This window comes from Streptomyces sp. NPDC031479 (assembly GCF_055581065.1).
Window position 1 is genome coordinate 1 of the sequence record NZ_JBVIKC010000033.1, and the last position, 49315, is coordinate 49315.

Annotated in this window: 44 protein-coding genes and 6 pseudogenes; 22 read left to right on the forward strand and 28 right to left on the reverse strand. The window is 69.3% G+C overall.

Features of this window, described 5'->3' with window-relative positions; all coding sequences use genetic code 11:
* Positions 1 to 1003: 1003 nt before the first annotated feature.
* From ACZ5D2_RS28840 to ACZ5D2_RS28855, 4 genes are all read right to left on the reverse strand, one after another.
* Complete coding sequence (locus ACZ5D2_RS28840) at positions 1004 to 1783, reverse strand: hypothetical protein (RefSeq protein WP_468933255.1); 780 nt, start codon at positions 1781 to 1783, stop codon at positions 1004 to 1006.
* A gap of 131 nt (positions 1784 to 1914) precedes the next feature.
* Complete coding sequence (locus ACZ5D2_RS28845; RefSeq protein WP_468933258.1) at positions 1915 to 2694, reverse strand: hypothetical protein; 780 nt, start codon at positions 2692 to 2694, stop codon at positions 1915 to 1917.
* A 386-nt stretch (positions 2695 to 3080) separates the two neighbouring features.
* On the reverse strand, positions 3081 to 3506 hold the full coding sequence (locus ACZ5D2_RS28850) for a hypothetical protein (protein ID WP_468933261.1): 426 nt from the start codon (positions 3504 to 3506) through the stop codon (positions 3081 to 3083).
* A gap of 44 nt (positions 3507 to 3550) precedes the next feature.
* Complete coding sequence (locus ACZ5D2_RS28855) at positions 3551 to 4039, reverse strand: SGNH/GDSL hydrolase family protein (RefSeq protein ID WP_468933264.1); 489 nt, start codon at positions 4037 to 4039, stop codon at positions 3551 to 3553.
* A gap of 105 nt (positions 4040 to 4144) precedes the next feature.
* Between ACZ5D2_RS28855 and ACZ5D2_RS28860 the strand changes: the two genes are divergently transcribed.
* Entirely contained in the window at positions 4145 to 4549 is a 405-nt protein-coding gene (locus ACZ5D2_RS28860; protein ID WP_468933267.1) for a hypothetical protein, read from the forward strand.
* On the opposite strand, the gene ACZ5D2_RS28865 is transcribed toward ACZ5D2_RS28860, so the two are convergent.
* The 6 genes and pseudogenes from ACZ5D2_RS28865 to ACZ5D2_RS28890 all read right to left on the reverse strand — a co-directional run bounded on the left by ACZ5D2_RS28865 (position 4525) and on the right by ACZ5D2_RS28890 (position 8312).
* Positions 4525 to 5139, reverse strand: coding sequence for an SMI1/KNR4 family protein (locus ACZ5D2_RS28865; RefSeq protein ID WP_468933269.1), 615 nt, complete (start codon positions 5137 to 5139; stop codon positions 4525 to 4527). The genes ACZ5D2_RS28860 and ACZ5D2_RS28865 overlap by 25 nt on opposite strands.
* A gap of 59 nt (positions 5140 to 5198) precedes the next feature.
* Entirely contained in the window at positions 5199 to 5720 is a 522-nt protein-coding gene (locus tag ACZ5D2_RS28870) for a hypothetical protein (RefSeq protein ID WP_468933272.1), read from the reverse strand.
* Positions 5721 to 6150: 430 nt separating this feature from the next.
* A pseudogene (locus ACZ5D2_RS28875) lies at positions 6151 to 6806 on the reverse strand (contact-dependent growth inhibition system immunity protein).
* A 13-nt stretch (positions 6807 to 6819) separates the two neighbouring features.
* Positions 6820 to 7107 (reverse strand): annotated as a pseudogene (locus tag ACZ5D2_RS28880) (RNase A-like domain-containing protein); the annotation flags it as partial.
* A gap of 24 nt (positions 7108 to 7131) precedes the next feature.
* The gene (locus tag ACZ5D2_RS28885) at positions 7132 to 7704 is read right to left on the reverse strand and encodes a hypothetical protein (RefSeq protein WP_468933274.1); all 573 of its coding nucleotides are present in this window, start codon (positions 7702 to 7704) and stop codon (positions 7132 to 7134) included.
* Positions 7705 to 7724: 20 nt separating this feature from the next.
* Positions 7725 to 8312 carry a hypothetical protein gene (locus ACZ5D2_RS28890; RefSeq protein WP_468933277.1) on the reverse strand — a complete coding sequence of 196 codons (588 nt, stop codon included), beginning with the start codon at positions 8310 to 8312 and terminating at the stop codon, positions 7725 to 7727.
* A gap of 706 nt (positions 8313 to 9018) precedes the next feature.
* Here ACZ5D2_RS28890 and ACZ5D2_RS28895 point away from each other — a divergent pair.
* Both ACZ5D2_RS28895 and ACZ5D2_RS28900 read left to right on the forward strand, forming a co-directional pair.
* Positions 9019 to 9294, forward strand: coding sequence for a hypothetical protein (locus ACZ5D2_RS28895; RefSeq protein WP_468933280.1), 276 nt, complete (start codon positions 9019 to 9021; stop codon positions 9292 to 9294).
* Positions 9295 to 9649: 355 nt separating this feature from the next.
* Entirely contained in the window at positions 9650 to 10066 is a 417-nt protein-coding gene (locus tag ACZ5D2_RS28900; protein WP_468933282.1) for a hypothetical protein, read from the forward strand.
* Between the two features lie 302 nt (positions 10067 to 10368).
* On the opposite strand, the pseudogene ACZ5D2_RS28905 reads toward ACZ5D2_RS28900, so the two are convergent.
* Both ACZ5D2_RS28905 and ACZ5D2_RS28910 read right to left on the reverse strand, forming a co-directional pair.
* Positions 10369 to 10518: pseudogene (locus tag ACZ5D2_RS28905) on the reverse strand (transposase); the annotation flags it as partial.
* Positions 10519 to 10564: 46 nt separating this feature from the next.
* Complete coding sequence (locus tag ACZ5D2_RS28910) at positions 10565 to 10765, reverse strand: IS3 family transposase (RefSeq protein ID WP_468933285.1); 201 nt, start codon at positions 10763 to 10765, stop codon at positions 10565 to 10567.
* A gap of 407 nt (positions 10766 to 11172) precedes the next feature.
* Here ACZ5D2_RS28910 and ACZ5D2_RS28915 point away from each other — a divergent pair, with 407 nt between their 5' ends.
* The 4 genes from ACZ5D2_RS28915 to ACZ5D2_RS28930 all read left to right on the forward strand — a co-directional run bounded on the left by ACZ5D2_RS28915 (position 11173) and on the right by ACZ5D2_RS28930 (position 23002).
* The gene (locus ACZ5D2_RS28915; protein WP_468933288.1) at positions 11173 to 11535 is read left to right on the forward strand and encodes a hypothetical protein; all 363 of its coding nucleotides are present in this window, start codon (positions 11173 to 11175) and stop codon (positions 11533 to 11535) included.
* Between the two features lie 854 nt (positions 11536 to 12389).
* A complete protein-coding gene (locus tag ACZ5D2_RS28920; RefSeq protein WP_468933291.1) occupies positions 12390 to 18131 on the forward strand; it encodes a PA14 domain-containing protein in 5742 nt (1913 codons plus the stop codon).
* Between the two features lie 68 nt (positions 18132 to 18199).
* Positions 18200 to 19291, forward strand: a complete 1092-nt coding sequence (locus tag ACZ5D2_RS28925) for an RICIN domain-containing protein (RefSeq protein WP_468933293.1) — start codon at positions 18200 to 18202, stop codon at positions 19289 to 19291.
* 513 nt (positions 19292 to 19804) lie between these two features.
* Entirely contained in the window at positions 19805 to 23002 is a 3198-nt protein-coding gene (locus tag ACZ5D2_RS28930) for a Tn3 family transposase (RefSeq protein ID WP_468933296.1), read from the forward strand.
* Between the two features lie 389 nt (positions 23003 to 23391).
* Here ACZ5D2_RS28930 and ACZ5D2_RS28935 read toward each other — a convergent pair whose 3' ends face one another.
* Positions 23392 to 24816 (reverse strand): sensor histidine kinase, encoded by a 1425-nt coding sequence (locus tag ACZ5D2_RS28935; RefSeq protein ID WP_468933299.1) that lies wholly within the window; start codon positions 24814 to 24816, stop codon positions 23392 to 23394.
* Positions 24813 to 25547, reverse strand: a complete 735-nt coding sequence (locus ACZ5D2_RS28940; protein WP_468933302.1) for a response regulator transcription factor — start codon at positions 25545 to 25547, stop codon at positions 24813 to 24815. Before ACZ5D2_RS28940 ends, ACZ5D2_RS28935 begins: the two co-directional genes overlap by 4 nt.
* Before the next feature lie 172 nt (positions 25548 to 25719).
* Here ACZ5D2_RS28940 and ACZ5D2_RS28945 point away from each other — a divergent pair, with 172 nt between their 5' ends.
* From ACZ5D2_RS28945 to ACZ5D2_RS28970, 6 genes are all read left to right on the forward strand, one after another.
* Positions 25720 to 27084, forward strand: a complete 1365-nt coding sequence (locus ACZ5D2_RS28945) for a ferredoxin reductase family protein (protein ID WP_468933305.1) — start codon at positions 25720 to 25722, stop codon at positions 27082 to 27084.
* An 11-nt stretch (positions 27085 to 27095) separates the two neighbouring features.
* The gene (locus tag ACZ5D2_RS28950) at positions 27096 to 27530 is read left to right on the forward strand and encodes an FMN-binding protein (RefSeq protein WP_468933307.1); all 435 of its coding nucleotides are present in this window, start codon (positions 27096 to 27098) and stop codon (positions 27528 to 27530) included.
* Positions 27523 to 28290, forward strand: a complete 768-nt coding sequence (locus ACZ5D2_RS28955) for an FAD:protein FMN transferase (protein ID WP_271245243.1) — start codon at positions 27523 to 27525, stop codon at positions 28288 to 28290. The genes ACZ5D2_RS28950 and ACZ5D2_RS28955 overlap by 8 nt, the downstream gene beginning before the upstream one ends.
* A gap of 135 nt (positions 28291 to 28425) precedes the next feature.
* The gene (locus ACZ5D2_RS28960; protein ID WP_468933311.1) at positions 28426 to 28941 is read left to right on the forward strand and encodes a DUF2231 domain-containing protein; all 516 of its coding nucleotides are present in this window, start codon (positions 28426 to 28428) and stop codon (positions 28939 to 28941) included.
* 340 nt (positions 28942 to 29281) lie between these two features.
* Complete coding sequence (locus ACZ5D2_RS28965; protein ID WP_468933313.1) at positions 29282 to 30274, forward strand: recombinase family protein; 993 nt, start codon at positions 29282 to 29284, stop codon at positions 30272 to 30274.
* Complete coding sequence (locus tag ACZ5D2_RS28970) at positions 30271 to 30429, forward strand: hypothetical protein (RefSeq protein WP_468933316.1); 159 nt, start codon at positions 30271 to 30273, stop codon at positions 30427 to 30429. The genes ACZ5D2_RS28965 and ACZ5D2_RS28970 overlap by 4 nt, the downstream gene beginning before the upstream one ends.
* Positions 30430 to 31391: 962 nt before the next feature.
* Here the strand turns inward: ACZ5D2_RS28970 and ACZ5D2_RS28975 are convergent.
* Both ACZ5D2_RS28975 and ACZ5D2_RS28980 read right to left on the reverse strand, forming a co-directional pair.
* Positions 31392 to 31745, reverse strand: a complete 354-nt coding sequence (locus ACZ5D2_RS28975; RefSeq protein WP_331738839.1) for a hypothetical protein — start codon at positions 31743 to 31745, stop codon at positions 31392 to 31394.
* Between the two features lie 262 nt (positions 31746 to 32007).
* Positions 32008 to 33510 carry a hypothetical protein gene (locus ACZ5D2_RS28980; RefSeq protein WP_468933320.1) on the reverse strand — a complete coding sequence of 501 codons (1503 nt, stop codon included), beginning with the start codon at positions 33508 to 33510 and terminating at the stop codon, positions 32008 to 32010.
* A 216-nt stretch (positions 33511 to 33726) separates the two neighbouring features.
* Here ACZ5D2_RS28980 and ACZ5D2_RS28985 point away from each other — a divergent pair, with 216 nt between their 5' ends.
* On the forward strand, positions 33727 to 34068 hold the full coding sequence (locus ACZ5D2_RS28985; protein WP_371681520.1) for a DUF6233 domain-containing protein: 342 nt from the start codon (positions 33727 to 33729) through the stop codon (positions 34066 to 34068).
* Between the two features lie 246 nt (positions 34069 to 34314).
* On the opposite strand, the gene ACZ5D2_RS28990 is transcribed toward ACZ5D2_RS28985, so the two are convergent.
* The 3 genes from ACZ5D2_RS28990 to ACZ5D2_RS29000 all read right to left on the reverse strand — a co-directional run bounded on the left by ACZ5D2_RS28990 (position 34315) and on the right by ACZ5D2_RS29000 (position 37430).
* Positions 34315 to 34920 carry a hypothetical protein gene (locus ACZ5D2_RS28990; RefSeq protein WP_468933323.1) on the reverse strand — a complete coding sequence of 202 codons (606 nt, stop codon included), beginning with the start codon at positions 34918 to 34920 and terminating at the stop codon, positions 34315 to 34317.
* Between the two features lie 768 nt (positions 34921 to 35688).
* Positions 35689 to 37020 (reverse strand): caspase family protein, encoded by a 1332-nt coding sequence (locus ACZ5D2_RS28995; RefSeq protein WP_468933326.1) that lies wholly within the window; start codon positions 37018 to 37020, stop codon positions 35689 to 35691.
* Positions 37017 to 37430 (reverse strand): effector-associated constant component EACC1, encoded by a 414-nt coding sequence (locus ACZ5D2_RS29000; protein WP_468933328.1) that lies wholly within the window; start codon positions 37428 to 37430, stop codon positions 37017 to 37019. The genes ACZ5D2_RS28995 and ACZ5D2_RS29000 overlap by 4 nt, the downstream gene beginning before the upstream one ends.
* A 158-nt stretch (positions 37431 to 37588) precedes the next feature.
* Here ACZ5D2_RS29000 and ACZ5D2_RS29005 point away from each other — a divergent pair, with 158 nt between their 5' ends.
* Complete coding sequence (locus tag ACZ5D2_RS29005) at positions 37589 to 38005, forward strand: hypothetical protein (RefSeq protein ID WP_468933331.1); 417 nt, start codon at positions 37589 to 37591, stop codon at positions 38003 to 38005.
* On the opposite strand, the gene ACZ5D2_RS29010 is transcribed toward ACZ5D2_RS29005, so the two are convergent.
* Positions 38002 to 38985 (reverse strand): NAD(P)-dependent alcohol dehydrogenase, encoded by a 984-nt coding sequence (locus tag ACZ5D2_RS29010; RefSeq protein WP_468933333.1) that lies wholly within the window; start codon positions 38983 to 38985, stop codon positions 38002 to 38004. The two genes, ACZ5D2_RS29005 and ACZ5D2_RS29010, sit on opposite strands and share 4 nt — an antisense overlap.
* A gap of 1169 nt (positions 38986 to 40154) precedes the next feature.
* On the opposite strand from ACZ5D2_RS29010, the gene ACZ5D2_RS29015 reads away from it, so the two are divergent.
* Positions 40155 to 40526, forward strand: coding sequence for a hypothetical protein (locus ACZ5D2_RS29015; protein WP_331738818.1), 372 nt, complete (start codon positions 40155 to 40157; stop codon positions 40524 to 40526).
* 31 nt (positions 40527 to 40557) lie between these two features.
* Positions 40558 to 40860 (forward strand): hypothetical protein, encoded by a 303-nt coding sequence (locus ACZ5D2_RS29020; RefSeq protein ID WP_468933338.1) that lies wholly within the window; start codon positions 40558 to 40560, stop codon positions 40858 to 40860.
* Positions 40861 to 41032: 172 nt separating this feature from the next.
* Here the strand turns inward: ACZ5D2_RS29020 and ACZ5D2_RS29025 are convergent, their stop codons facing one another.
* Both ACZ5D2_RS29025 and ACZ5D2_RS29030 read right to left on the reverse strand, forming a co-directional pair.
* The gene (locus tag ACZ5D2_RS29025) at positions 41033 to 41569 is read right to left on the reverse strand and encodes an AAA family ATPase (RefSeq protein ID WP_371681518.1); all 537 of its coding nucleotides are present in this window, start codon (positions 41567 to 41569) and stop codon (positions 41033 to 41035) included.
* A 302-nt stretch (positions 41570 to 41871) separates the two neighbouring features.
* Positions 41872 to 42429 carry a TetR/AcrR family transcriptional regulator gene (locus ACZ5D2_RS29030; protein ID WP_468933342.1) on the reverse strand — a complete coding sequence of 186 codons (558 nt, stop codon included), beginning with the start codon at positions 42427 to 42429 and terminating at the stop codon, positions 41872 to 41874.
* A gap of 72 nt (positions 42430 to 42501) precedes the next feature.
* Between ACZ5D2_RS29030 and ACZ5D2_RS29035 the strand changes: the two genes are divergently transcribed.
* Both ACZ5D2_RS29035 and ACZ5D2_RS29040 read left to right on the forward strand, forming a co-directional pair.
* Complete coding sequence (locus ACZ5D2_RS29035) at positions 42502 to 43659, forward strand: FAD-dependent monooxygenase (protein WP_331738807.1); 1158 nt, start codon at positions 42502 to 42504, stop codon at positions 43657 to 43659.
* A gap of 91 nt (positions 43660 to 43750) precedes the next feature.
* A protein-coding gene (locus tag ACZ5D2_RS29040; protein WP_468933345.1) for an IS5 family transposase occupies positions 43751 to 44558 on the forward strand; the annotation gives its coding sequence in 2 pieces (ribosomal slippage) (positions 43751 to 44091 and positions 44090 to 44558; 810 coding nt in all).
* Between the two features lie 29 nt (positions 44559 to 44587).
* On the opposite strand, the pseudogene ACZ5D2_RS29045 reads toward ACZ5D2_RS29040, so the two are convergent.
* Positions 44588 to 44848: pseudogene (locus ACZ5D2_RS29045) on the reverse strand (transposase); the annotation flags it as partial.
* Between the two features lie 290 nt (positions 44849 to 45138).
* A complete protein-coding gene (locus ACZ5D2_RS29050; RefSeq protein ID WP_468933348.1) occupies positions 45139 to 45573 on the reverse strand; it encodes a hypothetical protein in 435 nt (144 codons plus the stop codon).
* A 306-nt stretch (positions 45574 to 45879) separates the two neighbouring features.
* Here ACZ5D2_RS29050 and ACZ5D2_RS29055 point away from each other — a divergent pair.
* Positions 45880 to 46029, forward strand: a pseudogene (locus tag ACZ5D2_RS29055) (NF041680 family putative transposase); the annotation flags it as partial.
* Positions 46030 to 46055: 26 nt separating this feature from the next.
* A complete protein-coding gene (locus ACZ5D2_RS29060) occupies positions 46056 to 46574 on the forward strand; it encodes a proline dehydrogenase (protein WP_331738798.1) in 519 nt (172 codons plus the stop codon).
* A gap of 62 nt (positions 46575 to 46636) precedes the next feature.
* Here the strand turns inward: ACZ5D2_RS29060 and ACZ5D2_RS29065 are convergent, their stop codons facing one another.
* Positions 46637 to 47089, reverse strand: coding sequence for a hypothetical protein (locus ACZ5D2_RS29065; RefSeq protein WP_468933351.1), 453 nt, complete (start codon positions 47087 to 47089; stop codon positions 46637 to 46639).
* A gap of 12 nt (positions 47090 to 47101) precedes the next feature.
* On the opposite strand from ACZ5D2_RS29065, the gene ACZ5D2_RS29070 reads away from it, so the two are divergent.
* The gene (locus ACZ5D2_RS29070) at positions 47102 to 47416 is read left to right on the forward strand and encodes a hypothetical protein (protein ID WP_331738789.1); all 315 of its coding nucleotides are present in this window, start codon (positions 47102 to 47104) and stop codon (positions 47414 to 47416) included.
* A gap of 8 nt (positions 47417 to 47424) precedes the next feature.
* On the opposite strand, the pseudogene ACZ5D2_RS29075 reads toward ACZ5D2_RS29070, so the two are convergent.
* From ACZ5D2_RS29075 to ACZ5D2_RS29085, 3 genes and pseudogenes are all read right to left on the reverse strand, one after another.
* Positions 47425 to 47715, reverse strand: a pseudogene (locus tag ACZ5D2_RS29075) (transposase); the annotation flags it as partial.
* 302 nt (positions 47716 to 48017) lie between these two features.
* A complete protein-coding gene (locus ACZ5D2_RS29080; protein WP_331738786.1) occupies positions 48018 to 48608 on the reverse strand; it encodes an HAAS signaling domain-containing protein in 591 nt (196 codons plus the stop codon).
* A complete protein-coding gene (locus ACZ5D2_RS29085; protein ID WP_468933356.1) occupies positions 48605 to 48979 on the reverse strand; it encodes a PadR family transcriptional regulator in 375 nt (124 codons plus the stop codon). The genes ACZ5D2_RS29080 and ACZ5D2_RS29085 overlap by 4 nt, the downstream gene beginning before the upstream one ends.
* Positions 48980 to 49315: the final 336 nt, after the last annotated feature.

A 49315-nucleotide genomic window follows, 5' to 3' on the forward strand; every position in this document is an offset into this window, starting at 1 on the left:
GCGGCAGCGCCGACGACGGCTCCGGCGGCCAGAACGGTCGCGGCGATACGGCGGACGGAGGAAGAAACAGACGACATGGGTGACGCTCCCTCAAGCAGCATGCCCCACCAGCCGAAACAGGTGGTGGCAGCGGTGCGGTTTCCCGGCCCGAAGCGAGCCGAGGCCCACACTCTCGACCCGGCGCCGGCTCCGCTGCAGCCCCCGCCTAGGCCGGTTACCGGAAGCGGACACTTCCGTCACGCTCGCCTGCACACTGCACACACATCAGCCAGGCGCGGCCCCGACAACCGGTGTTCACTGCACCCACCCGCCCGCCTCACCGGCACGGCGGTCCATGCGCACCGGCGCACTCAGGGAACCCGCCATCCAAGCGGAGCAGCATGTTCCGTAACGGTTGTTCGCCGGGCTTCTTCGCACACCCGCATCGAATCCGAACATATTCGCCTGCCGTCGGCCGCAGACCCTCGGAGCAGAAAACGGCCTGGCCGCGGCGCAAGGCCGGGCCGAGGCAATGTGCCGCGTTCTCGCGGGCAGCCCTGGCCTGCCCCCGCCCACGCGCCGGACCTGGTACCGATGCACGCGCGGAACCTGAGCGGACGACGCGGACGACGGCACGGCAAAGGCGTGACAGCTGCGCGCAAATCTCCGGGCGGCACGGCTCCCGTGCGCATGCGGTACGTCTGACGGGCCCCGGCCCTGCAGTACACGGCACCCGTGTACTGCAGGGCGAGTGCAGGTCCCCGTGGCGCGCCAGGAGCCGGGCCCCGTGGTTATCTCGGGTCCCGAAAATCCGTCAGGCACGTGAGGCAAAATGCGCTCTTCTGTTCCTGCCTCGCAGGTATCCGATGGTTCTTCTGGCATGTTGGAGATGCTGGTCTCCCCCGACTTCCTTCCGCTCGAAAGGACGGCCGTGTCCTTCCCGACCTGGCCGCACGCACGATTGGTTTTGGCGGACAGGGAACGTCGGCGCAGCCTGCCTGCGGGTTCGTGCGGCCTCTGAGGTCTAAAGCCGGGTGTTCGTGACCAGATCGACCACAGGGTGGTCGCCGTTGCGAAGCGCTGTTCCGTACAGGCTCAGCAGGCGAGCCAGGACGGTACGTGTCGGCAGGTCCCCCCTGGCAGGGTTGTCGTACTGGAGTGCGCTGCTGGCGGTGTCCGGCTGACGGGTGTGGAACGCCTGGCGGACCTCGGTGAGGTCGGGCTGATCCGCGAGCCACGTCATCGCCTGCACCAGATAGCGTCGGTCCCAGGTGTTCACGGGTACCGGCGGTAGGGGGCGCATGGCGCTCGGCTTCGCGAATCCGGTGAGGGTGGCGAGCCATCCGCTTGCCGCGTACGTCCACCATTCATCGGGCAGTTGGGTCGCTTCGATGGCCAGAGCCACCCCATCGGGCAGGGTTTCCGGGTAGTGCAGGGTCCGGGCGGTGCGCTCGATGATCTGGCGTAGGCCCGTACGCATCCCGGAGGCGCCGGAGGTAATCCGGCGTGCCACAACATCGGGAGCCACCGGACTCGGCGCCTGTCGGCCGGTGTACGGGGCGATCGGCCGCCAGCCGTGGACGCGGACCCATCCGTCTGCGATCAGCGACAGCTCGGGGTCGGAGGGGGGCTCTTCGGACGGGGTCGGGCGCTGGGTGTGCGTGGCGAGGAAGTCGCCGGCTTGGACGGCGAGCCGGGCCATTTCCCACTGTGCGGGGCGCCGGGCATCGGGGCAGGAGTCTTCGGTGTACCCCCACAGGGTCAGGGCGGGATACAGGGCCGGGTGGGTGCTGATGGTGGTCATGGTCGCTTCCGCTCGTCTGTGATGGCCGGGCCTACCCCTTGTGGGACCAGCCCGAATGCGGTGGTGCAACCCCGCAGCGGCGGGGACCAGTTCGGTTCACGCTAGCGGCACCGCGCGGCGCGCGCGGCGCTTCACAGCAGGTCGCTGCGGTGCCCCCGGCCCGGCCTCTGGGCGGCCTTGGCCTGTACCTCCGCGGTGGGGTAGCGGGCTTCCGTCCGGGCTCGGCCGCGCTCGTAGGCCGCCTCGATCCCCCAGCGCGACATCTGCTTACGGACGGACCCGCGCCCGATTCCGAGGTACTGCGCGACTTCGTCGGCGGACATGGACAACCTCTCCAGGCCTTCGCCGCCGGCAGGCGCGACGGCCGCGAGGGCCTGGCGGGCCCTCTCCGCTGCTGCGACGGCCTTGCGGGCGGCGTCGGCGGCCTTGGCCTCGGCGGCGAGCGCCTGCTCGTAGGCTTCCTGCCGGGCCTGTACCTCGGCTGTCCAGGTGGCGAGGTGGGATTCGACCGTCTCCCACAGGCGCGGCCAGGAGGACACTTCCTCGGCGGTGAGGGTGACCGTTTCGGAGCCGAGGACGGACAGGGTGTAGGCGGCGAGCTGCTGCGGCATGGTCATGTTGACGCGGGAGTGACCGGTGACCTCCAGTACGAGGCCGCCGCGCTGCCAGACGGTCGGGGTCCCCTCAGGGGTCTTTACCGCGGCCTTCATCTCGGCCATGAACTGGTCGAGCGGCTGGACCTCCTCGGCCTCGGGCAGAGTGTGACCGGCGACAATGTCCCAGAACTCGTCCGGCTCCACCTCATCGACGTCCTTGACACCCATATCCCGCAGGGCGGCGGCGATGGCGTCGATGTCGTAGTCCACCGCGCCGCCGAGGGCTTGCCCGATGCCGTACTTCAAGTTGTCCATGACTTCTCCTCCAGCACTTGGGGCGGATGCCTGAGATAACCTTGCCCCACGTGGGGCAAGGTGTCAACGGTGGCGTGCAGTCGAGACCTCGGAAGCGCTTCGGTCGAAGTGATTCCGACCACGTGCCTCATGTCCCTGCTTCGCCGAAAAGTCACCTGACCTGCGCAAAGAGCTGAGGATCCCTAGATAACGGTGGGGGCGCCGGCTCTGGTGGCACTCCCGTGCGCCAGCGTGGTCGTGCGGATTCCCCTGGTGGTGCAGCGGCTGGAACCGGCAGCGGGTCAGGGTCTGTCGCCGGGGGTGAACCCGGCGCCTCTCGATGGTTGCAGCCGGGCGCGGGCATGGCTGCCAGGAGGCTCTGTCGTTCTACCTTTCCCGCCGGACGATCACCCGCCCTGCGGGAGGCAGGAACCGTCGGGGTTGCGCCCTTCGGCCCTGACGTCCACGTCCCCCGGGCGGATCGTGGCGGTGATACAGATGCGGCCTTCGCCCAGCCCGATCCCGGCGGGACGATCCCCGCTCGCGGCCCGGACGTCGATCCGCGCCGACGAGGGCGGCGTGAGAGCTGCCCTCGTACGGTCGAGGAGTCGTTCCCCGGTCAGACCGGACTCCCCCTGGAGCTCCTTGGCCAGCGCTTCCACGGCTGCCCTGCGGGGCTCGGCGGCCTGACGTTCGGCCGGAGCGAGCGTCTCCCGCTTGGGCGTGCCGCGCGGGTTCGCGAACTGTGGTCCGGCGTGCTCGAAGAACTGCCAGAGGAAGACGAAGACGAGGCCGAGGAGGACGAGGAGGGGAAGCGTGCACCCGAAGAACACGACTCGCCCTGTTCCCCCGGTACGGCCTTCGGGCTGGGCGGCCATCAGATCGCGCCGTATCCGATGTCGCGCAGCTTCTGCTCCATCACCTTCGCGTGGCCCGTGGTTCCCGCGGTCTTGGGGTGGAAGGACTCCCGGCCCAGGCACGCGCCGCCCGCGACGTCCCCCATGCACGCCGACGGCTTGTCGCCCACCGAGTCGGGGAAGTCTCCGTTGTGGAAGTCCCGGTTCCCGTTGGGCCCCGCGACGATGGCGTTGATCCACTCATCGTTGTCGCAGGTGCCGTGGTTGCTGAAGGTCGCGACGGGGTCGGCGTAGGAGACCCGCGGGACCCCCTGAACGGCGGCCGCCTGCCTCCCGTTGACGTACTTGGAGAGACCGCCGAGCGCCTTCTGCTCGTTCACGTGGAACAGACCCGCCGCGATGCAGGCCCTGGTCCGGCTCATGAGTTCGGGGTAGCCCATGACCACGATGGTCGCACTGGTGGCGCGCACCTTGATGCTGCTGACCAGTGAGCCGAGGCTGGCGGTCAACTTGACCGCCAGGGCTTTGTAGCGGCATGAAGGTCGATCTGGGCGATCTCGTGGAACTGTCCCTCCGAGCGGCCGATCGCCGCACGATTGCTCCAGGATCCGGGGATGCCGTCCCCCTGGACGTTCCATGTCTGCGCGCCCGAGCAGGCGACGAACGACAGCTCGGCGTGTCGGTACAGGTGGCTCCGCCTGTTTCTGCTCGGCCTGGCGGCGGTGGTGGGCCAAAACGCCCTCGATGACGCCAGCGTCGGGACGGATGCCTCCAACCCACCCCGGCTGCACGACCTCCGCCACACCTTCGCCGTCCGCACCCTGCTGACCTGGTATCGCGACGGCGTCGACGTCCAGGCGAGGATCCCGTCGCTTTCCACCTACCTCGGACACCGGGAACCGTCCTCGACCTACTGGTACCTGTCAGCGGCACCCGAACTGCTGTCCCTGGCGGCGGCCCGCCGCCAGGGCAGGTTTTCGCGCTCGGTGTGGACTCACATACCGCGTTCTGGGCCGTAGACCTCGCGGGTCCGCTGGTCCGGTCCTGTGGGCAGATACTCCAGGAGGACGGGGCCGGGGTAGAGGGCCGCGCTGTCCCAGCCGGCCATCTCTTCACCGATCAGGTAGCGGTACAGCCACTCGGCGAAGTGCATGGGGTGGCCGGCCCAGTCGCCCGCCGAGCCCTGGACCACTATCCCGTCAGGGAACCCGTGGACCTCGGGGGCCAGGAAGACGGCCGCTCCCTGGTCCGTGTCGGCAAGCGGGATGAGGCCGTCGGGGGTGCCGAAGGTGATCTGCGGGCGATTGCAGATCACGCGGGGGTCAGCGTCGGGTTCCAGGTCGTCGTCCTCCCACGCCCGCCACTCGTTCCAGCCTTCCGCATCCGACCGGATCTGCTCGCCCAGGTTCCGCCATGCACAGGCCGGGTGGGACGAGAGGCCGAGGTGCCCGTTGAGCTGGACGGGAGCGTACGCATCGACGATCGCCTTGTAGTCCGGGGGAAGACTTCTCCCGATCTCCTGCTCAAGGCGTAGCCAGGCGGCAGGATCGGCGTAACGGGTCTCCGCGGGGCCGAGCATGTCGAAAACGGCCTGCAAGTAGTCGGTCATGGCTGCCCAAGGTGCTCGTTGGTGATGTCCAGGACAGCATCAACCACCTGGCGTGGCCTCTATCTGCCGGGGCCCTCGTCGTGAGGAGCCCCCAGTTCCAGGACACGCAACGCGGCCCGTGCCGCCTCTCCGGCCTCTGCCCGTGCCAGCCATTCCAGCGCGTCGCGGTCTGCCCACGCGCACACCTCGCGCAACTCGGTGGTGAGATCGAGTCCGATCTCTTTGCCGACCCAGTCCGCGACGACCAAGGCGTCTGCCACGACGGTCGGGTCGGCGGCGATGTCCGGCCCGAGCAGGGAGAGTCCGCCGTCATTGGCGCCGCGGGCGAGCGCGAGCGCCACAAGCGTCCACCGCGCGGTCCGGTCTGCGGGATCGTGTTGCAGCCGTTCCACGGTGAAAGCGTCGAGCTTGCAGATCGTGGCGTGATCGTTTGCCCAGCCGCGCCAGAACACATCGTCTCGCGGAAGGGCTTCCAGGACCCGGAGTCCGTCATTGAGCGCCCGCACCATGCGTTCGGCGAACTCGGGATGACCGGTGTCGTATCCGGACCGCCGCAGTGCGTCGACCTCGTTCTGGCTCATCGAGACATCATCTGTGGCCGACGAGGCCGATGTCTCCGAAAAAGAGGTCGGGCCCTTCCTTCCCGCGCCTGTCAGGGACGCGGATCGGCAGGACCCTGATCGCAAAGCCACTCGTCCGCCCAGCCTTGAGCCCGCAGACACTCCAGGTCAGATGTCACCCGATCAGGGTGGCTCCCGATCCCGCCGCCGATCATGGACCTCTGCCACTCTCCATCTCCCCCACAGACGGACCGATGCGGCTCCCGAAACCACCGCCGAAGCGGCTCTCATTCACCCCGCCGAAATCAGGGTGTTCCTGTCGAACACCAAGACCCGCCGCGCCGAGCTCGCCGCCTACAACCTCGCCGCGCCGGCCGACCTCGGACTCGACTGGGCTGCCTCAGGCTGGACACCCGACGAGAGGTGCCTGACCCGGCTGGCACCGGACGGGTCAGACACCCGCCAGTACCGTCGCCACCGACTGGAACCACGCCCCGTACGAGAACGGCTCGGGCGGGGCGACCTCCATGCCGAGTTCCGCAGCGGCCAGGGCGTAGTCACCTCGTCGCGCGGGAGGGCGAGGAGCTCCTGGAGCTCACCAACGAGGCGGGCGACGAGCTGGGGGTCGGTGGTTGCGGCGTACTCCGCGACCGCTGCCTCGTGGTCGGGGAACTCCTCGACGATGTCCTGCGAGAACCAGCCGCCCAGCAGCTGCGCGGTCTCCGGGAATCGTGCGTGCCACTCCCAGTGGGTCTGCGGGGTCCCCGGCGGCGGCACCTCGCCGTCCTCGACATTCTGCTTGCGGTGGTCGGCGAGCAGGAGGAGCCAGTCACCGATCACGGACTCGGGGAACCCGATGTCGGGGACGGCCTAGAACTCTCCGAGGTCGATCCGCAGGCGCCCCGGGGGGTTGCGGCCGTACTCGCGCAGCCGGCGCTCCGCCTCCGCGATGGCCCAGGGGCGGGTGTGCCAGGTGTGGCGCAGGTAGGCGTCCAGCGCGCGGCTGCGCTGCTCCGCCGTGTCGTCCGCAGGCTGGCCGAGGTAGGCGCGCATCACCTGGTCCAGCTCGCCGTAGCGCCGGTCGTGTTCGAGGGGCTTCGTGGACACGGTCGGGCTGCCCCTACAGGTAGAACGGGACGGTGGTCAGAACGACGAATCCGTACGGGACCGCAGGCTCACGGCGCAGGACGACGCGGGCGGCACGGACCTCGACGCGTTCCCGCGCGGCGAGCAGCATCGCCTCCAGCTGCACCCGGCCGACGGGCTCCTCACGGAACGGCCAGGCGGCTTCGAGGGTGAGGCGGGCCCGCGTCTCCTGGGCGAACCAGCGGTGGATGACCTGCTCGTCGGCGGTCACCACCTGCTGGGTGGCCCACTGGGCGGTCTCCCGGTCGGGGTAGGTGGCGGATCAGGCCAGCATCGGATCCTTGTCTCAATTCGCGTTGAACGACCAGAAGACGGCGACCTCGTCCGCGGACACCGCGATCAGGCCGAGATCCATCATGTAGTCGGTGAAGGGGTGGCCGCCTTCGAGGTCCCGCGCGAGGAAGTCGGGCGCGTCGGAGGCGCGCGCGAGGTCGGAGGAGGTCCGGAACGCCGCATCGGGGCCGAACCGGTCCAGCACGGTCCGGGCATCCGTGAGCACCGTGTCGCGGTCCTCCCGCGACCGGACCGGAGAGCCCTCGAAGAACCACTCCTGCGCGAGAGAGGCGAGCAACTCGACGGCGGCGCCCTCCGTGATCGGGCGGACCCCAGCGCGGAGGGCCTCGGCAGTCATGGCACGGAACGGGTAGTAAGGGGTAGCCGGCCTCCCACCCCTGCTCGAACGCGGTTCGATGGCGGACCAGCCCCGTGGGTCGGCCACCGAGCGCTCCATGACGGCGAGGACGTCCTCGGCCCAGTCCTCGTGCAGCCGGGGGCCGCTCCTGGCGAAGGTGTAGACGTCCTCCAAGAGCCGTAGCAGCGCGGCGTCCCAGGTGGCGGGGTGGGTGGATCGGGTAGGCATGGATTTCCTCCTGTCAGGGCTCAGATGTCGCCGAATGCCCAGAACAGCCCGACCTCGGTGTCGGAGACGACGACCAGGCCGCAGTCCTCCCCGTAGAAGGTCATCGGCGTCCAGCCCATGGGCTTCCCCCCGAAGTCCAGCGTGCCGATGTGCCCGGTAGAGCTGACGTTGGTGTGACAGGTGAACGCGTCCCCGTAGCGGGCGAGGATGGTGCGGGCCATGTCCTGTAGCTCGTCGAGGCTCTCGGTGAACCGTTCGAGGTTCCGCAGGGTGCAGCCGTCGTCGGTGAGTGCGAGCAGGAGATTCTCGGCGCTCGCACGGTCGAGCTCGTGCAACCGTTCCCCGACGTCGGCCGGGGTGAGCGGGCGGGACGGATCGGCCCTGAAGGACGGGCGGCAGAACGGGAAGGCGGCATGTTCCGAAGAGCGTTCGTTCGCGATGTGGTCGAGCCCCGCCCAGCCGCGCGGGTCGGAGACGGCGCGTTCCATGACGGCGAGCACGTCGGCCCGCCAGTCCTCGTGCTTGCGCGGACCGGTGGCAATGAACGCGAACCCGTCCTCGTACAGGTGCTGTACCGCGGATTCCCAGGACTCCTGGTCAGTGGACATCTTCGAAGAGCCTTTCTCACAAAGGGCTGGGCATGGACGTCATGACGGTGAACGGAGGATTGCGGCTGCTGTCGTACTTGATCCTCCCACCTGTACCAGTCCGTCTTCGGCCGCTCGACCTGACCGCCAGGGCAGCCCGCGGCTGCCGGGCCGGCAGTGGGCGACGTGACGACCGCCGTCCTCGTCACGACGAAGGCACCCCGTTCGGCCCGTCGGCCAACCGCGAATCGCCTTGGCGAAACGGACACGCACTGACCCGTCTCAGTGAAGGCATGACGGATCTCATCGAAGATGAACAGATGCCGGTTCGTCTCACTGAAGATGAACGCACCGTGGCCGCGGGCCGCCGCTCGCCGCTCGCGGGCCTCGCTCCGGTCGCCCCGGTCGCCCCGGTCGCCCCGGTCGCCCCGGGGCAGGATGTGGTGCTGCTGGCGGAGGTGGGGAGGATCGCCGGAGTGGCCCGGAGGGCCGTGGTGAACTGGCGCCGGAACCATGCCGACTTCCCGCGTGATGAGGCTCGACGAATCTCCCCACCCCGCGCTCGGGGGTGGGACAGACCTGCTCGCCCAAATTCCCCACCCCCTGGGTGTTGACCTGCGGTCGGACGCCACAGCGGAGGGGCGGCCCCGATCCCCGTTGCTGACAGCAACTGACTGGGGAACGAAGAGCGGCCCTGGGGAAAAATTCGGGATCCGCACCAGGCGGTATGGACGTGAGTCCAGAGTTCGACCGCCGCGCAGTGGGCGCCTGGCTCCTGGCTCACGGCAAGATCGAGATCCCGTCGGAGATGCCGTCGGCCACGGTGCTCATGGAGGGGGCAGAGGGCACGACCAGGTTCCGTCTCGACGGGCCGCTGCTGGTCCTGGCGGACGATGCCGAGGGGGAGGACCGGCTGTCGGGCTGGTCCACTGAGGCCGATGCCGACGCGCTGGCCGGCTGGCAGCGGGGGAGTTCGGAGCGGCGGTGCGCCGGCTGGCCGTGACGGGGGCGACTCCATTGGCGGTGCCGGGCGAGGTACGGGTGATCGACAGGCACTTCAATGATCAATGATGCCCGCCAAGCGCTGTCTCCTGACAACAGGCTGCGAGCCTTCAGGGATGCAAACACAGCGCTGGCTCGAAGCCTTGAAGAATGGACTGAGTCTGCCCGCTCGTATCTTGACGATGATGGCCACGGCTGACACCTGTACGTACCTTCCTTTGGGCTTTCCGGCCCATACGGCCTACGGCCGGCGCAGGCAGCTGCGTGGCGAAGGGGCGTATTTGCGGGTCGGTTCTTGAAACATCTTTGTAGCTGTGGCATTTTTCGTGCAGGACTGTATGAGCCATAGAGGAGTCATGGCCGGAATTCAGGGGCAGGATAAGGCGAGGAGATCAAGGAAGGAGATTTTTTGGCGCGTGCTGATTTGGGTGGTTGGCGGGGTGATTGTTGGCCTGATTCCCATCTGGATTGAGATCGGCAAAGAAGGTGATCACCCCTCCAAGAGTGCGGTTTTGCAAAAAGGAGACCTCTTTATTGCGTCAGCAATTCTGTGTGCTGCTGCCGCTGCAGATCGCATTGGAAGAGGGTTGGAGAAGTATGACTTCCTGGGGTTCGGGGCTGTTTCGGCGGCCGGTGCCGCGTTTCTAGGTAATACTATTTATTACATCATCCTTGGCGATCTGTCCGTTGATTTCCGAGTTGAGATGTCCGGCTGGCTCTTCCTTGCTGCCGTCCTTACCGGTGTCGCCTGTGTGGTAACGGGGGTCGAATAGTGGCCTCTTCCGAAGAGCTCTGGCCGGCGCTCATTGGTGTGGCCGGCGGGGTGGCAGGGGTGGCCGTTTCCTTGATTTCTCTACTTGGCAGAAGAAGTGAGAAGCCTGCCGTGAGAATCCAGATTGAGGATGCAGTAGGGCGACGTATTCGCATCAGCGAGGAATCGGAAATCTCTGCGTCTGAGCTTCGCGATGAAATCTTGAGAGAACTATCCGATAAACCGCCTGAGGCTCAAGACGGACGCGACTCGGGTCCCTCGAAATGACCACGCTTTAGGTTGGCGCTGCCTTTACCTCGATTGGATCACACAGGTCTGGACGGTGGCTCTGGGCCAGGTCGCGGTGATCGCGTCGGGCAGGCCTTTCAGGCCGCCGCAGGCCACGATGCAGACGTCCTCGATGCCCCGGTTCCGTAGTTCTGACAGGACTTCCATCCAGGTGGTGGCGCCTTCGCCTTCGGAGCCGACTGAGCTTCCCCCGTTGCGCGGGAGGTGCTGATTACCTGGTCGGTGTGGGTGTCGGTGGTTCGGATACCACTGGTTCGGCCGTCGCCTGATCGGCGTGGTACTTCGCCTCGTATTCGTCGGGGCTGAGCCAGCCGAGACGTTTTTGAATGCGGCGGGTGTTGTACCAGCCGTCGATGTAGGCGAACAGCGCGAGATCGGCGTCTGTGCGGGTCGCGAACGTCGTGCGGCGCACTCACTCGGCCTTCAGCACGCTCCAGAAGCAGCCCGGCCTCAGCGCCGGTGCTCAGCGGGCAGTCGCTACCGACGCGGTGCTCGTGGCACGCCGAAGGTCGCGGAGCTGCTGACGTGCGAGGCAAGGAGCAGTACCGGTGAGGCCGAGTTGGACGGATCCCGGACGGCCGACTCGCGGCGAGTCCTGTAAGGCGGGGCTCTGGCCTGCGGCGGTCCATCTTCGGTGAGACGAACCGGCATCTGTTCATCTTCGATGAGACCCGCGCCATCTTCGCGGAGACAGGTCACGCACCGGGGGCCTGACGGTGCCCGCCCGAAGAGATTTCAGGGCGGAGTGTCACACCGGCCCCCATTTCGGCACCTGTAGCAAATGACGGAGCTGCGTACCGACCCGAACAGGAATCTTCCATGGTTTACCGCCTCCTCGTCGCCGACCTCGTGGTCGCCTGTGTACTGGCCGCCTCCGCCTGCGGCCGCCTCACGATGTCACCCTCCGGTTCCGGCGCCACCTCGGAGGCGGCCTTGCCCCCGGGGCTTTCCTGGCAGACGGACGCCCGGGAACTGACGGCCAGCGATGGGCCGACGAATGTGGCCAAGGACGCCTCCCTATGGCTGCCGCCACGCGGCGGCACCCACTGCTGGTACGCGGCCGCCCAGGTACGAGTCGAGGCCGAGCACCGGCTGTCGGCCTCCGTCGCGGAGAGCACGGCGAGCCGCACCACCCTGCAGTCCTGTCCAGCCGCCGGCCCCGTCGCGGATGGCGGACAGTGAACACCGGCGCCGCCAGCCCCGTTCCCCTTCGACGGGGATCCGGCCCGCTGGAGCAGCGCCCTGCGGGAGGCAATGAGGCTCTACTGCTCTGCGGCAGCCGAGTTGAGCCTGCGGCCCACGGCCACGGCCCAGCTGCGCGCCGCCGCTGCGCAATTGCGGCTCATATGGGAGCGAACCGGCTACGGGTGGCTCCGCTGGGAGGCCGTCCTCACCGGGACTTCAGGCAGCGCTTTGCCCGTCGGGAGACTGCGGGAAGCGGGTGTCAGCGACCCTGACCAGGGCGTCGTCGGCCGATTGGCCTGCCGCACCGTGTGGGGCCGCCGGACACCGATGTACGTGCTGTCCGTGGGGAACGCGGGTCTCCTCCGGCCCGTCCCGGCCGGTCGCGCCGTCGCGTTCACCGCTGCCGTGCTCGCCGCTCTGGGGCCCGCGACCGCCGCCCTTCCGGGTGTACTGGGCCTGCTCGCGGCCGGGTGTTCGGCGTCGCGGTGACCCAAGGCATCCTGGCGGCCGTGCGGCGGGCCACACGCTGCCGGGTCCGGACCGTGACCGACGGCGAGTCGGGTCCCGTTGTCTTCTTTCCGGCTCGTCGCCTTCGAACAGCGGCGGCGCGTTCTCGCTCCGTGCCGCCGAGGTCAATTTCGTCCAAGACAGGTCGGGCAGTGCCTGCGTACTGTCACGCGCGGCCGAGGCACGCTCTCAGTCGCCGCCCGAGTCAACCGACCGGACGCCGAAGCAGCAGGGCCCACGTCCCACCGGGTCGCGGGTGTCGATGAACGTCGAAGCTTGGAGGGGCCGTGTTCGGGGGTAACGGCAGGGCGCGATTAACCGCGCGGTCGTGGTGGCGGTTCGGCATGTCCGTGCTGGCCGCGGTATTGGTGGTGGCACTGGCGCAACTGGCGGCCGTGCCGACGGTGTCCGCGGCGCCGGTGGCGAAAAAGGTGCCGCGGAACCTGCCGATCCTGTCGATTCGGTCGGCGGGGAAGCAGGGCCCGCGGGCCGAGCCGAAGCAGCCGAAGGCCGACTTCACGCCCTTGGCGACGGGTAGGCATCCCCGGTCCGACGCGCGGAGAGGAGCGCTGGCGGCGGAATCCGCGCCGCAGACCAGTCTGGTCTCGCCGGTCGACGGCGCGGTGGTGGGCTCGGAGACACCGGTGTTGCAGGTGGCCGCGGCCGGTGACGGCGTGCTGTACTGCTTCAAGATCTCCACCGGGTTCGACGGCCGCTCGGGCAGTGTGGTGGACTCCGGGTGCCTGGATCAGCCACAGTGGACGGTTCCCAAGCACGTGCTGCACGACGGCGGCCGCTATACCTGGACGGCCGCTACCGCGATGTCCGGCGACACGGACGCGACCGCGCCACTGTGGGTCGGGCACTTCACGGTCAACCAGCGGGTGGGAGATCCGGGGCCGGCGCCCACCGACCACCTGGGGCCGGTGACGGTCAACCTGTTCAACGGCAACGCGCACGTCGAGGCCGCCGGGCCGTCGTTCCAGACCGTCGGCGGACCGGCCGGGGTGAGCTTCGCCTACAACTCCCGGCAGGGCGCCCCGCACGGGGTGCGCGCCTCGTACTTCAACGACTCGCGGCACGCGGGCACCCCGGACGCGATCCCGGTGATGGTGCGCGGTGAGTCGCAGGTCAACCTGGACTGGGGCACCACGCGGACCGGCAACCCGGACAACCTGCCGTGGCGGGACAACCCGATGCCGCCGGCGCTGGACAAGAACTGGTTCGTCGTGCGCTGGGAGGGCCTGTTCAAGGCACCGGTCACCGGCGACTTCCGGTTCGGCGGGGCACACACCGACGGTGCGCGGGTCTGGCTGGGCGACAAGCTCGTGTACGACAATCCCAACCCTGGCGACCCCGGTGACGACTTCCTGCTGCCCGGCCCGCACCAGAACAGCGAGGTCGCGCTGAAGGCCGGTCAGGTGGTGCCGCTGCGCGTCGAGCTGTACCACCACACCGACCAGCGTCCCCGCATGGTGCTCTGGGCCAAGAGCAGCGTGGGCGCCGATGACCAGCGCAGTCACAACCTCGAACCGCGGATCGTACCGACGGAGTGGCTGTTGTCCGCGGACTCGCAGTCGCTGCCGGCCGGGTGGACGCTGTCCGCGCAGTCCAGCGGATACAGCCACGGCGAGATGCTGGACGGCTCGGTGGTGCTCACCGACTCCGCCGGCGGCAAGCACACCTGGGCCAAGGCCTCCACGGGCGGCTACACGCCCCCGGCGAACGAGGACGGCGTACTCGCCTTCGACAGCGCGGGCCGGATCACGGTCACCGAGGGCGAAACGGTGTCGGTGTTCAACCCCGACGGCACGCTGGCCGCGGTGGAATCGGTCCTCGACGGGAAGAAGCCCGCGGCCCTGCAGTACCTCTACAGCGGGACGCCGCCGCGGCTGACCCAGATCAAGGACCCGGTCTCGGGCCGGTCGCACCGGCTGTTCTACAACACCGACGGCAGCGACAGCTGCTACGGCGGGGTCTCCCGCCCGCCGGGCTCGGACTCGGCTCCGGCGCAGATGCTGTGCCGGATCCGGTACTGGGACGGTACCGAGACGCGGCTGTGGTACCAGATGGGCACCCTGGCCCGGATCGAGAACCCGGGCGCGGTCATGCAGGACTTCGACTATGTGGGCCGCGCCTCGGCCAAGGATCGCTACGACCAGGCGGGTGACAACGAGGAGGAGAAGCAGAAGGCCCTGGACAGCATCGGGCCGCTGGCCACCCTGCGCGGCAGCCTGGCTTATGACTGGGTGGCCCACCAGGCCCCGTCCGCGGAGAACGGCTGCACCAACACCGGTGACGTCGCCGCCGCCTGTACGGTGATCGGCTACGACTCCGTGATCGAGCAGCCCCAGGAACCGCCGGCCCAGCGTGCGGTGCAGGTCCTGGCCCCGGCCCCGGACGGCCGCTCGAGCGGGCTGCGGGCCGAGCACTTCTACCAGTACTACCTCGAGCGCAAGCAGGCCACCGTGGCCCTGGCCGGGGTCTACGACTCCACCCGTTCGCGCACCGTGACCTACGACGACGCCGGCCGCGCGCTGATCAGCACCGACTTCACCGGGGCGAGCATCTCCGCGGAATGGAACACGAAGGACCAGGCCACCGCGTCGGTCGACAGCGCAGGCCGGCGCTCCACCACGGTCTACGACCACGCCGACCGCCCGGTCGACAAGTACGGTCCCGCACCGGCGTCCTGCTTCACCGGACAGACCCCGACACCCGCGTGCGCGGCCAAGATGCCGCACAGCCACATCAACTACGACGAGCAACTGGCGGGTCTGTCGGCCGCCTACTACGACAACCCCGAGCTGTCGGGCGTGCCGAAGGAGTTCGCCACCGGGGTCGGTACCCCGGACGGGGCGCTGTCCCGGTCTTGGGGAGCGAGCCCGCCGGTGGCGAACACCGGCGGCTGGTCGGGCCGGTTCACCGGTGAGATGCAGTTCCCCGCCGCCGGGGACTACGGCCTCGGGTTCACCGCGGTCGACGGGGTCCGCCTGTGGGTCGACGATGTCCTGACCGTCGACAGCTGGGGCGACAAGTCCTCCACCGCGGTCACCGGCAAGTACACCAACGCCACGGCCGGCAGCTGGCACCGCGTCCGCGTCGACTACTACAACCGCTCCGGCACGACCGGGGCACTGGCCTTCACCTGGACCACACCCGGCACCAACACACCTGCGCCGGTGCCGGGGGCGAACCTCGCGCCCCGCTACGGCTGGGCGACCAGCTCCACCACCGACGACACCTCCGGCGGCGCCACGGAACGGGCACCGTCCAAGCGCGGTGCGACCGGCTATGCCGACCCGGCCGCGGGCATCGACCCGGTGTACGGGATCCAGGTGTCCGCGACGTCCGACCCCGGCGGTCTCAACCTCACCGCCCGCTCCACCTACGAACGTCCGGGCACGGGGTACCTGCGCAAGCTGGCCGAGGCGCTACCGGCCGGAGACGTCACCAACCCCGACCAGCGCGGCACCACCACCTACTACGGGGACGCCGAGACCCGTACCAACCCGTGCGATCCGAACGCCCCGGCCGCCAACCAGGGCGGCATGGCCAAGACGGTCACCGGAGCCAAGCCGGGCACCGGACCGGCGCTCACCGGCGAGACGGTCTACGACGAGGCCGGCCGGATCGTCGCCTCGCGCGTCAACGACGAGCCGTGGAGCTGCACCAGCTACGACGCGCGCGGGCAAGCGACCAAGAGGGTCTTCCCGGCCTTCGGGGACAAGCCGGGGCGCACGGTCAGCTACGACTACGCGGTCGGCGGTGATCCGCTCGTCTCGAAGGCCAGCGATGCGAGCGGGTCCATCACCACCGTGATCGACCTGCTCGGTCAGGAGGTGGCCTACACGGACGCCAACGGCGTCACCTCGGTCTCCACCTACGACCAGGTCGGCCGGCTGACCAACGACACGACCACGGTCAAGGGCGTGTCCAGCACCGTGTCCTACGCCTGGAACGCCGCCAACCAGCTGGTTCAGGTCAAGGTCGACGGCACCGTCGTCGCCACCCCCACCTACACCACCGCGGCCGAACTGGCCACGGTCGCCTACGGCAACGGATCCCGCCTCGACTCGCTGACCCGCAATGACTCCGGCAAGCCCACGGCACTGACGTGGAAGACCGTGGCGTCCACCGTGGTCGACACCGTCACCCGTTCCCGGGACAACCGCATCACCGACGACGCGGTGACGGAGGACGGCAAGACCAGCGCGGCCTACTCCTACACCTACGACGCGATGGGCCGGCTCGTGGCCGCGACCGTCCCGCACCACCAGCTCACCTACCGGTTCGATCCGGCCGACGGGTGCGGAGCCGCCAAGAACGCCGGGATGAACACCAACCGCACCGCGTCCACCGACAGCCTCAACGGCGCCCCCGCGGTCACCACCAACTACTGCTACGACGCCACCGACCGGCTGACCTCCACCAGCGGCGGCCTCGCGCTGGCACTCGCCTACGACGCCCGCGGCAACACCGCGAAGATCGGCGGCGACACCCTGGGGTACGACTCCACCAAGCGCCACGTCTCCACCACCACCGCAGGTGGCACCGCCATCGCCTACACCCGAGACCCGGCCGACCGGTTGACCAGCCGAACCGTCACCGGAGCCTCCGACCTGTCGAAGAACGGGACCACCCGCTACTCCTACACTTCCAAGCACGACGACGCGGACCTGGTCCTGGACAAGGACGGCGCTCTGCTGCAGCGGATCGTGGCCCTGCCCGGCGGGGTGCTGCTGACCAAGAGCTATGACAAGGCCGCCACCACCAACTGGTCCTACCCCAACATCCACGGCGACGTGCTGTTCACCGCCGACGGCACCGCTGCCCGAACCGGTGCCCTGCACCTGTACGACCCGTTCGGGCAGAACATCGATCCCACCACCGGCGCGTTCGCCGACATCCCGATCCCGGCCACCGCGGCCGGCGGCATGGACTTCGGGTGGCTGGGCCAGCACGAACGACCCGTGGAACACCTGGCCGGCCAACAAGCCATCGAGATGGGCGCCCGCGTCTACCTGCCAGTCCTGGGCCGCTTCCTCCAGATGGACCCGGTCGCGGGCGGATCGGCCAACGACTACGACTACGTCAACGCCGACCCCATCAACGGCCTCGACCTGGCGGGAACGTTCTCCTGGAAGTCGGTGGTCCACGTCGCGACCACCGCGGCCGAGGTGGTGGCCTACGTACCCGGCCCCGTCGGCACGGTGTCCTCCGGGCTGGCCGCAGCCGGCCAACTCGCCCAGGGCAACAAGGCCGCCGCGGCCGCGGACGCGCTCGGCATGATCCCCGGCGGCAAACTCGCCGGCGCCGTGGCCAAGAACGCCGCCAAGGAGGCCTCGACCCTGGGCAAGGCCGTCACGGCCGTCGAGAAGTGCAACTCGTTCTCCCCGGACACCCTGGTGGAGATGGCCGACGGCAGCACGAAACCGATCAGCGAGATCCACGAAGGCGACCAGGTCAAGGCCACCGACCCGGCCACCGACGCCACAGTCGGCGAGCCCGTCGCGGGAGTCATCGTCGGCCACGGCACCAAGCACCTGATCGACATCGGTGTCGGGGGCTCGCGACAGGCGACGATCACCGCCACCGCCGGCCACCCCTTCTGGGTCCACGGCCGCGGCTGGGTGAACGCCGGGGACCTCAGGCCCGGGGACCTCGTCCGTGACCCGTCGAGCATCGCGGCCGTGCAGGTCACCACGATCCGCGACCGCGGTGAGGTCGCCGACCAGACCGTCTACAACCTCAGCGTCAGCGGCATCCACACCTACCACGTCCGAGCCGGGGCCAACTACCTCCTCGTCCACAACTCCGCGTGCCCCATTCACGGTCCCAGCCCCTTCACGGAGTGCCCGGGGTGCAAAGTCAACGGCTCGGGGGAACGCAACGCGATCGAACGCGTGGCGGATCAGAAAGTAGGGATCCAGAACACCACCGAGGATGCCAGCGCACGAGCGAGGGGCCTGGACCACGTCGTCCACGCCCCGCCCGGCCCTGAGGGGGCGCTGGTCGCCGGCGCCCTAGGCGTCCGCATTGCGGGCGCGGCGGTAAAGGGCGTGATCAAGAAAATCCGGAAGTAGCGGAGCGCTGCCCGAATGATCGGCCGCCTGTCGTCGACCGGAATACGCATCATGAAAGGACCACGCGCGTGACCAGAACCACCACCAGAGCCAGAGCCAGAAAAAGAAGATCGCTGTGGCGGACGGCGCTCGTCATCGCCGCGATGCTGGGCGCCGCCATGGGGGTCGGCACCGCCCCGGCCAGCGCCGCACTCGTCCAGCTGACGTTCACCAACGTCAGCAACAACAAGCTGCTGGACGTGCAGAACGGCGACTACGAGGACAACGCGGCCATCTCCGTCAACCCGGCGCCGGGGTCCGCCACGACGTGGCGCATCAACACGGGCACCGCCATCGGCTCGGGGTTCGCCATCGTCAACACCACCACCGGCAAGTGCATGGACCTGACCACGGCCCGCTACCAACTGCGGCAGCAGACCTGTGACGGACGCACGACCGAACAGTGGTACTTCCAACCGATCGACGGATCCGCGAAGAAGGCCTTCAGGATCCGCCAGGTCGGCGACAACACCTGTCTGACCGTCCAGATACCGCCCAACACCGACAACTGGGTGTACACCTACCGCTGCGACAACACGCCGCAGCAGCAGTGGACGGTGCCCACCTCGGTCTACCAGACGGCGTGGAACACCGCCGTGGACTACGCGGCCGCCCGATGCGCCAAGGACTCCGCGACCTGCTCGTGGTCCACGGCCAGCCAGACACCGCCCTTCACGCTGCCGGAGACCTGCGTCTCCCCGATCTGGTTCAACGACACCTCGACCACGATCCCGTGGGAGTTCACGCTGAACACGACCACGGGGTGGACCAACACCATCGGCTTCAAACTGGACGGAAGCCTGAAAGTCAGTGGCAGCATCCCCGGTATCGCCAACCTCGAGCTCACCGTCAGCGCCGAGGTCAACGGCGCCACAACTCTGGACCTCAAACAGGAAATGGGCAACAAGCTGACCGTGAGCGTGCCCCCGCGCCAGTACGGGTGGGTCACGCTGTCCGAACTGGCCACCAAGGCCACCGGCACCTGGACCTTCGACACCCAGGGCTTCCCCTGGACCGCTGACGACACGATCACGGTGCCTCTCAAGTACGACGTCAACGGCGGTGCGAGCATCTACAGCGCCCGCACCCGGACTTCGTTCACCAACTGCGCCGGAGTCTGACCTCCAGGAGGGCAGCGGTAGGCGCACCAGCAAGTCAGCGAGCCGACGGCTCCTGGGACTCGGCGACACCGTCCCAGGAGTTTTCGGCGTTCAAGCGCGCCGTCGGATGCGGCGCTGATGGCGCTCCTTGAACTTGGCTGTGGCGGATATTTCGTGACGGTCAGTTCCAAACATCCGCTGTGTACCGTGGAGCCCGTTATCCAGCATGGTGTTCGTGGGGGACGTCGGAGACGTGGTGTGGATCGACCTGCATGCCCAGCAGACGATGGTGTCGCGCCCTCGTGTGGTACGTCGACGTCGCGCGTGCACAGCATGTACGGGTCCAGCCAAGGTGAGCCCAAAAGCCGCCACCAGATGATCTTGGTTTCTGATCTCCTGCTGTCCCTAATACCACCGCCGAACTACTCGTGTTCGGGATTCCGGGATTCCGATCTTCTCAGGTCTGTGGGCTGGGGATGATCACGCGGGCGCGGCATGAGGCGCCTTGGAGTCTGGGCGTCGAGTGGGGTAGGCATGACCTCGATCGAGAGGACCGCGTATCCGCGGTTCAAGCGGCTGATCACCGCGCGCGAGCTGCACGTGTTCTTCACTCCCAGCGAGGAGGAGCGGGCCTGGGCCGAGGAGGTCACGGACACCGACGAGCACCAGCTCGCCCTGCTGGTCGCACTGAAGTCCTACCAGCGGATGGGCTGTTTCCCGAAGGCGCACGACGTGCCGGACCAGGTGGTGGAGTTCGTGCGCCGGGCGGCGGAGCTGCCGGAGAGCACGTTGCCGGTGTACGCGTCGGGCCGGACGGCCGAGCGGTACCGGTCGTGGGTGCGTGAGCGGTGCCAGGTGCGCTACGACGGCCCGGCGGCCCGCGCTCTGGCCGAGGAGACGATGCGGATCGAGGCGGCGTCGAAGAACAATCCGGCGGACCTGATCAACATCGCGCTGGAGAAGCTGGTCGAGGCCGGGCTGGAGATCCCGCGGTTCTCCACGCTGGACGCGATGGCGTCTACGGTGCGGGGCCAGGTCAACGAGGAGATCCTCGCGGAGATCCGGGGCCGGATGACCGGGGAGGAGCGGGGCCGGCTGCTGGGGCTGGCGGACGTGATCGGGCTGGACGGCAAGACGCTGTTCAACGCGCTCAAGCAGAACCCAGGCCGGGCGACGTGGTCGCACTTCAAGCGGCTCAAGGGCCATGTGGAGTGGGTGGACGGGCTCGGTGATCCGGGGAAGTGGCTTGAGGGGGTCGCGTCGGCGACGGTCGCGGACTTCGCGGGCGAGGCGGAGGCCCAGGACGCGGGCACTTTGAAGGACTACACCGAGGCCCGGCGAGTGGCGCTGATCGCGTGTCTGGCGGCCAAGGCCCGGATGCGCGCCCGGGACGATGTGGCCACGATGTTCTGCAAGCGGATGGCGGCGAAGGCGAAGAAGGCCCGCGAGGAGCTGGCCGAGATCCACCGCCAGCAGCAGGAGATTGTGGAGAGGCTGATCGGGAACTACCGCACCCTGCTCCAGCAGGTCGACCAGGAAGGGCCCGCGCAGCGCGCCCGGGCAAGGGCGGCGGCGCTGACGAAGGAGGCCCTGGACGCGCTGGAGGGCCTGGATGAGGAGTCCAGTGTGTCCGAGGTCGCCCAGCGGCTTGGCGGGAAGGTCTCGCCGGCGTTCCTGCTGCTGGCCGAGGGGCTGATGGTCCAGTCGAACGGCCTGGGCTCGCTGGTTTCGGCGGTGGACGGGCTCGGCGGGTTCGAGGCCCAGTACGCGCAGATCGAGAAGGTCTCCGCCCACCACGGCGACAACTGGGAGGTGCTGCTGCACGGGCACCTGAAGGCCGACCGTCCGGTGATGTTCGACCTGAGCGACGTCATCGAGCTGAAGGCCACCAGCGAGGACACCGCCGTCCTGGACGCCCTGCTGCACGCCAAGGCCCACCGCACCCCGGCCCGCGACTACATCCTCGACCGTGACGCGGACGGGGCCAAGGTCGACGTCTCCTTCGCGACGCAGAACTGGCAGAAGGTCATCCGGGACCGCCGCCGGCCCGGGTACTTCGTACGCCGCCACTTCGAGGCCATGGTCTTCTACTACCTCGCCGACGAACTGCGCACCGGGGACGTGGCGGTGATCGGGTCGGAGGAGTACGCCGACTGGTCCGAACAGTTGCTGCCCTGGGAGCAGGTGGAGGCGAAACTGCCCGAGTACCTCGTCGAGGTCGGCATGCTCAAGCCGGGCGAGACCACGCCGTTCGACGGCCGCGCGCTGGTTGCCCTGCTGCGCAGGCGCCTGACCGGGGCGGCTGCCGCGGCGGACGGGGAGTACCCGGACAACGACGAGTTGTTCATCGACCCGGACACCGGGGTGCCCAAGCTCAAGGCGCGGCGGGCGAAGGGGCCCCGCAAGGGTGCTGTGCGGCTGGAGCAGGCGATCAAGGCGCGGATGCCGGAGCGGTCGCTGCTGGGCATCGTGGCCCGTACCGGCTACTGGATCGAGTGGTGGCGCCGGTTCGGGCCGGCATCGGGCAACGATCCGAAGCTGAAGGACCCCTTCGGCAGGTATGTGATCACGACGTTCGTCAAGGGCACGAACATGACCTTCGCCGAGGCCGCCCGCCACATCGCCGATGTCAGCGCGCACGAGCTGTCGGTGGCCGCCCGCCGGCACGCGACCACCGCGAAGCTGAACGAGGCGCTCACGGACGTGGTGAACGCGCACGCCAAGCTGGACATGTCCCGGGCCTGGGGCAACGGCACCACCGCCGCGGCCGACGGCACCCACATGGACACCTACCTCGACAACCTCCTCGCCGAGACCTCCGTGCGGTATGGGGCCGTGGGCGGCATCGCGTACCACCACATCTCGGACCTGTACATCGCGCTGTTCACGCACTTCGTGCCGTGCGGGGTGTGGGAGGCGGTCTACATCATCGAGGGCCTGCTGAAGAACGCGAGCGAGGTCCAGCCGGGCACCCTCCACGCGGACACGCAAGGGCAGAGCTATCCGGTGTTCGCGCTCGCGGATCTCCTGGGCATCGACCTGATGCCCAGGATCCGCAACTGGAAGGACTGCCTGTTCTTCCGCCCGTCCCGGCATGCCGTCTACGAGCACATCGACGCGCTGTTCGGCGAGGCGGGCCGCAACGTGATCGACTGGGACCTGATCGAGACCCACTTCAAGGACTTGATGCGGGTCACCGTCTCGGTCCGAGAGGGCACGATCTCCTCGACGCTGCTGCTCAAGCGGCTGCGCTCCGGCTCCCACAAGAACGCCACCTACACGGCCTTTAGGGAGGTCGGGCGGGTGATCCGCACCGTCCAGCTGCTGCGCTACCTCTCGGACGCCCCACTGCGCGGCCGAGTGACGGCCGCGACCAACAAGGTCGAGGCGTTCAACGGCTTCAGCGACTGGGTGCGGTTCGGGCAGCGCGGCACGGTGGCGCACAACGACCCGGTCGAGCAGGAGAAGGACGTGAAGTTCACCTCGCTGCTGGCCAACCTGGTGATCTTCCACAACACCCTGGACATCGCGGACGTGGTGCGGCAGCTGCAAGCCGAGGGCTGGGAGATCGACCCGCTGGACCTGGCCGAGATCTCGCCGTACCTGACCGAGCACATCAACCGGTTCGGCGTGTACTCCACCCACGAACTCGGCATCACCCCGCAGGACTACGACACCCGCCTCGACATCGATTTCACCACGCTGGAGGACGAGCGGGTCCCAGCCGCTTGAACCACTCAATCCTGACGGCGAAGCCCGCACAGAGGTCCGCGACACCGTCGGCCGCCTATCGCTCGCGCGAGCGCCAGCCGCTATGCGTATGTCCCGTCACCCACCCGAGCGCACAGCGACGCTGCCCAGGTGGCGTCGTAGTGCCGCCTCGGACCCCCGTGAACCATTGCTGTGCTGGGCCGAACCGTGCATCACCGGAGGCTCAGGGCGAAGCGCCGAGACCGTCAAGCGCCAGCCTGCCGACTGGTGCGCGTTGTCATCTGCTCTCCGTCTCAGACCGGGCTTCGGCGTGCGGCGGCCGCACCGACGAGGAGGGCAGTGACATCGTGGGGCAGGCCGACGCGGCCGACGATCCGGGTCTGTCCCACGCAGGTAGTACGGGGCGGTGGTCAGCCGGGGAGCGTGATGCGGAAGGTCGTGTGTCCGGGGCGGCTGGTGATGGTGGCGGTTCCGCCGTGGGCGGTGATGACGGCGTGGACGATGGCGAGGCCGAGTCCGGTGCTTCCGGTTTTGCGGGAGCGGGCGTGGTCGGCGCGGACGAAGCGTCGGAAGACTTCGGGCTGGAGTGCGTCGGGGATGCCGGGACCGTTGTCACTCACGTCCACGCGGACGCTGGCCTGTTCCGTGGTGAGGCAGATCGTCACGTCGGTGCCGGGTGGGGTATGCGTGCGGGCGTTGGCGAGGAGGTTGCCGATCGCCTGTTGGAGGCGGTGGGCGTCGCCGGTCACGGTGACCGGCTCCTCAGGGAGGTCGAGGAGCCAGCGGTGGTCGGGGCCGGCGGCACGTGCGTCGTCCGTCGCGTTCAGGATCAGCAGGGTCAGGTCGACCGCCTCGTGTTCGAGGGGCCGTCCGGCATCAAGACGCGCGAGAAGCAGCAGGTCATCGACGAGGCGGGTCATGCGCAGGGACTCGCTGTCGATGCGTTCCAGGGCGTGGCGGACTTCAGCGGGCACGGGGCCGCGGTGGCGCAGGGCGAGTTCGGCGTGGCCGCGGATGTTGGCGACGGGGGTGCGCAGTTCGTGGCTGGCGTCGGCGGCGAAGTGCCGCAGGCGTTCCTCGCTGGCCTGGCGTCGGGTGAGGGCGTCTTCGACGTGGCCGAGCATGTGGTTGAGGGCGGTGGCGACCTGGCCGACCTCGGTGCGGGGGTCGGTGTCGGAGAGGGGGCCGGGCATGGCGATCTCGCCGCTGGCGAGCGGTAGCCCGGCGACTTCCGCCGCATGGGCGGTGACTTTCTGGAGGGGGCGCAGGGAGATCCGCACCCAGACGGCTCCGGCGGTGCCGGCCGCCACGAGCGCGGCACCGAACAGAACGGCTTCGACTGCTTCGAGGCGGTGAACGGTCTCTTCCACCGCGTGCAGGGGCAGGCCGGTGATCAGGGTGTCCTGGTCGTCGCCCCGGACAGCCGTGACGCGGTACTTGCCCAGGCCGGAGAGGCGGATGCTGTGCCCGCCTCCGTCCACCGGAATTCCCGCCAGGGTGCGGCGGTCTTCGGGGGTGAGCTGGAGGGGGCGGTCGGTGGCGTCGTCGACGACGGCGGCCTGGGTGACTGTGTCGTTAAGGAGGCGTGCGCCGAAGGTCGCCTCGGCCTGGCCCCGGGTGTCGGGCCGGTTGTCCGTGTCGGGCTTGGCCTCGTGTTCCAGGCTGGCCGCGAACCGGCCTCCGGAGGCGGCGAGCTGTTCGTCCAGACGGTCCATGAGGAAGCCGCGCAGGGCGAGGGCGGTGGTGATGGCGACGGCGAGGCAGGCGAGGGCGAGGAGGGTGACGAGTCCGGCGGTGAGCTGGCCGCGCAGGGTGCGGGGCAGCGGGCGCCTCACGGGGTGTCCGGCTTGAGGACGTAGCCGACGCCGCGCACGGTGTGGATCATCGGGGTGCGTCCGGCGTCGATCTTCTTGCGCAGGTAGCTGATGTAGAGCTCGACGATGTGGGCGCGGCCGCCGAAGTCGTAGGCCCAGACCCGGTCGAGGATCTGGTCCTTGGACAGGACCCGGCGGGGGTTGCGCATGAGGAATCGGAGGAGTTCGAACTCGGTGCGGGACAGGTCGACGATGGCGCCGCCGCGTCTGACTTCCCTGGCTTCCTCGTCCATGGTGAGGTCGCCGACGGCGAGCAGGTTAGCGCCCGGTTCGGCGGTCATGCCGGAGCGTCGGAGCAGTCCGCGTAGTCGGGCCAGTACTTCTTCGAGGCTGTAGGGCTTGGTGACGTAGTCGTCGCCGCCCGCGGTGATCCCGGCGATGCGGTCCTCGACGGCGTCGCGGGCGGTGAGGAACAGGACACATACCTTGGGCATCTCGCGTCTGAGGCCGCGCAGGACCTGGAGGCCGTCCAGGTCGGGCAGCATCCAGTCCAGGACCACCGCGTCGGGCCGGAAGTCACGGGCCGTCGCGAGCGCGGTCGCACCGTCTCCCGCGGTGCGCACCTGCCAGCCCTCGCCGTTCATGACCCCGGCCAGGACATCGGTGACGTCGGGTTCGTCGTCGACGACGAGGATCCGTACGGGATCCCCGTCCGGGCGGTGCAGAAGTGATGTCGTACGCGGCTCGTTCATGGTCCCTTCAGCATCCCCGGCGCAGGCCACGGCAGGGGTGTGGCATGTCTCTGAGTTTCCTCTGAATCGGAGCCGGGGACGGTCGGCGGAGCTGTTTCAGAAGGTACACAGAGGTTGGGCTGTGAGGCTGGCCGCCCATCGCCGGAGCGGGTGCCATGTCCGGAGGAGCCCCATGACCACCACGTTCACCACCACGCCGTATGCGAGCCGCGGGATGCGCCACCGGCGCCCGCGCCGCAGCCTCGTCCCGTTCCTGGTGCCGCTGGTCATTTGGGCCGGCGCCGCCGGGGTGCTCGCGCTGTGGTGGAGCGACACGAACTCGGTGGTCGGTCCGGCGGGCTGGCTGACCGGCGCGGGACGTATCACCGGGCTCCTGGCCGGATATGCCTGCGCGGTCCTGCTGGCGCTCATGGCCCGGATGCCGCTCCTGGATCACACCGTCGGCACCGACCGGCTCGCCCGTTGGCACGCCTGGGGCGGCCGCTGCACCGTGTTCCTGGCCCTTGCGCACACTCTGCTGATCATCTGGGGCTACTCGCTGACCTCCCACACGAACGTGGTCAGCCAGACCTCCACACTCGTCCTGCGCTACCCCGACCTGCTCAAGGGCACGGCCGGCTTCCTGCTGTTCCTGGCCACTGGGATCCTGTCCGCCCGCGCTGCCCGACGCAGGATGAGCTACGAGACGTGGCACTATCTGCACTTCGCCACCTACCTGGCGGTCTTCCTCACCTTCGGCCACCAGCTGTCCAACGGAGCCGACTTCGTCGGAAACCGCCTCGCCCAGGCGGCCTGGTACACGCTGTTCCTCGGTGTCGCGGCCGTGGTCGCCTGGTACCGCTTCGCCGTGCCCGTCCGGCGAGGGCTGCGCCACCGCCTGCGCGTGGCCGCGGTCCACCCAGAGACACCGGGCGTGGTCTCCGTTTACTTCACCGGCCGGCACCTCGATGAACTCGGTGGCGAACCGGGGCAATTCCTGCGGTGGCGCTTTCTGGCCCGCGGACTGTGGTGGACCGCGAACCCCTACTCCCTCTCGGCCCCCGCGCACCCGGACCACCTGCGCATCACGGTCAAGACGGCCGGCGGCCACAGCGCCGCGCTCGCCCGCCTGTCACCCGGTACCCGGGTATGGGCGGAGGGACCGTACGGCGCCTTCACCGCGGACCGCCGCACCGCCCCCAAGGTCCTGCTCCTGGCCGGCGGCGTCGGCATCACCCCCCTGCGCACGCTCTTCGAGACGCTCCCGGGCCAGGTGACCCTCATCTACCGGGCCCGCCGCCGCGAAGACCTCGCCCTGCGCGGTGAACTCGACGCGATAGCCGCCCGCCGAGGGGCCACCGTGCACTACATCGTCGACGAACCGGCCGGACACTCCCCTCCCCTCACCGCTCGGGCCCTGAGCACCCTGGTCCCCGATCTGGCCGCGCACGACGTCTACCTCTGCGGCCCGCCCGGCATGACCGAGGCCGCGATCAGTGCCCTGCGCGAAGCCGGTGTCCCGGCCCGGCGTATCCACCACGAGTCCTTCGCGTTCTGAGGAGAACCGCCATGCGCCGAGCCGTCCTCGCCACCACCGGGATCAGCGCCCTGGTCGTCGCCCTGCTCGCTCTCAAACCCCACCAGCTCCCCGCCCTGGCCGCGGCGGCTCCCCGTTCCCCCACGACCTCGCACACTCCCGCAGGTACCTCGCCGGGGACGCCCACCGGGACGGGCACGTTCACCGGAGATCCCATCGGCACCCAGTACGGAACCGTGCAGGTCGCCGCCACCCTCAGCCAGGGCAGGATCACCTCGATCAAGGTCCTCCAGGCTCCTGACCGCAGAGGTCGTGACCAGGAGATCGCCGCCTACGCCCTGCCCCGCCTCACCCAGGAGGCGATCGGTGCCCAGAGCGCGCACATCGACGCCGTCTCCGGAGCCAGCTACACCAGCCAGGGCTACATCCAGTCCCTCCAGAGCGCCCTGGACCAGGCCCATGCCTGACACCGCGACCGGGCTTCGCCACGTCGAACACGTCATGGGCACCGTCTTCTCCTTCGACATCCGCGACCAGGCGACCCCCGCTATCCGCCGCGCCCTCGCCGAGGCCGTGCACCACCTCCACCAGGTCGATGCCGTGTTCTCCACCTACCGGCCCGACAGTCACATCAGCCGCCTCGAACGTGGCGAGATCCACCTCGGCGACTGCCCACCCGAGGTCCACGAGGTCATGTCCCTCTGCGCCCAGGCCGCCCACGCCAGCGATGGCTGGTTCAGCGTCATCCCCGCAGGGACCCTCGACCCCTCAGGGCTCGTCAAAGGCTGGGCCACCGAGACCGCGTCTCAGCTCCTTTACGACGCGGGCGCGCACCACACGTGCGTCAACGGCGGAGGTGACCTGCAGCTCCGCGGCCAGGCGGGCCCGGGCACGGCGTGGCGCATCGGCATCGCCCACCCGCTACGCCCCGGCGAACTGGCCACCCTCATCACCGCCGGCCATGACCTGGCCGTCGCCACCTCCGGCACCGCCGAACGCGGCCATCACATCATCGACCCGCACACCGGCAAACCCGCCGACACGTTCGCCTCCCTCACCCTCGTCGGGCCACGTCTGACGCTGACCGACACCTACGCCACCGCCGCCTTCGCCCGAGGCAGCGGGGCACAGGACTGGGTGGAAACACTGGACGGCTACGAAGCACTCGCGGTTCTACCCGACGGCCAGGAATGGCGAACTCCAGGATTCAGCCACTATGGGTCATGAAGTGCGACACAGCGCTATTCCCGCACGCAAGGAACGGGCGCCCCCGCTCGCGGCCGCGGCTTGAGACCTCAGCCGCCGCAGGATTCCTACTCGTCCCTGTCCAACATTGACCACCGTCCCCCGAAGGAGCCCCTTGTGGGACTCGACCTGATCAACGGCATCCCCGCACACGTCCTGCTCGTGCACGTCGTCGTGGTCCTGGTACCCCTCACCGCCCTCGCCCTGATCCTGTGCGCAGCCCTCCCCTCCGTCATGCGCAGATTCGGCCTCGCCCTGCTGGCCCTCGCCCTGGTGTCCCTGATCAGCGTGCCGCTGACGACCAACGCCGGCGAGTGGCTGGAACGCCACGTGGACGACGACCCCCTGGTCCGCAAGCACACCGAACTCGGCGACGAACTGCTCCCCTGGGCCATCGGGCTCTTCCTCGTGTCCGCGGCGGTGTGGTGGTTCTACCGCCGCACCAACCACCACACCCCCCAGGCGGAGGGATCCACCAGCACGGTGGGCACGCCGCTCCGCATCGCCGCCACCGTGCTGTCCCTCCTCATCGGCGTCGGTGCCGGCGTACAGGTCTACCGAATCGGCGACTCAGGCGCCAAAGCGGCCTGGCACGACGCCTACTCCGCCACCGCGCACCCCAATCGCGACTGACCTACACACGCCGTGACGCACCCCAAGCCCAGGGGCTGCGCTCGGTGACCACGACATGACATCCGGCCCTTCTGCCCGCTGCGCATCGAGCACGGCAGGCAGAAGGGCCGGGCCCTGCTCACGCCATCCGGATAGTCACACCGCAAGCCACGTGGCGAACTGACCAGAGCTGCCAGGCAGGAACAGACAGGGCGATTCTCACAAACGACCCTTTCCCGGAGCAAGATCAAAAATGGTCGACGGGAACGGTCCGGATCACGGATTCACTGTCACAACTCGCTCTCACGAAAGATTGGAACTGGGCATGTTCTGGGAATAGTTTGTGACAGCATCTGAGGTCATGACGGACCCTCAAACCGCACTCGCGTCCGAAGCGGACGACGTCGAGCGTCACCCCTGCCCGCGCTGTCACGCATCGTCAGGTTCACCCTGCCGCTCGCGTTCCGGCGCGGTCGCGGGGACTTATCACACCGGCCGCTTCACGAAGGTGCCCCAGCTCGCGAAACTCCTGCGGGTGCCAACCCCGGCCGACCGGGGTCCGGGGCAGCCATGGCGCCCCGGCACCCCGGCGCCCGCGCCCATCGACCCGGACACCCCGAGCGCGGACATCCGCATCGGCTACGCCCGCTGCTCGACCCTCACCCAGGAACTCCAGAGCCAGCTCGACGCGCTCGCCGCCAAGAGCGTCCCCCGGGACAAGATCTTCGCCGAGAAGATCAGCACCCGCGTCCGGGTCCGCCCGAAGTTCGAGGCCGCCCTCGCCGCCGCGCGGGAGATCAAGGCGCACGCCCCGCACTGCCGGGTGATCTTCACGGTGTACGAGATGAAACGCCTCGGGCGGGACGCCGCCGAACTGACTGCGCTCGCCGACCACCTCGCCGCCCACGGCCTGGTCCTGGAGATGCTCGCTGGACCGCTCGCCGGGATCTACGACCCCACCGGGCACGGCCGCCTCCTGTTCGCGTTCTTCGCCGCGATGGCGGAGACCGAGCGGGAGAACATCCGTGAGTCGACCCTGGAAGGGCTCGACACCGCGGCCCGTAAGGGCAAGCACGGCGGCCGGCCCCCGGTCATCACCGACGACATGCTCCACACCGTGCTGCGGCGCCGCGCGGGCGGCGAGAGCGTCGAGCAGATCCAGCCCGACCTGATCATTCCCACCGGCAAGCGCAAGGGACACAACCCCAGCCTGTCCAGCATCTACCGGGCCCTCGCCGAGTACACGAAGCGGCAGGCGTACCCGGAGGCCGTCGACGCGGCACACGCCGACTTCGCCGCCCTCCAGACCGTCGGGAGCATTCCGGGCCAGATGGCGGGGAGCATGAGCGCATGATCTACGGCATCCACCGCACGAAAGACGCTCCAGTACTGGGCGCCCTGCCCGGCCAGGACGGCCCCTTCGGCCGCCGGCCCGCGCTCGACGAGGACGACAATACGGAGACCGCCTTCAAGGAGCCAGCCAGCACGGACGGGAACGCTCACGCCTGATAGAACAGCCGAGTCCTTCTCATCGAAGGCGTACCTCGTCAGGGCTTCAAGATCATCCGGTGGCGGCTTTTGGGCTCACCTTGGCTGGACCCCTACTGGACGGAGCCCGCCGGCTGGCGGGCTGGCGGCGTCGAGCTCCGCCACGCCGCCCACACCCACACCCCGGCGGCAGGACGGAAGGCCGCGGCATGAGTCGGCCCATCGACGCCGCACCCGCACGCCCCGCGCCCGTCTCGACAGACCCTGCGTCCGCTGCCGCCGGCCCACCACCCGCTACGGAGCAGGTGCCAGCCCGCTGTGCATGCCCTGCCAGCAGGCCCGGCAGGAGCAGCAGACCCGCCCCTGACCGTGACCGCACCCCCGCCGACGAGTCCAGCTCGACACCGGACTGTGGGTATACCGCATAGGCGTCCCCCTCTGCCAGACGACCGAAGGCGGCGGCGTCGAGCCGGCCGAGTACAGCACGTGGGTGACGGCCGCCCAGCTGCGCCCGATCCCCGGTGTTCCCCAGGACCAGGTACCCACCCACCGCAACCCCACCGGCGCGGCGACGTCCCCGGCAACACCGTGGGTGTGGGTCCTCGACGGCCGCACCCGCACCGGGGCCGCCACCGTGCACACCCAGGCGTGTACGCCCAGGCGTGCACGCTCGCCGCCGACCGCGCGGCCCCGGTCAAGACCATGACGGCACTCGACGCCCTCACCCGTTTCGGCACGGTCGCGTGCACCGGATAGGACGCCGCCGCAACGCTCCTACCGATCCCCGCCCACGGCCGGCAGGACGCGCACGGCCCCGAAGACTGACCAGAATCAACAGGTCAGACGATGGGAGATCCCTTGTGGGGGCTCCACCTCTACGCAGCATTGCGAACGGTCCTGTTCGGGCAGCCGCCGCCCAAGCCAGCGCGTACCGGAGCCTGAAGCACCAGACGCTTCGTGGTGGCAAGAAGTGCCCCTTCAGGTCAGTCCAGGGGACGTGCTGCCGGCAGCCATTCGACTTCGTCGTCGCCGCGTCGGAGATCTCCCCTGAACGTCAGGACCTCACGGCCTACGCCCAGGGCGGTGAGCAGAGTGTCAATCGCTGCCTCGTCGTCCTCCGTTTCGTTGATGACGGACACGATGGTGTCCGTCATCGGGCTGTGCTCCATGCGGTGGAGCGCAAAGTGCACGCCACGGATCTGGATCATCGCGACATCGACGGGGCTCAGTTCCTCCCAGCCCCGCTCGGTCGTCAGCTTCAACCGGCCCGCCACGGAGTCCAGCGACGGTGCAAGGCCTGCCACCACGCGGAATAGACCCGAGATGTACCACCACATGCTTGTCTGCCACGCAGGGTTCGGGTTCGCGCATGCTGAGACAGGTGCATCCAACCAGTCGGCTTCTGGGCCAGGCACATTAAAGTTCAAGATCTTCCACCCCCGCTTTTAACCGCACCCTACTCGGACCGCCCAGCCGAACCCGCAGGGGTCTTTCCCCAGTCGGGGTGCCGACAAAAACCGTGTCACCAGCCGCAAACCGCGGATCTGCTCCGCCGACGCCAAAGACGAGCTGGCCGCACCCTGGATGATGCTGAGGGGCTCAGTCGGACTCGCCAAGTGGAGGGTCTTCGCCTTTCTGGGAAGGTGCGTCAGGCGTCGTAGTCGAACCGGCGACGGGCGGGCGGGGCCAGATGAGGTTGATGGCCCAGGCGGGCGCCGCCCAATCGGCTGGAATCTGTACGTCCGCTGGTTCGTCTGTGATGAGCAGGTACGCGGGCATCAGGTCGGGCATCTCGTACGGAACGCGGACGGAGTCCCATACGCAGCGCACTTCCAGGGACTCTGACCAGTCATCCTTCGACAGTGTGACGGTGGCGCACCACTCCGAATCGACACCTCCGCTCTCCGACACCAACTCAAGATCGAAACCGTTGACGTGGGCGCGCGCGTTCGTGGATTCGTAGCCATCGCCCCCTAGCTCTCCGTCCAGACCCGGGATCAAAGCGAGCCCGTCAAGGAGTTCGTCGAAGGCCACGTCTTCATCGTTGTGGGCCATGTTTTCGGCTCGAAATGCCATAGCCTGGCCAGTCTCAGACCGGGCGAGGGTTACCAAGCCCTCGTTGAGAGTGAAGCTGAGTACGTCCCGCACCCAAACCTGAGGAAGGGTCGAAGTATGGGCGATCGATGTCCCGTCCTCGTTGATCCGCCAGCCGCTGTATTCCGCGTCGACCAGCAGGAATACCTGAGCCGTGACCAGCCCCCTCCGACTGATCTTCACCTGGTTCATCCCAAGGAAAGCAAGGACGTGACCGAGCTCCACGTTGCGTACCTGGTCGAGCTCCCATTCGTGTATCAACCCGCCAAGATCGACGTCACCGAGGGTCAGGTTGCCTTCTGGCGTCCGGCCTCCCCCGAGCGGCAGGCCCACGACACCCTGCAGAAATTCAACGATGGTGTTCATGATCTCGTCGCTCGGTGCCTTCAGTACGAAGAGCGACTCGTGTAGCGCGTGCAGCGGCACCATGTGCGGCTTCGGTAGGCCCCAGCTGCTGAAAGCCTGGTAGACATCCGCGTCGGCGCCGACAATCACAAAAGAGTCGACCTTGTTGTCGGCTGTCCTCAGAATTTGTCGGAGCCAAGCGCTGTCAGCAGCCCCTGTCTTGACGTCGCTCTTCTTCTTGGCGGGTGGACGTATCTGCACCTGGTCGCGAAGTGCCTCCACTGCTAGGTCGCCGTCGAGATCCAGGATTCGGACCGACGGAGCAAGGCTGCGAAGCGATCCCTCTACAGCGGTCATCACCTCCTCACGCGTCGAGTACGGACCCTCGGCCGGGACGTCGAGCCCGGCTGCTTGCATGGCCTTCCTCGCCTGGTTCGTACTCGCGCGCCATGCCTCCCACGATGAGCCGGCGTGCTCAACGAGCTCCCACAGCACCGGTTCTGGCACCCAGACTTCAAACCCCTCTTCCGCAGCGCGGTTCCCCCAGACCGTGAGAAGTTCCAGGTCGAGTCCGCCGCGGGGGAAAGAGTTCGTGTCGAAGACGATCGCACGTAGACCGTGGCGTACAGATTCAGGAAGCACTGGGTACTTTGCGGAAGCCATGAGCAGGACGGTATCTGAGCAGGCATATCGCCGCGGACCTGCTGGGCAGCTGGAGCCTGCCCCCGTGCCCTGAACCACCGGTGCTGTGGTCAGTCACCCGAACCGGCGATGCCACCACACCTGTTGCAGCGACTGACGTTGGCGATCCGCGCGCTGAGCTGCACAAGCCGACCTTCGTCTGCCTCGCGCCACACCGTCTCCCCCAGAGAAACCCCTGTGCATGTCGTGCAGGGCCGCGGGGCAGGCGCAGTACGGAGGCTGAGCGCGTCCGTCCTGCCGCCCGACCTCCCCCGGCTGCGGACGCTGGTCACCTACCCGCGCGGCGAACTCTCCCGCACGGAGCGCGCCCTTGCCGCCGCCGAGGAGCAGCGCGCCCCGTTCGAGGTCGCGCGGCGGCCGGCTCCGCTGCGCCCGGACTGGCTCATCGAGCACGGCATCGGCACCGGCCGCCCGCCCATGCGGGTCCACGCCGGTACCTGCTGGGACACCCGCACCCGCTGCAAGCCGGCGTCCACCGACGCCGCGCGGCGGGCCCTCGCCGAGGGCATCCCCGCCTGACCGCACTGCCGCCCCGACACCGCCGTCGGAGTACTGGAATGACCGCCTACCGCCACGGTGGAGGAACGAGCCCTGCCCTGCGCGTCATCGTCTGCCCGCCCGACGCCCAGGGCGGACGCCGCGTACGCGTCGACGGCGAAATCCTCGGCCCCGCCCTCGGCCCTGGCGACCTCTGCGGCTCAAAAATATCGTCCACCACCGAACGGGGGCCGGCCGAAGGAGGGGGACTAGCCACTGTTGCGCTTGTCAGGGCCGCAAGCCCGCCCGCCTGAGTGCGATCTCGGACAGGGCGGCGACGACCTGCTGGTCACCGCGGCGCCAGGCATCCGCGAGGCCGCCCGGCGGGGCGGGGATCGCGCGGAGGTCGCCCGGCGGTCCGGTGAGGGCGCGCAGCGCAAGGAGGTCGGCGCCGTGGGGTCCGCTGTAAAGGCTTCGGAAGGTGGCACAGCGACGCATCCAGCGCACGCGTAGGGGAACCCACACCAGGAGTACGAAAGCCACGGGGACGACGACCAGACCAACCGCGACCAGGAAAGCCAACTGGCTGACTGCGTCTTGCAGGGACTGCCCGGCGTCGGCAAGCCCGGTGCCGGCATCGGCCGCGGACTGGAAGGGCTTCTTCAGCAGGCCGCCGACCAGCGGCACGTCCGAGGCTGTTTGGCCGGCGTCGTGGAGAGCGCCGGCAAAGCCCTCGCCGGCGCTCTCCACCTTTCGTCCCGGCTCGGCCAGGAGCATGATCGCATCGTGGACAGCCAACGCGAACCACACCGCGCAGGCGATGACGACCACGGCCATCAGGTCCGCGAGGATCTGGCGGCTCCGTCGTGCTGGGGTCTGGGCATAGAGAAGCATGGGCTGCTCCGGTCATAGCGTCGAGGCGCCGGCCGAGACTGGCGCCAGGGGGACGGTGCCGGCCACACGGCTCGGCCCGTTACTCGACCGTACGTCGGCCCCGGCCGTGCGACCGCTGTTCACGAATACACGTCCGCACGCACGTTGCCAGGTTGGCGCAGCAGCGGCGGGCGCGGAAAAGGCGGGTGGGGCACTGCCACTGTCGCCGTTGCCCGACAGCCAGCCCCCCCCTTCCCGCCGTGGTGATCAGACCTGGGAACAACCCGTCGGCCACGGCCCCCTCTGTGAACAGCACCGCATGGTGAAGCCAACGGATCGGGATCAGGATGCGGACGGTATGGCAGCCGGGGGCGCCGTCGGTGAAGCCGAAGCGGTTCAGTCCGCAGCGCCGGCCCCACCACGCGGCATCCATCCGCCCAGCCTCCCACCCCCGGGCAGCGCCCGGGTGCTGATGCCCGGTCTGCCTGCGGACGGGTGGACTCTGGCCGTGCGGGGCCCACTTGCCCTTGACCCCCGCTGGAAACCCGCCAGGGGACGGTAAGACCCGCACCGTCCGCCCTGCTGCGGCAACCCGGCCGGTGCGCAGAATCATCGTGCGATGGCGACCAGGCGGCCGTCGCTCACCATCTGATCCCCCACCCGCAGCTCGGTGGGCGGCACGTCGGCCGCGACCCGCCCCGGCGGAATCTCCACCCTGCCGTCCGCGTCACGGACGGCCGGCTGCGGACCGGCGTGGGTGCAAGCGCGGGGTCGCGGCGTGCCTTCTGATCAGGGGTGCGGCGAGGCGAGTCTGTGGTCTTGCTCGATCAGCTCGCGGTCGCTGCGGAATGCTGTCTTGCCCGCAACGCCGACGACGGCCTCCTTCAGGCCGTGCTCGATCGCGCCGATGTCGCTGAGCTTGCAGAAGTTGACATAGCCCAGCCTGCGGAAGTCGCTCCCGCTCGTGCGGTACAGCCAGCCGGGCAGGGACGGCAGCCCTGTCAGGGCGTCCAGGCGCTCGACAACGTGGGGGCGCAGGCGGACCAGGACGATGCCCATCTCTTCGGTGTACCGGGGGTCGTGGCCCAGGATCCCGACGTACTCGATGTCCTGCCACGGGATGTGGTGAGTTTGGGGCCCGTCCCGCATCGTCAGGCCCGAGCCGTCGACGGTCAGCGCGTAGTCGTACCGTCGCAGCCGCCCGATCAGGATGAGCGCCGGCACGATATGGACGGCGAGGAGGTCGGCGTTGACGAGCCAGGTAACGGGGGCCGACAGGACCGCCAGCCAGAGCAGGCCGAGTCCGGCGCGCTGCAACGGGCTCCGGCGTGGGTTGGCGAGGACGTACTGGTCGCCGACCGTCGGCGCCGGAACGGCTTGCGGCCCGTCGACCACGGCCGGTCCGGTGACGAGGCCGAGGTCGCCGGCCGCGTTGACGGAGCGGCGTTGCGGCCGGGGCAGGCCCAGGCCGGCCAGTTCGCGGTCCACGTGCCGGTAGATGCCGTCGAGGGTGAGCGGTTCCTCCCGGGCGAGCGCGTCGAGCAGGGCCGCGGTGAAGGCGGTGTGGCGGGCGCCGGGCGGTGCGTGCGATGGGGCGGTCGAGGTGGTGGAGGTCAGGGTGTAGGTGCCGGTCAGGTCGACCTGGCCGGCGACGGCGGTATGCGGTCCGGCCATGGCGGCCACCGCGCGTCCCGAGAAGCAGCAGTCCAGCAGCAGGACGCGTGCATGGGCGCGGGCCCGGGCCAGGTCGCGTTGGACGAGTTCCAGCGGTACCGAGGTGAAACCCGGCCGGGCAGGATCGGTGCCAGTCAGCGCCAGGTGCAGCCGGCCGTCGTCGTCGAGGAGTCCGTGGCCCGCGTAGTAGACCAGCAGCATGTCGACGGCCTCGCCGGCGGCCCGCTCCAGTGCCGCGCCGACGGCGCGCTGGTCGCCGGGATCGGACAGGACGTGGCAATGCTCGGGTGCGAGCAGCCCGTGGCGCGGGTGAGTGAGGGCGCGGTGCAGGGCGTCCAGGTCGTTCCGCACGGCGGGGATCGCCGGGAGGTCGCCGTCGGCGAACCGGCTCGCCCCGATGAGCACCGCCCGGCTCGACGGACCGTGCGGATACCGGGGCGCGGTCACTCTTCACCGGACGCGGGCGGCTCGCCGAGGGCGTTGATCTCCCTGATGACTGCCTCGACGTCGCGGGCACGGCGCACGTCAACGCTCACCTGCCGGCCGCCCACGGCCGTGATGGTCACCTTCACGTCTGCCCGCCGCTGTGTCAGCCAGGTGGTCAGCGACCTGGCGAGCACCGCCCCGGCGCTCCCCGAACTCAGGGCGACGGCAAGGACGTCAGCCAGCGCCCCCATATGCCCGGGCGCGGGGGACGGCCGCAGCAGGGACACCCTGCCCCGCAAGGGATCCTCGGCCGCGAGCCAGTCACGGAGCGGAAGCAAGTGGGTGTCGGAGTCTGTGACGGCGAGCCGCAGCTCGCACGAGGCGACACCGGTTAACTCTGGGTCTTCGCTCAATCCGGTCATGCTGCCCATCGTGCCAGGGCACGCCCGTTCACGTCACGGTCGCGTCGTCAGAAGCGGATCCCAGGGCGGTGGGTGGAGGCCGCTGACCTGGAGGCAGCACGGGCGACAGTGCTGGTCCGGCGAAGTGCAAGCAGCCCAACAAGGTCGTCGCCGTCAACCCGGGCACCATGGCCACCCGGCCACGCATCAAGGAGACGCCCCCCGGTGATCCCCCACGGCCGCCCCGCCCTCACCTCGACGACGTCGCCGCCCTCGCGGGCGTCTCCCCCTCCACCATCCGCGCCGACGCCACCACCGGCCTGCTCGACCCCGGCATCGACCGCCACGGCCGCCGCTGGTGGACCCGCGCCGCCGCCGAAGCCCGCACCACCCGCCCCGCCCAGCACAATGGCCGCACCCCGGCACCAAAGACCGCACACCCCGGCGCACCACACCCGACACACGGCTGCCCGAGATCGCCGCCGCCCTGGACGCCGCCCAGAACGGCACCGGGCCCGCCGTCACCTCGGCATCCCTCGCCCGCTACGGCGTCAGCCCGCACCGCCGAACGCCTCCTCGCCAAAGCCTGCGCCACCACCGGCTAGCCGGCGTCCGCGATCCGTAGGACCAGCTTCCCGCGGCCGTGTCCGCCCTCCAGGCGGCGTATCGCCTCGGGTGCTTCGGCCAGCGGGAAGCTCGCGTCGATCACAGGGCGCAGGGTGCCCGCGGCCGCGAGCACGGCGAGCTGCCGCAGGTCCGCCGCCTTGTCCGTGGCCACCAGTGCGCGCATCCGCCGGCCGCCGGACGCTCCGGGCAGAGAGGCCCGCAATTGCCGGTGCAGCGTGCCGAAGAAGCGGCTGCCGCCCTCGCCGCCGACCAGGACGAGCCTGCCCCCGGGGGCCAGCGCCGTCAGGAGCAGCGGGAGCGGCCGGTTTCCCGCGATGTCGAGGACGAGGTCGTGGCGGCTGCCCACGGCCGCGAACTCCTCGCGGGTGTAGTCGACCACGTGGTCGGCCCCGAGCCGGCGCACCAGGTCCGTCTTCCCGGTGCTGCACACGCCCGTGACCTCGGCCCCCTCGGCCTTGGCGAGCTGGACGGCGTACGAGCCCACCGCCCCGCCGGCCCCGATCACCAGCACCCGCCGCGCGGGCCCGGCGGACGCGCCCGCGCGCAGGGCCTGGAGCGCTGTCTGGCCCGACACGGGGAGTGCGGCCGCTTCCGCGAAGCCGAGTCCGGCGGGTTTCGTGACGATCCGGTCCTCACGGGCGACCGCGTACTCCGCGAAGGCCCCGGTACCGACGCCGAACACCTCGTCCCCGGGCCGGAACGCGGTCACCCGCGCTCCGACGGCCGCGACGGTCCCGGCGCACTCCGTGCCACGGACCCGGATCCGCGGGTGGCGCAGCCCGACCCCGAACAGCCTTGCCACGGCGGGCAGTCCGGTCATCAGGTGCCAGTCGCCGATGTGGACCCCGGCCGTGTGCACCCGGACCAGCACCTCGCGGGGGCCGGGCACCGGCACCGGCACGTCCGCGAGGCGGAGCACCTCGGCCGGGCCGAAGCGGTCCTGCACGATCGCCTTCATCAGCTTCCCGTCCTTCCGCCGCCCGGCTCGCAGGCCCTGGCCTGTCTGCGTGCTCTGTCCCGGTGCTCACGGTAGGGCGGGCGGGGGGCCGGGCGAGTCATACCGGCGGACGAACCGCGGTGCCCCGTGGGTCCGGGTGCGGATCAGGGCCCGGTCAGGGGAAGTTCCGGGGTCCCCGGGGTTGTGCGGCGGCCGCCCCCGGGGGGGGCGGCGGGCGGGGCCGGGGTTCCCAGCCCCGACCTGGGCGGCTCCGGCCCCGGCCGGCCCCGACCCCGGCTCGGCGCGGGTCGGGTCGGGTCGGGTCGGGGCGCAGGGAGCACCAGATGTGGTCGGGGAGCACGCGGGCGGCCTGGGCGGGGTCGGTCCCGCTCGTACCCGAATGCCAGCGGCGGGTGGCCTCCGCGACCGGGTCCCCTGACCAGGGCCTCGACGAGTTCCTCGGGGACGGGTGCGATCTCGCCCGCCGCCACGCGCGGCCCCGGCTGCGTCGGCCTCGGCTTGGACCTGCTGGAGCAGGCGTTCCCAGGTTCCGTCGGCCGACCACAGGCGCCGGTCGTACAGCGAAAGGGGCCCGATCAGGACGCAGCAGGCATTCCGGCGGAGTCTGACAGCCCTCGCGCATTGGGTGGAGCGGAAAGGGACGGACCGGCCGGTATCGCGCAGCCACGGCGATGAGGTCACGGTCGAGGGCGAGGCGGAGCCGGTGGTTGTGAAGCCGGGCGTGTGGGTCTCCCACACCAAAAGCCGGCGCGACAAGCTCACTGCCGATCAGCTCGCCGCCCTCGCGAAACTCGGCGCGGACTGGGCGTGACAGGCCGCCCCCCCCTCGTCGTTGAGCCGAGCGGTCAGCGAAGTGAAGGCCCCGGGGACGTCGTGACCCCCGGGACCTTCGTCATGCCCTCTGGCAACGGACGGCGGTGCAACACCAGCTGCAACCGGGCGTCCAGACCGATCGCTGGCCGGTGTTTGTGAAGACAGCGGTGCAACGCAAGGCGTGTTGCGGCAACCGTGACGCACGGCCGAGCGGGCGCGTTGCAGTCATCGGTATCGCGTCACCGTGTCTATTAGAGGGCGCTATGTGATTCGATAGGTGATTTGCCGTCACCTGAACGTATGGGACTGGGGCATCCCAGCCAGTCGGTGGGCTCGGGTGTGCTGGGCTGAGCATCGTGAGCGAGCGCAAGCCCCACAAGACTGACCTGTCCGACGAGCAGTGGGCGCTGATCGTGCCGGTGATCGCCGCGTGGAAGGCTCGGCAAAAAAGTACCGGGCCGCAAGCGCGGCCTGACCTGCTGCGCTGGCAGGTGCGGGAGAAGGCGCGGCGGAAGGCGGACCCGAGCCTGATGGTGCTCGACACCCAGAGCGTGCACGCGGCGGCAACGGACGCGGCGAGCACCACCACCGCGATCACCAGGCCTGACATGCACGACAACGCCGCCGGTATCGCGCTGCTGGACAAGGTCGCCGCCGACACAGACACCGTTCAGAGTTCGGAGTCGCGGGTGTATTGGGCGATGACGGCGGTGATGCTGAGCCGCTGACCGGGGCCACCGCTTCGGCCTGGCCCAGCGCGTGAGTGGCGGGGAGCTGACCCTCGGGGCGGTGCTGGTGCGGCTGGAGGAGTGGGAACGGGAGATCACCGTGCAGGCCGAGGCGACGAGGGAGCGGATCGCGCAGCTGGCCGCACGGCTGGACGAGCTTGGCCGGGCCGCCGAGGAGGTGCGGATCACCCGCAAGACACTGCTGGAGCTGCCCGATCCGCACCGCCCGGGCCGCCGGCCCCGAAGCTGCCGGACCATCCGGCCCACCAGCAGATCATGGCGGTGTTCGCCGCGGCCGACGCTCCGCTGCGGGCGCGGCAGGTGTGCGAGGTGATGGACCTGGAGATCGCGCCCGACAACATCAACAACACCCGCCCGAAGCTCAAGCGGCTGACCGAGCGCGGAATCCTGGCCGAGACCGAGCAGGGCTTGTTCACCCAGCCACGGCCGTAGCCTGCCGGCGACACCGCGCTTGCCCCTTCCGAAAGCGCGGAACGGACATCAACTTACGCACCGCCGCTCAGCTCCTGAACTGCGTCGATCACGCTGTCCACCACCTCGGTCACCGGCTTGGACGCATCGATGATCGTCGCGCCACGCCTTTCGTAGATCGCTCGCATCCGAGGATTCCACTCCAGGGCCGCTGCGAGCTCTTCGGGATGTTGACCGAATGGGTTCGTAGTGCGGGTCGCGAGCCGGTGGCGGAGCGTGTCCTCGTTGATCACCAGGCACACGATGACGTCGAAAAGATCGCGGACCTCTGCCTCGTTCTCCGCCGACCCACACAAGAACGCGATTCGGAAACGAGACTCCTCGACGAGGGTCTCAACGCGCTCGCGGACGATCGCCCACCCGTATCGATCGAGCCAGCCCTCGGGAACGGGATACGGAGGATCCATCACGACCTCGCCCTTGGCTCGGTCGATCCAGCGACTGAAACCGTCCTCATCGGCGTCGAGCGCGACGTAGCCACGCGCTCGCAACACCCCGCAGACCGTGGACTTGCCAGTCCCCGAATTGCCCGTCACCCACACCACTGTCACGCCGCCAGCGTAGACATCACCACCCTGGGCCAGCGACGTAATCGCCGCGATCAGGCAAGGTGTAGCTTCGACCGAGCGACTGCTCCGGCACAGCCGGTGGATGGCCAAAACCCCAGCTCAGACACCATGCCATGTGCGTCAAGCACGCCATCGCAACCGGTCACTCAACCCGAGCTGCACCCAAGCCGAAACGGACATCAACTCACGTTCCGCCCTCTTACTGATCGTTTCAGAATGAGCGTAGGCGGCGGAGACAGCTATGGCTGCCAGCTGTTTCTAGCGGGACCGTGGATGCCTGGGGCCTAACGCAGCGCGGCGGCGACCAGTCCTTCGATGGCTTCGCGCGGTACTTCGCCGCCGTTCACCAGTCGGTCGAAGATCAGTCCGTCGATGCAGGTCAGCAGTGTATGAGTGCGGTTCTCGACGTCGGTTACGCCGTGCTTGACGAGGAACAGCCGGACGGCCTCGCGGCCGGCGTTCTCCCGGGGCAGGAGGATCTCGCGCAGCTCTTTGTCGCGCACGCTTTCGACGGTGCACGCGTGGCGGGCGAGCGAGCGCCAGCGGCCCTCGCCGGTGAGTCGCTGTCGGGTGAGCGTCACCATGCCGTCCACCAGTTCCTCGACGGTACGCAGGGGCGGAAGCTCGTCGGCCGTCGTGTGAAGTTCCGCCTGGTCGAGTTGGACCAGGCGGACGACGAGTCCGGTCAGCAGAGCGGCGCGGGTGCGGAAGTAGGCCGAGGTGGTGCCGGGCGGCATGGCTGCTCTGCGGTCGACCGCACGGTGGGTCAGGCCGCGCATCCCTTCCTCGGCGAGGACATAGAGAGCTGCATCTGCAAGAAGGGTGCGCCTATCCGAAGCCATGACCCCTTTCTACACCCGTAGAGACTCAGGATAGAGTCGGTTTCTACAAATGTAGAAGAAGGAGGCTCCGCCATGGGCAACACGGCAGTGGTAGTCGGAGGGGGAATTGGCGGGCTGGCCGCCGCAATCGGCCTGCACCGCATTGGCTGGGACGTGACGGTCCTTGAGCGTTCGTCCCTGCTTGAGGACGCGGGGGCCGGCATTTCATTGGCTGCCAACGGCCTGCGGGCATTGGACGAACTCGGGGTCGGCGGGGCGGTTCGGGACGCGTCGCGAGGCCAGTACAGCGGCGGCACCCGGACGCCCCGGGGTGGCTGGCTGGCCCGGATGGACGGCTCGGCACTGGAGAAGGCGGTGGGCACGCCGATCATGGGCATCCCCCGTTCCACCTTGCACCGACTGCTACGCGAAGCATTGCCCGCCGGGGCACTGGCGATCGGCTCCGAGGCGGCAACGGTCGAGCAGGTCGGCCCGGAGACGGTTCACGTCGGCTACAGCACCACGGTCCTGGAGGCCGATCTGGTAGTGGCGGCCGACGGTATCGGCAGCACAGTCCGCGGCCAACTCTTCCCAGAGCACCCCGGCCCGGTCCACAGCGGCTCGACGGTGCTGCGGGCGATCACCGAGCACACGGTCGATCTGCGTACCGACTTCGAGCTGACCTGGGGCCGGGGCGCGGAGTTCGGACACATCGCTCTCCTGGACGGGAGGGCCGAGTGGCACGCCGTCCTCAGCCTCCCCGCCGGTACGCGGTTCGCCGACCCGCTGACCGAACTGCGCCGACGATTCCACACCTGGCACGCCCCGATCCCCGCGCTGCTCGACGCGACCCGGCCCGAGGCGGTGTTGCATCACGACGTGAACGAACTCCGCACGTCTCTCCCTTCATACGTGGTCGGTCGGATCGCGCTGCTCGGCGACGCGGCCCATGCGATGACCCCCAACCTGGGACAGGGCGCCTGCCAGGCCCTGGAGGATGCGGTCACTCTGGGCGCCGCCCTCGATGCCGAGTCCACCGTCGAGGCCGCGCTCGCCCGCTACGACGCCGAGCGCCGGCCGCGGAGCCAGGCCGTCGCAGTGGCCGCCCGGCAGGCCGGGAAAATGGGTCAGCAACTGTCCCACCCGCTGGCCGTCACCCTGCGGAACACGGCGATGCGACTGACACCGTCCCGGGTCGCCATACATATGATCCTGCGTCACCACGCCTGGGTCCCGCCGTCGCTGAACTGATCTGGCCCGCGTCCGCCACCTCGCAGGCCTTTCTGGGCCAAGTCAAGCTGCGAGGTTTGCCGTTGGCGGTCACGGTGGGCAAGGTGTCCGGGTGCGTACTGATCTTGTTCCGGACAATCTGTGGGAGCGCGTGGCCCCGCTGCTGCCGCCCGCTCCCGAACGACGACGTCGCCACCCCGGGCGCCTGCGCGTTCCCGATCGAGTGGCACTCGCCGACGTGCTGTACGTGCTGCGAACCGGTGTCGCCTGGCGCGACGTTCCGAGGGAATCCGTGGGCTGCTCCGGGGTGACGACCTGGCGTCGGCTGCGGGACTGGACCGAGGCTGGTGTCTGGTCGCGCCTGCATGCCGCGCTACTGACCGAGCTTCGACGCGGGGGTCTGCTGGAGCTGGACGACTGCTCCGTGGACGGATCGCACATCCGGGCTCTCAAGGGGGGATCTTGTTGGCCCCTCACCGGTCGACCGTGCCCGTTCTGGCTCCAAGCACCACCTGATCGTCGACCGCCGGGGAACCCCGCTCGCGGTTACGCTCACGGGTGGCAACCGACACGACGTTACCCAGCTCCTGCCGCTCTTGGATGCCATTCCAACGATTCGGGGGCTCCGCGGACGCCCCCGCCACAGGCCCCGACGGTTGTATGCCGACCGGGGCTATGACTTCGACAAGTACCGCCGCTTGCTGTGGAAGCGCGGCATCAAACCCATGATCGCCCGCCGCGGCGTCGCCCACGGTTCCGGTTTGGGCAAAGTGCGCTGGGTGGTCGAGCGCGCCTTCGCGTGGCTGCACCAGTTCAAACGACTACGCATCCGCTACGAGCGACGCGCCGACCTCCACCAGGGCCTGCTTGAACTGGCCTGCAGCCTCATATGTCTCCGCCGCCTACGAACGTCATTCTGAAACGATCAGGTACAGCGAACGGCCAAGGGCACCGCGGCCTTGGCGCCGGATTCCTCCCAGGCCTTGCAGTCGTTGCGGCTGCCGGCGAGCGGCCGGCCGACTACGACGACCGGGCGGGTGTCGGCGTCGATGACGACCTGGTGGCTGGTGGAGTACCGGTAGTTCTTCGACCGCCCGGCGATGGTGTGGTCGCGGGTGGGGACCGGGGTGCCGTCGACGATGAGCACGGTGTCCTTGGTGACCCGCTTGCGGGGCTGGAGCGCGAGCATCGGCCCGAGGTGGTCCTTGATCAGCACCCCTCGATCCTGTCACCAGCCACTGACACTGTCCGATCCGGGTCGGCAAGAGGGCTGCGTCCGGTTACCGGACAGCGCTCAGGCGCTGCGCGCCTGGGAAGAGAACCGCCTCGCTGCGCTCGGCGGGGCTTGGGCTTCGGGCCGGAGTCCTGCGCTTCGCTTCGGACTGCCCTCGGGGGAGGCCCGCTTCGCGGACCTCCCGTGCTGCGCGCGGGAGGTGACCCCGTTTCACGGGGGCCGTGCCTCCGCCCTCTGCTCCGCTCCCCCACCCGGGGGCAGTACACCTAGAACTGCGTCAGGTAGCTGTCCATGGTGTACCCGCCACTGCGAGGAAGAGTGAACCAGCCGGACTCCATGTAGGCGGGACCGGCACCCTTGTCGAGTGAGCAAGTGTTCTTGTAGTAACCGTTCGCAGGCGAGCTGATCGTGCAGTTCCAGTCGTACGTGCCGGCCGCGAGATAGATGCTTCGCGAACCGTGGCTGTCGACGTAGCTGTTGCCCGCGTCGGAGGTGGAAATGTCCCACGCGTAGTTTCCGGCCGCAAGGTAGATCGAGCGGCTCATCGAGGCCGAGGCCCCTGCCGTCGGACTACCGGTCAGGTAGAGCGAGCGACTCAGGGCCGCCGTGCCGGCGAATGCCTGAGTAGCCCCGAGTATCAGACCCACGGTCGCCGCAGCGGTCGCAGTGGCCAGACGTCCGATCGAGCGTCGGCTGGTCATGCGGGTGAAGACCCTGCTCCGAGGAGTACAGCGGCGCGCCGCGCAGACCCGCATCCGTGCCGCACAGCATGCACACCGGGAGTCCGCACGGCACCGCCCCACACGGGCCCTCACACTGGCCCCGGACTGCGGGCCGAGCTGGAGCACCGCGGACTGCTGAGGAAGTGGCAGCCCGTACCGGCCGACTTGTCGTCGCCCTCCCGGAGGCACTGTGGACTCCACTCGCCCGGGGCATCTACTGGACCAACCAACCTCACATCCAGGCCCCACAGGCCTGAACCGCGCCCTTCAGGCATAGGCGAAACCCCCTCCCGGCCCGGGCCAGGTCGGCCACCTGGTTCGAAGAACCGTCGCAAGGCCACCCGTCACGACGTGGGACGCGTCCTCGCCACCGGTGAGGGATACAGCCGGCCCACCCACCACGAGAAGGGCGCGAAGCCCCGGCGAACTGGATGAACAGCAAGAACGGCAGACTGGGGCCCATGGACTCAGGACTTGCCGCACTGCTGGGCGCCGCCGTCGGTTCCGTCACCACCCTCGGGGCCGCAATCGTCAACGGCCGTGCTCAGGCACGGTCCCAGCACGCCCAATGGAGCCGTCAGCATCGCCGCGACGCCTACGCCGGCTACCTCAGCGCTCTCCATGACCGCGACGTCGCCATGGACGCCGTTCTCGACGCGCTGCGTTCAGACCAACCCGACCTCCCCGACATCAACGAGAAGACAGGCCGTTTCATCACCCTGGCCCGCGAGGTCCACCGCGCCTGCGAAGTCGTCATTCTCGAAGGGCCGGCACCCCTCGCGGAAGTCGCGGAACGCGTGACCAACGCCTCCAGCGATCTCTCGCGCGTCATGCGGCGCCTGGCCGAGAACGCCCATGCGGGAGACACCACCCGTAAGGCAGAAGACACCGCCCTTGCCGTCGAACGAGAGCGAACCCTCTATCAGGCAGTCAAGGACTTCCGCCTCGCCGCCAGCAGCGTTATCGGCGGAACCGCCTGACCCAGGCCTCTCGGCCCCGGTCACCCAGACCGTCAACAGAGACGCTGTCAGCCTGGGAGACGTCAAACGACAAGCTCAAGTAGCTCGTGGGCCTGGTCCTCTTCCTCCTGCCCGTACGGGATGGCGTCGGCCTCGCAGCCGGCGAGGAGTTCGGCGACGACGGTGCGCCGGGTGGGCAGGTCGCGGCGGCAGGTGCCGAGGAGGTTGAGGTATTCCTCCACGGGCCAGCTGGGCGAAGGGGTGCTTGGTGGTCTTGAAGTCGAGCCGCAGGCCGTCGACCACGAGGTCGGCGTCGACGGTGATGCCTGCGCCCGGGAAGGTGGGCCCGCCGGCGCAGTCCTGGGCCTGGGTGCGGCGCGCAGCGCCTCCAGGGGGCCGGTGGTGGCCAGGTAGAGCTGGTGGACGACGTCGTCGACCATGTCCTGGTTGGGGAGCTGCAGGAGCCGGTCGAGGGTGCAGCCGCCGGGGTTCTCCAGCGCGGTGAGGTACAGCTGGGTGCAGGTGAATTCATCCACTGCACGCGAGACATGCTCGAAGCCATTGAGCTCGGGAGGCCATCGGTTCCGACAGACCGAGTCATCTTCCGGGGCCTGGACCTGTTCGCGGTTCCGGCTCGCGAGCTGGTGCGACGCATGGGCGAGTACACCTCGATCGAGGCAGACCCAGACGACCCGGCGTCCTTCGTCGCCTCCGACCTGCTCCTGAGCTTCTGGCGCCCGTTCGCAGCCGACGACGAGCCGGAGGAAGAACAGGGCTACTGCTTCCGCTCGGTCCTGCTGGCACGGCGCGGCTACTACGACACGCCTGTTCAGGCTGCAGAGCGATTCCAACAGAGTTCGTAACTGCCCCGTCAGGCTGCCGGCAGGACTCGTTTCCGCAGCAGTGCGAAGCCAGCCCGGCCGTACATCTGGCGCTTCAGCATCTTGATCCGGTTGACGTGGCCCTCGACGACGCCCGAGCTCCAGGGCAGGGTCAGCCCGGCGGTAACGGCGGCAAGGTCTCGTTCCGGGCCGTTGACGAAGGCGTGGAGGCTGGGGAGATCATCGGCACGGACCGCTTCGATCCACTGCGGGAGCTGGTCGCCTTGGAGTCCGGTGATCATCCTTCCGAAGGTGCGGACGTGACCGGCGAGTGCGTCCAGTTGCCGCAGGTCCGCCGCACCGCTGCACACCTTCTCCGCCCCCACCGCCGGCGGAGATGGGGCAGGTGACCTTCCAGCACGCCAACTCCCCTACCTGGGACTCCTCGGCGCGCCTGAGGTGCAGTCGGGTCCGGTGGTCACGCTCGTCACCCCCGTCGGCAAGGCCGGCGCCCCCATCGAGATCGTCGGCAGCGGGTTCGAGCAGGGGGTCGTGGTCGACTTCGGCACGGTGCCGAGCAGGCCGGGCCGGGGCGGTTCCGGCCGTGGGACACCCGGCGCTCATGCCCGGACGGCAGGCTCCTTCAGGCCCGGCGGACCCGCCAGAGCCATGCCGCCGTGCCGGCCAGCACGGCGAGTGTGACCAGGTTGGCCAGGAGGGCCGGGGTGCCGGCCGGGCCGCCCGCCTGGTTGTAGACGCCGATGACGGCGGTCGGCAGGACGGCGGTGAGCAGGACACCGGTTGTCTTCTGGACGGCGCTCCAGTGCACCGAGGTGCAGAGGAGCACGGCGCCGGTGATGCGGAACAGGACGCCGACCAGCGGCCCGGAGTGGTCGGGGAAGACCATGATGAAGGCCAGCGAGAGGGTGAGCATCAGGAGCGGGACCAGGGGGTGCACCTTGCCCCGCCGGTCGGGTGCGTCGACACCGCTCAGGGCCGAGGTACCGGCGGCCCCGCTTCCCGCCTCGGCCAGCGCCGTTGCCGCGATCGCGCGGGGGTCCCCCAGCTCCGCGAGGATCTCCCCGATCGCCGCGTCGGGGCGCTCGGCACAGGTCACCTCGATGTGCTCGGCGAGGTCGGCGAGGAGTTCCTGGCGGCGGTCGGCGGGCAGTGCGGAGCCCTCGCGTTCGACGGCGTCGAGGTAGTCGCTTATGCGGTCGGCAGAGGTCTTCATTCGGGGTCTCCGGTGGAGGGGCGCGGGGTGGTCAGGAAGGCGTCGACGGCGTTGCGGAAGCCCGGCCAGACGCGGGTGAACTCGTCGAGCGCGGCCCGGCCGCTGTCGGTGAGGGCGTAGTAGCGACGGGGTGGTCCGGAGGCGGATTCCTGCCAGGTGGTGGTGACCAGGTTGTCGCGGCGGAGCCGGGAGAGCAGCGGGTAGACCGTGCCCTGGCTGGTGGCCAGGGCACCGGAGTCCTCCAGGGCGTGGAGGAGTTCCACGCCGTAGCGGGGACGGTCCCGCATCAGGGCGAGGACGCAGTACTCCAGGACGCCCTTGCGCAGTTGGGCGGCCGCCCGGGCCTGTTTGGCCGAATCGCCTGGTTCCATGCAATGCAAGATACCCGGCGATACCAATACATGTGAAGGGGGCCGACCGCGTCCTCGGCGATCTCCACCCGGACCTGGGCCGTGCGGCGTCGCCGCCGGTTCCCCCGCGGGGATGATCCTCCCGGTCAGGTCCGGGCGATCAGGGCGTACCTCTCGTCGGTGACCGGTCCGCCCCGAACCGGCCCGCGAAGCTCCCATCGACAGCACACGCGGCGGAACGGTCCCGCCGCTCCGCGTCCGGCGTCCGGCGTCCGGCGTCCGGCGTCCGGCGTCCGGCGTCCGGCGTCCGGCGTCCGGCGTCCGGCGTCCGGCGTCCGGCGTCCGGCGTCCGGCGTC

Excerpts from the sequence above, each read along its gene's own strand:
- ACZ5D2_RS28840 (WP_468933255.1), bottom strand. The coding sequence starts at position 1,783 with ATGACCACCATCAGCACCCACCCGGCCCTGTATCCCGCCCTGACCCTG.
- ACZ5D2_RS28845 (WP_468933258.1), bottom strand. The coding sequence starts at position 2,694 with ATGGACAACTTGAAGTACGGCATCGGGCAAGCCCTCGGCGGCGCGGTG.
- ACZ5D2_RS28860 (WP_468933267.1), top strand. The coding sequence starts at position 4,145 with ATGCCGTCCCCCTGGACGTTCCATGTCTGCGCGCCCGAGCAGGCGACG.
- ACZ5D2_RS28865 (WP_468933269.1), bottom strand. The coding sequence starts at position 5,139 with ATGACCGACTACTTGCAGGCCGTTTTCGACATGCTCGGCCCCGCGGAG.
- ACZ5D2_RS28870 (WP_468933272.1), bottom strand. The coding sequence starts at position 5,720 with ATGAGCCAGAACGAGGTCGACGCACTGCGGCGGTCCGGATACGACACC.
- ACZ5D2_RS28885 (WP_468933274.1), bottom strand. The coding sequence starts at position 7,704 with ATGCCTACCCGATCCACCCACCCCGCCACCTGGGACGCCGCGCTGCTA.
- ACZ5D2_RS28890 (WP_468933277.1), bottom strand. The coding sequence starts at position 8,312 with ATGTCCACTGACCAGGAGTCCTGGGAATCCGCGGTACAGCACCTGTAC.
- ACZ5D2_RS28895 (WP_468933280.1), top strand. The coding sequence starts at position 9,019 with ATGGACGTGAGTCCAGAGTTCGACCGCCGCGCAGTGGGCGCCTGGCTC.
- ACZ5D2_RS28900 (WP_468933282.1), top strand. The coding sequence starts at position 9,650 with ATGGCCGGAATTCAGGGGCAGGATAAGGCGAGGAGATCAAGGAAGGAG.
- ACZ5D2_RS28915 (WP_468933288.1), top strand. The coding sequence starts at position 11,173 with ATGGTTTACCGCCTCCTCGTCGCCGACCTCGTGGTCGCCTGTGTACTG.
- ACZ5D2_RS28920 (WP_468933291.1), top strand. The coding sequence starts at position 12,390 with ATGTCCGTGCTGGCCGCGGTATTGGTGGTGGCACTGGCGCAACTGGCG.
- ACZ5D2_RS28930 (WP_468933296.1), top strand. The coding sequence starts at position 19,805 with ATGACCTCGATCGAGAGGACCGCGTATCCGCGGTTCAAGCGGCTGATC.
- ACZ5D2_RS28940 (WP_468933302.1), bottom strand. The coding sequence starts at position 25,547 with ATGAACGAGCCGCGTACGACATCACTTCTGCACCGCCCGGACGGGGAT.
- ACZ5D2_RS28945 (WP_468933305.1), top strand. The coding sequence starts at position 25,720 with ATGACCACCACGTTCACCACCACGCCGTATGCGAGCCGCGGGATGCGC.
- ACZ5D2_RS28950 (WP_468933307.1), top strand. The coding sequence starts at position 27,096 with ATGCGCCGAGCCGTCCTCGCCACCACCGGGATCAGCGCCCTGGTCGTC.
- ACZ5D2_RS28955 (WP_271245243.1), top strand. The coding sequence starts at position 27,523 with ATGCCTGACACCGCGACCGGGCTTCGCCACGTCGAACACGTCATGGGC.
- ACZ5D2_RS28965 (WP_468933313.1), top strand. The coding sequence starts at position 29,282 with ATGACGGACCCTCAAACCGCACTCGCGTCCGAAGCGGACGACGTCGAG.
- ACZ5D2_RS28970 (WP_468933316.1), top strand. The coding sequence starts at position 30,271 with ATGATCTACGGCATCCACCGCACGAAAGACGCTCCAGTACTGGGCGCC.
- ACZ5D2_RS28975 (WP_331738839.1), bottom strand. The coding sequence starts at position 31,745 with ATGTGGTGGTACATCTCGGGTCTATTCCGCGTGGTGGCAGGCCTTGCA.
- ACZ5D2_RS28980 (WP_468933320.1), bottom strand. The coding sequence starts at position 33,510 with ATGGCTTCCGCAAAGTACCCAGTGCTTCCTGAATCTGTACGCCACGGT.
- ACZ5D2_RS28990 (WP_468933323.1), bottom strand. The coding sequence starts at position 34,920 with ATGCTTCTCTATGCCCAGACCCCAGCACGACGGAGCCGCCAGATCCTC.
- ACZ5D2_RS29000 (WP_468933328.1), bottom strand. The coding sequence starts at position 37,430 with ATGGGCAGCATGACCGGATTGAGCGAAGACCCAGAGTTAACCGGTGTC.
- ACZ5D2_RS29005 (WP_468933331.1), top strand. The coding sequence starts at position 37,589 with ATGGCCACCCGGCCACGCATCAAGGAGACGCCCCCCGGTGATCCCCCA.
- ACZ5D2_RS29010 (WP_468933333.1), bottom strand. The coding sequence starts at position 38,985 with ATGAAGGCGATCGTGCAGGACCGCTTCGGCCCGGCCGAGGTGCTCCGC.
- ACZ5D2_RS29030 (WP_468933342.1), bottom strand. The coding sequence starts at position 42,429 with ATGGCTTCGGATAGGCGCACCCTTCTTGCAGATGCAGCTCTCTATGTC.
- ACZ5D2_RS29035 (WP_331738807.1), top strand. The coding sequence starts at position 42,502 with ATGGGCAACACGGCAGTGGTAGTCGGAGGGGGAATTGGCGGGCTGGCC.
- ACZ5D2_RS29050 (WP_468933348.1), bottom strand. The coding sequence starts at position 45,573 with ATGACCAGCCGACGCTCGATCGGACGTCTGGCCACTGCGACCGCTGCG.
- ACZ5D2_RS29060 (WP_331738798.1), top strand. The coding sequence starts at position 46,056 with ATGGACTCAGGACTTGCCGCACTGCTGGGCGCCGCCGTCGGTTCCGTC.
- ACZ5D2_RS29070 (WP_331738789.1), top strand. The coding sequence starts at position 47,102 with ATGCTCGAAGCCATTGAGCTCGGGAGGCCATCGGTTCCGACAGACCGA.
- ACZ5D2_RS29080 (WP_331738786.1), bottom strand. The coding sequence starts at position 48,608 with ATGAAGACCTCTGCCGACCGCATAAGCGACTACCTCGACGCCGTCGAA.
- ACZ5D2_RS29085 (WP_468933356.1), bottom strand. The coding sequence starts at position 48,979 with ATGGAACCAGGCGATTCGGCCAAACAGGCCCGGGCGGCCGCCCAACTG.